Origin of the sequence: Bacillus sp. ISL-57, assembly GCF_018613135.1 — a bacterium.
GTDB lineage: Bacteria > Bacillota > Bacilli > Bacillales > DSM-1321 > Peribacillus > Peribacillus frigoritolerans.
Genome location: NZ_JAGGQV010000001.1, coordinates 230,687 through 288,357 on the forward strand (window position 1 = coordinate 230,687; position 57,671 = coordinate 288,357).

Consider the following 57,671-nt stretch of genomic DNA (forward strand, 5'->3'; position numbering starts at 1 on the left):
CGTCTTTCAAGCAGAAAAGAAAACGGTACAAATGGAAGGTGTCCTTTCTGCTGGGATAATGGAAAGTCAAATGAATCTAAACGGTTTTGAAATACATTTAGGCAGAACGACATTGAAGTCACAAGTAAGGCCCTTTTTATTATTGAAGGATGGAAGAGCGGATGGAGCCATTTCCAATGACAACCAAGTTATGGGAACTTATCTCCATGGAATATTCCATAATCGCTTGTTCACTAGATTACTGGTTAACCAAATTCGACGGAACAAGGGGTTGGATGAAGTGAAGGAAAACGTTCAAAGCGACTCGGAGCGCAGGGAGGAAGCCTATAATCTCTTGGCTTCCCATCTGGAAGAAAACATTGATATGGAAACCATCTATCAATGGCTGCAGCTGGAAACTGCAGATAGTTGAACAAGAGTCAGACGGTGCTTAGTATGTTGATCTAGGCCCTTTTATCTGCAAAAAAGATCAATTTTGAGCTACAATTCCTTTTAATTAGCCATATTAAGTGACAGAGGCATACAAGATATGATATGTTGTCTTCTCTACATATTTTATACAAAATAAAAGGATGAGGTGTTCATATGAATAAAACAGAATTAGTGAGCAGTGTTGCAGCACAAGCTGAACTGACAAAAGACGAAGCAAAAAAAGTAGTGGATGCATTGTTTGAAACAATCACGGCTACACTTGCTAAAGATGAAAAAATCCAATTAGTTGGTTTTGGTACATTTGAAGTGCGTGACCGTGCTGCCCGTACAGGAAGAAACCCGCAAACTGGCGAAGAAATACAAATTGCAGCTAGTAAAGTACCTGCTTTTAAAGCAGGTAAGGAATTAAAAGAAGCTGTAAAATAAAAAGTGAACGAAGAAAAAAACCTGGCGAAGAAATATTCGCCAGGTTTTTTGTTTACTGACTGATTCGGAAACAGAAAATATATAACAAACCTCTAAAATGGAAAAGTGATTATTTTTGTATAATTGGTCAGTCGAAGGGATTTAGTGCTTTCCCATGACCAACAATGAAAAAAGCCGGCTCCATGAAGCAGTAATGGACTGTAACATAAATGAAAAAAAATTATAGTACTTATTAATAAGGTTTATACTGTGACTATGTTAGGCTAAATGAATAACAGGCTTTAAAACCAAAATAAAAGAGGTGAAAGAAATGCTAAAGAAAATAATGAAAAAAATCAAACAGCTTTCCCAAGGCAGCAGTGAGCGAAGACATGGGCATTATCGCAGAGGGAGCAGCAGCAGCCGGGGGTACAAAAGGTATCCCATGAGTGGAAGTGACCGCTACAAGAGAAAAGGGCGGGGCAGCAGCAGCTAATTCCAATTCTTTGACTTCAATACAGCCTGCAGGTCGATTGAGATTTCTTTAATATCTGAATAAGGTTCTTGGATGCTTAATAACCTTTTCAGTATATGCACGGTTTCTTTTTCTAACGAAAGCTCTTCTGTCCAAGGAAGTGCTTTTTTACTTTTGGAAGCGTACGTCGTATAAAGTACATATAGAAGTATTTCCCCCAAGTCGTAAAAATCCTGCCTTTTCAGCTGCAAAATGGATTCTTTAGCGAGGTTGTCCGAATTGATCATCTTGGACAAACCAAAGTCTATCAAAATGGGCTGATGATTCTTAAGTAAAATATTCGGTATACGTAAATCTTGATGGAAAATGTCATGCTCATGTAGATAACATACTAATTCGACTAGCTTATGCAGAAAATATAGAGACTCTTTCTCATTGAACGTTAATTGATTCAAGAAAATATGGTCTTCTAAATTATCCCCTTCTATGAAATCCATCACAAAATAAACATTTCCATCTTGCGAAAATTTCTCGTGAAATTTAGGGATATTTCTGTGGTTTAACATTCGTAATATGGAAATTTCATTTTCAAACTGTTTCAGCTCTTTTTTGCTGCGGCGTTTACTTTTCCTGAGCTGTTTGATCACGATATTTTCATTCATTTTCAAATCATTGCAACGATAAACAATACCGTAGCTTCCTGTTCCGATTACAGCTTTTACTTCATAGCGGTAATTCAAAACCACACTCTTTTTTAAAGGAATATCCACAATTAACTGGTAGAACTTTCTAAAGGAACGCAAAATTGAAACTTTCCTCACCACTTTCATCTATTCAAGTCAAGAACAAAAAAAGGCCGTTATTAATTAAGCTGGAAATTTGAATGAACATGGATAGTTTAACACTGATTTTTGATAATGCGGTAATGAAAGTCATTTCTTCGGGGAGATCTTTTGATAGTTCAAAATTAAAAATAAATTTTTCCTATAATTTCACATTATGAAATTATATGGTTTTTAAAAATATTAAGTTTACTATAATGAATTCATAATAAAAGAGTAGGAGGTGATTAGTTGGATGGGCGAGAGTTGAGAAATTGCTTTGGTAAATTCCCAACCGGAGTCACGATAGTGAGCTGGTTTGATGGGGAGGTTCAAAAGGGCATTACTGTGAATTCATTTACCTCGGTTTCCTTGGATCCCCCGCTTGCTTTGGTATCAATTGATAAAGAAGCAAAAGCCTGCACGAGCATGAAAGATAAATCTTTTACCATTAATATTTTGTCGGATGAACAAGAATCCATTGCATGGCAATTTGCGGGCAGCAACCAGGGAACACTTGAAATCGACTGGGATAACAAGGGGATTTCGCCAAAAATTAATGGAAGTGTTGCTTGGATGGAATGCAAGCCATGGAAAGAGTATGATGCTGGTGATCATATGTTGTTCATCGGTGAAATCCAGAAGTTACATTTTGAAGATTTGGAAGCGCTTACTTTTTATCAAGGGAAAATGGGGTCTGCTAAACAGCTTGTAAAATAAGGGGGATTCTGATGGGCATTAAAACGGGCGAAGAATATATTAACAGAATTAAATCAAGGAAACCGGAAGTCTGGCTTGGTGGAAGAGTTGTTGAGGATATTTATAATGAGCCAATTTTCAAACAGCCAATTCAAGAAATTGCAAATTTGTATGACATTCAACATGATCCGAAATATCAAGATGAAATCACTCACATATGCAAAGAAACCGGAGAACGTGTTAACAATGCTTTCTTATTCCCGAAGACATCGGAGGATTTGCAAAAAAGAAGTAAATTATTTGAAGTGTATGCAAGGATGACATATGGACTTATGGGTAGAACGCCGGACTTTTTAAATGTCGTGGTCACTTCCATGGCGCATAACTCCTGGTTTCTTGATAAATACAACCAAGACTGGTCAAAGAACATCAAGGATTATTATACCTATATTCGTGACAATGATTTATTTTTAACGCATGCAATAATTAATCCTCAAAATGATCGAAGCAAGCAATCTCATGAACAAAAAGAAACATATACCCACTTAGGGACAGTTGAAGAAAAAGAAGAAGGAATACTTGTACGCGGTGCAAAAATGTTAGCAACCCTGGCACCGATTACAGATGAAGTGATTATCTATTCTTTCCCGGGATTCACACCAGGCGATGAACGTCACGCGGTTGCATTTGCATTGCCTATCGATACGCCCGGACTGCGCATAATCTGCCGGGAACCAATGCAGGACGGGACACGCTCGATGTTTGACCATCCACTGGCTTCCCGCTATGAGGAAATGGACGCCCTGCTTGTATTCAATGATGTACTGGTTCCTTGGAATCGCGTCTTCCTTTACAACAATGTGGAGGCGGCAAACCGCTTATATCCAATGACGGGGATCGCTGAACAGCCTGCTCACCAATCAGGCGTGAGGGGATATATTAAACTGGCATTTGCCGTTGAGGTTGCTTGTAAAGTGGCAGATTCCATCGGAGTTGATGGATTCCTGCATGTACAGCGTGATTTGGGTGAACTTGTTCAATCCGTCGAAGTCATCCGTTCACTGCTCCGGGTAGCTGAATATGAATATACGATTAATGACTACGGTGAGGCCCGGCCAAATCCGGATGCATTGGAAACGATTCGCGGCTTCCTTCCGGAGATGTATCCGCGTGCCATCGAGGTTATCCAGACCATTGGAGCTGGAGGGCTGTTGATGTCTCCTACAGGAGCAGACTTTGATAATCCGGAATTGCGAGTGGATATCGATAAATATTATGGAGGGCGAAGCGGGGTTTCAGCCGAAGAGCGCGTTCGGGTGTTTAAACTGGCTTGGGATTTATGCGGGGAAGCATTTGGACAGCGCCTCCTTCAATATGAACGCTATTATACGGGTGATCCAGTTCGGAAAAGAGCGATTTTTTATAATAAATATAAGAAAAACAACAACTTTAGCATGGTCGACGAAGTACTTAACAAACCGATGCAAGTAGCCATCGATGCGGTTAACCAGTAATTTTTATAATTGAATAGGGAGGGGGGCCGTCATGATTTCGTCCGTTGAGAAGCTTATAAAGATACTGGATTTATTCACTAATGAGGAACCCTCACTTGGAAATAAGGAGATAGCTGAAAAATTGAAAATGAGTCCAAGCTCAGCACATCATCTAGTGAAAACGATGTGCAAGGAAGGCATGCTCATCCAAGGAAAAGATCGAAAGTACCGGCTTGGATGGAAGTTGCTTGAGTGGAGCAGTAAAGTCATGTATCAGCAGGATATTCATTATGAGGCGGGTCCAATTATCAGTAATCTTGTCCTGCAATTTAAAGGTAATTCTCACATCGGGATGTTTCACGAAGGCGAAGTCAGGTTTGTGATGAAAATGTCGTCCCCTCATGCCGAGCATATGACCACATATATAGGGGCAAGAAAACCAGCTCATTGTACGAGTACGGGGAAAGTATTGCTTGCCTTTAACCCATCTTTTATTCAGCCTACGCTCGCAAAAGGGCTATTGAAGCACTCAACTAACACGATCACTTGCATTAATCAATTGAATGAAGAGTTAAAGGACATCCGCAATCAAGGATTTGCTATTAGTGATGATGAAAATGATTATGGCTTATATGGTGTAGCTGCACCCATTAAATCCTATAACGGCCAAGTCATTGCGGCACTTAACCTTGTGGGGGATCGAAATTATATGATCGGGAAAGAAAAAACGAGAATTATTCAGTCGGTGATTCGTTCGGCACAAATGATTTCAAAACAAGTTGGTTATATGTCACTAGTGTGATTTTTTTAACTATTATGAAAATGGAAGCGGGAGGTAGTATTTATGAAAGGATATGCTCAATCTTCAAAATTACAAGCTAAATCATTAAATCTACTAAAAGTTATTGAAGACAATAAAGATTTATTGAAACCGCCGGTTAATAACAAAGTGCTTTGGGAAGATTCCGAATTCATTGTCATGCTACTGGGGGGTCCGAATTTTCGGCGTGACTTTCATGTAGACCCTTCTGACGAGCTATTTTATCAGATAAAGGGTTCCTGCTATGTAGAATGCATCAACCAAGACGGCGAACGCGAAGTAGTGGAGGTGAAAGAAGGGGAAATGTTCATGCTGCCAGCTGATGTACCTCATTCTCCCCATCGTGTTTCTGATACTTACGGCATTGTCATAGAGCGTAAGCGTGCTAAAGATGAGCTTGAAGATTTTGTTTGGTTCTGCGGGATTTGTAACCATGAAATGCACAAAGTTACGATCCAATTGACGAATATCGAAATCCAGGTGAAAGAAGCCATCGAGGCTTTCAACGGAAGCGAAGAACTTCGCACCTGTAGTGAATGCGGTCATGTCATGTCAGAAAACGTTGAGGCTTGGAAATGCGAATAGATTTTCATACACATATTCTTCCGTTGGACCTGCCTGATTTAACCGGTGCATTTGGTCAGGGACGCTGGCCAGTGTTAGAGCGGAAATGTTCTTGCGGAGCGGATATCATGGTAAGCGGAAAGCTGTTCAGGAAAGTGACTGACCAGGTATGGGACCCTGAAAAGCGCATTCAGGATATGGATGCCGAAGGAGTCGATATGCAGGTGCTTTCACCGGTGCCAGTGACATTTTCATACTGGGCGCCGATAGATCAGGCGCTATACTTGTCCCAGTTCCAGAATGACTTCATTGCCGAGACTGTGAACATTCATCCTGACAGGTTCATCGGTCTAGGTACTGTACCGCTTCAGGATATGAAAGCGGCAATTGATGAAATGGAACGCTGTAAATTTGAACTTGGCCTGGCGGGGATAGAGATCGGTACTAACATAAATGGAGAGAATCTGGATTCTCCTGTTTTATTGGAATTCTTTCAAATGGCTGAAAAATGGAATGTCCCGCTGTTTATACATCCATGGGAGACAATGGCCAAAGACCGAACGGAACGGCATAATCTCATGTATACAATCGCGATGCCGAGTGAAACGGCATTGGCGGCAGCAAGCATTGCATGGAGTGGCGTAATGGAAAAGTTCCCGAATCTGAAACTCTGTTTTGCCCATGGCGGGGGCTCTTTTCCATATATTTTACCGCGGATCGATCAAGGTTGGGAAGTATGGCCGGAGTTAAGGAAAACATCAATGCCGCCAAGTCATTATGCACAAAAGTTTTATTTCGATTCCCTCAACTATGAGCCCAGGAATATTCAGTATTTGATTGACCGTTTTGGATATAAGAAAGTGCTGATGGGTTCCGATTATCCATTTTTATTGAGAGAAAAGCCTCCCGGTCAAGTGATTGATGACACGCTAAATCTCTCGGATGAAGTGAAAGCGAATCTACTTGGAGGAAATGCATTGAGGTTTTTAAATTTGGACTTGCGAGGGGAGAAGCATGGAAAAACAGATCAAAGCGCCAGAACAAGTACTTGAGGAACTTGGTATCTTGCTTGAGCCGCCAAGGCAAACGGTCGGCAACTATGTCAGCCACGTCCGGGTGGGAAATCTGATTTTCACATCCGGACAAGGTGTAGATGATTTTCACGGAAAGGTTGGCAAAGAGCTTACGGAAGAGGAAGGGTATCAGGCAGCGAGACAGTCAATGATTAATCTTCTGCGAGTGCTGAAGGATGAGCTTGGAGAACTATCCAGAGTGAAGAAGGTCATCAAAATTCTCGGAATGGTTAATTCAGCCGAAAATTTCACAGGACAGCCCAGAGTATTGAATGGCGCATCTGACCTGCTTGTGGCCGTATTTGGAGAGAGGGGCAGACATGCTCGGTCAGCAGTGGGAATGGCCCAGCTTCCAAATAACACTGCAATTGAAATTGAAATGATTGTGGAAATACAAGATTGAGGCACATGACTAAGCCCGTGTCTCAATGAAGGGAGAGGGATGTTCATCATGCAAGCAGCAAAGGATAGCATGAATACAGTTAAATCAATAGATTGCCGGCACTTCATTAACGGGGAATTCCTGAATCCAAATCAATCCAAGACTTTTGACAATATCAATCCCGCAACGGAAGAAATACTTGGATGGGTTGCAGAAGGAGGGGAAGAGGAGGTGAATCAAGCTGTTTCTGCAGCAAGACATGCGCTTAAAGGTCCTTGGAAAACTTTTACCGATAATGAACGCTCGGCTGTTTTAAGGCGAATCGGCGATCTCATTTTGGAAAAGAAAGAAGAACTGACAATGTTGGAGACCCTTGATACAGGGAAACCATATAGCCTAGCAATGGAAATGGACATCAAGCGTTCAGCTCACAATTTCCACTTTTTTGCAGACTATATAACTACACTTGGCAATGAATCCTTCAACCAGAACAACATAGCACTTCATTATTCTATTAGGCGGCCGGTAGGAGTGGTAGGGATGATTAATCCTTGGAATTTACCATTGTTATTATTGACTTGGAAATTGGCACCATGCCTGGCAGCCGGCAATACAGCGGTTATGAAACCAGCTGAACTAACACCGATGACAGCGACGAAGTTAATGGAGATTTGTAAGGAAGCGGGAGTTCCCGATGGCGTTGTCAATCTTGTGCATGGATATGGTGTGAATTCAGCAGGAGCTGCTCTAAGTGAACATCCGGATGTTGATGCGATAACATTCACTGGGGAAACAAAAACGGGAACGGCGATCATGAAAGCTGCCGCGCCCACGTTGAAAAAAATCTCTTTTGAACTGGGCGGGAAAAATCCGAACATCGTGTTTGCAGACTCGAATCTTGATGAAGTAATCGAAACGACATTGAAATCAAGCTTCATGAATCAAGGTGAAGTTTGTTTATGTGGATCACGAATCTATGTTCAGCAAGAATTGTATGACGAATTCCTTGAAAAGATGGTTGCCCGAACAAAAAAATTAAAAGTCGGGGACCCGTTTGATTCCGAAACGGAAGTAGGAGCTGTAATAGGAAAAGAACATTATAAAAAAGTTATGACGTACATTGATCTGGCGAAAGAAGAAGGAGCGAGAATATTAACTGGAGGAAGAAGGGCAGGACAGTTTGAAAAAGGATTTTTCATTGAACCGACGATCATTGCCGGAGTTACGAGTGAATCCCGTTGTGTACGGGAAGAAATTTTTGGTCCTGTGGTAACGGTCATGCCTTTCGAAACGGAAGAAGAAGTATTGGAGCACGCTAATGACACTCATTACGGACTGGGGGCAACGATCTGGACCAATGATTTAAGGAGGGCGCATCGAGTCGCTTCTAAAATAGAAGCGGGCATTATCTGGGTGAATACCTGGTATTTGCGTGATTTGCGCACACCTTTTGGCGGCATGAAGCACAGCGGCATCGGTCGCGAAGGCGGATCGCATAGTTTCGAATTTTACAGTGAATTGTCTAACGTCACGATTAAACTATAAAAAAGGAGGAAAGCAACATGAACGTTAGTATTACAGATTGGTCTGCCAGGTTTTTAAAAGCGGAAAAAACAGGAATGGGAATTTCGGCCCCTACAAGTGAAATTCCGGATTTGGATGTGGAGGATGCTTACCAAATTCAGCTTGAAACGATTCGAAGGAAAACCCAGGCCGGTCTGTTAGTATCAGGTAAGAAGATAGGCTTGACTTCAAAGGCTATGCAGGAGGTTCTGGGAGTGGATGAACCGGATTATGGACATTTACTAGATACGATGAAAATAGAAAATGACGGCTGCATTTCGAGTTTGCGGTTAATCCAGCCAAAAGTGGAGGCAGAAGTAGCTTTCATATTAAGGAAAGATTTACATGGCCCAAATATTACGGTTGATGATGTAATCGAGGCCACTGATTATGTGGTTGCTTCGATCGAAGTGGTTGATAGCCGGGTGAAGGACTGGGAGATTAAACTTTCGGACACTGTGGCGGATAATGCATCATCCGGCTTATATATTCTGGGAGATAGCAAAATTCATTTGAGTGAAATCGACCTCCCTTCCATTCAAATGAGTCTATATAAAAATGGCGAATTCATTAACCAAGGAACAGGTGAAGCAGTACTTGGAAATCCAGCAACGTGCGTAGCCTGGCTAGCAAACAAACTGCATCGGTTTAAAGGCTCATTGAATGCAGGAGAAGTCATTTTATCAGGTGCATTATCAGCAGCGATCGAAGCGAAACCGGGTGACCGGTTTACTGCTGACTTTGGAGAAAAACTTGGAAAGGTATCGGTTAATTTTGAGTGAAAGGAGCACAACGGCCTTGAAAAAACTAAAAGTAGGCATTATAGGATCAGGGAATATCGGCACGGACTTAATGATGAAAATTCATCGGTCGGATGTTCTGGAAATGTCGGTGATGATTGGTATCGACACGGAATCTGAGGGTTTGAAGAAAGCTAGGATTCATGGACATCATGTCATTGCAAATGGCATGGATGGATTTTTGGAAAGGCCGGAACTTGCAGATATTTTATTCGATGCGACATCTGCGAAGGCGCATGTTTTTCACTGCGAAGCCTTGAAAAGGATGAACAAGAAGCTGATAGACTTGACTCCTGCCGCAATCGGACCGTTCATTGTTCCTTCCGTGAATTTAAAAGAAAATTTGAATGAGGCGGTTGTTAACATGATTACATGCGGCGGACAGGCAACAATCCCCATCGTTCATGCGATCAGTCAAGTCGCCCAGGTCGAATATGCCGAAATCATAGCGACAATTTCCAGTAAAAGTGCCGGTCCCGGAACCCGTGCAAATATTGATGAGTTCACACAAACGACGGCAAGGGCCCTGGAACAGGTGGGTAGAGCGAAAAAGGGGAAGGCCATTATTCTGTTGAATCCGGCTGAACCTCCACTCATCATGAGGGATACGATTCATTGTCTGCTTCAATCGGATTCCTTTGATGTGAAAGCAATAACAGCGTCCATAAATAAGATGGCGGAAAAAGTTTCTGAATATGTTCCGGGATATCGCCTGAAGACAGGGCCGATATTTGATGGAAAACAAATAACAGTCCTCCTGGAAGTGAAAGGGTTAGGAGATTTTCTTCCCGTATATGCAGGTAATTTGGATATAATGACGGCTTCAGCTGTAAAAGTTGGGGAAGAAGTCGCTAAATGCCATTTCGAACACTATGGTTGAATAAGAAATCGGAACTGTAAAGGTGGGGTTCATTTGAGTAAAGATGTATTGGTGACTGAAGTTGCATTGCGGGATGGCAGCCATGTAGTTGCACATCAATTCACCATTGATCAAGTAAAGAACATGACTGGAAAACTTAGTGCTGCCGGTGTCCCTTATATTGAAGTGTCGCATGGAGATGGTCTGGGCGGATCATCTCTACAATATGGTTTTTCAAAAGTGAATGATATTGAATTGGTGGAAGCCGCTGTTGAAGTTGCAGGCCAATCGGTTATTTCAGTACTTTTAATCCCTGGTATAGGGACAATCGACCAATTAAGAGAAGCCGCTCAAGTGGGGGCGAAAATGGCGCGGATTGCAACCCACGTAACGGAAGCGGACGTCTCAAGGCAACATCTGGAAGCTGCAAAAGATCTCGGTATGGAAGCAATCGGGTTTTTAATGATGTCTCACATGGCATCACCGGAAAAACTTCTTGAACAAGCCATTTTAATGGAATCCTATGGAGCGGATGCTGTGTATGTTGTTGATTCCGCAGGTTCTTTTTTGCCCAAAGACGTGAGGACGCGAATCCGGTTATTAAGATCAAAGCTGAATATCGATATTGGTTTTCATGCTCACAATAACTTATCACTCGCAGTGGCAAATTCACTTGTGGCAATTGAAGAAGGGGCGAATAGAATCGATGGCAGCATCCGTTGTCTCGGTGCAGGTGCTGGCAATACCCAGACGGAAGTGCTTGTTGCCGTTCTGGATAGGATGGGTATCCGTACCGAAATTGACTTATATAAAATGCTTGATCTTTCGGAGGAAGTTGGAAATGCAATCATGCCCAAGCCCCAGGAAATAACAGACTCTAGTTTAATCATGGGGTATAGTGGCGTTTACTCCAGCTTTTTATTGCATGCAAATAAAGCGGCGAAAAAGTATGGAGTTGACGCACGGGATATTTTGGTGGAGCTTGGTCGACAAAAAGTGGTTGGTGGACAGGAAGATACCATAATTGAAGTAGCTGAGCAAATGGCATTTCAGAAAGAAGGGACTTTAAGATGAAACTAGATCAACTCGCAATACGGGTAGCCGAATCGCAAAAAAACGGTCGTGAGATGGATAAGCTTACATTATCCAATCCTGATCTTACTGTAAATCAAGCATATGAAATTCAGAAGTTGAGCATAAATGAGACACTCACTGATGATAACAAACTCATCGGGTGGAAGATGGGCTTGACGAGTAAAGCCAAACAACAGCAAGTAGGGGTGGAGGAAGCGATATATGGCAGGTTGACATCTGCAATGGAACTAACTAAACCAGTATTAAAAGTTGGGGAGCTCATTCATCCAAGAGTGGAACCTGAATTTGCTTTTTTGTTCAAGGATGAATTGAAAGGTGCAAATATAACCGCGAAAGATGTCTGGCCGGCTGTGGAATGTGTATTTCTTGCTCTTGAAGTCATTGACAGCCGTTATAAAAATTTTTCTTTTACACTTACCGATGTAGTGGCGGATAACGCATCCTCAGCCAAAATCTTGCTAAGCAATCAAGCTTATTCTCCATATCACATGGACTGGGCTCAAGCAGAAGTTACGCTTTATCAAAATGGTGAAATGCAAAAGAGGGGTCGCGGTGAAGCTGTGCTCGATCATCCGATTCATTCGATTGTGGAACTGGTAAAAATGATTAGCCGTGAAGGACTTTCCATTCAGGCTGGAATGATTGTTTTGGTAGGCGGAATTACAGATGCCGTATCGATACAGGCAAGCGATGAAATAATGGCAGATTACGGTGAACTGGGGAAACTGACATTACATGTTATAGCGTGAAATATGGCAAAGAGGAGGGAATCTTTTGCGTGAAGTCAATGCTTCGGAAGTGGTAGGTAATAGTAGATTTGGCCGTTTTCATATAATGGTCTTCATGTGGTGTTTGTTCGCCATTACCTTCGATGGATTTGATATAGCCATGTACGGAGTAGGTTTGCCTTTGATGATGGAGGAATGGAACTTGACGCCAGTCGAAGCTGGCGGAATAGCAAGTTACTCATTGTTCGGTATGATGGTAGGAGCACTCATTTTTGCACCCCTGGCGGATAAAATAGGGAGAAAAAAAGTGCTGGCCATTTGTATAGGTCTATTCAGTGTTTTTACATTGCTTTCAAGTTTTGCCCCGAATCCTGCCTTTTTCTCGGTTATGCGATTTATAGCAGCCTTGGGAATGGGAGGATTAATGCCGAACGTCATCTCCTTAATGGCGGAATACTCACCCAAAAAGAATAAGGTGCTCATTGTAACCGCTATGTACTGCGGTTATTCCATCGGAAGCATACTTGCTTCTTTAATTGGAATGTTTGTAATGGAACAACTGAGTTGGAGGGTTTTGTATTGGATAGGGGCGCTTCCCTTACTGGCACTGCCATTCTTCATGAAGCAATTTCCGGAATCGCTTTCCTATCATGTTATTCGAAAACAAGGAGCAAAGATTGCTGGAATCCTGAATTGCATTGATCCAGACGGCGACTATAAAGAGTCGGATGATTATGAGTTTGCCAAAGTCCAAGAAAGGGCAAAGGGCTTTCCAATCAAGAAACTTTTTGAAAATAAGCGTACGCTTAGCACATTTGCGTTTTGGGTAGCTGCCTTTAATTGTTTACTAATGGTATACGGACTCAATACATGGCTACCCAAAATCATGCAGCAGTCCGGATACGGCCTTACATCCAGTCTATCTTTCAATCTTATATCTGGAATAGGACAAATTGGCGGATCGATCATTGGCGGATACTTAGTTGGGAAAATTGGCCATAGAAGAGTACTTGTATCCCTCTGTGCCATAGGTACGGCCTGTTTTGTCATATTAGGATTGAGCTCTAATCCAATAGCATTATATATTCTGATCGCTTTTGGAGGAGCCTGTACAGTCGGCACGATGAATTTAGCCAATACGTATATATCCGAATATTATCCGCGGGAAATAAGGACCACCGGGATAGGCTGGGCCTTGGCTTTTGGTAGAATTGGAGCCATTGTTGCCCCAACATTAATCGGATTGCTATTGGCTGCAAACTATTCGCCGCAAAATGCATTCATGGCCTTCACCGTTCCGAGCATAATGGCTGCCTTGGCGTTACTCGCCGTGAAAGAGAGGTATGGAAGCTATGATAAACTACAGCTTGAGGGAAATATAAAACTAAAAGCGACATCGAATGTATAATATTGTTTTTTAGTAGATGGCCAATATGCCAGCGGATAGTCATGCAGACTATTCCCTGACATATTGGCCATTTTTTAGAGAATAAAAGAGATTACGAGTAAAATTGCTAAACTCACGAGTAAACCGGCCAAACTCACGAGTAAAACTGTAGAATTCACGAGTATACCAGTAAAACTTACGAGTAACCAATAAATTCACGAGTAAGATTGCTAAATTCACGAGTAAAGCAGCTGAATTCACGAGTAAAACGACTAAACTCGCGAGTAAACTACTAAATGAGCTCCTTTTGATTAAATTCTTTGAAGGCTACGGGAAATGAGGGGATGGCAAGATTGAAAGTTTAGTAACCCTAATTCATGAAAACTTTTCTAATACGTTTGACAATTGGATTTATCGTGTTAATATTAAGGCAAATGAAATTTAATATACAATTTGTACCACTAGGGGTGCTTTATAGGTGAAAATGGATTTTTACCGCAGAAGCTGAGATTAAAGTATGACTTTAAGACCCTTAGAACCTGATCTGGTTTATACCAGCGTAGGGAAGTGGGGTCTGGAAGAATACGTTTCTGTATTATTTCTTGTACAACCACTTTCTTTACGTTTAAGAAAGTGGTTTTTTGTTTGCAAAAAAAGGGGTGATAAAAGGTTTTTTTCCGTAACATTCATTGAAAAAATACAATTTGGAGGTAATGGACATGAAGTTTTCTGAGGAAATCCGTAAGGAAGTTGATCACATTTGGGAAGCTAGTTTTAATCATCCGTTTGTAGCAGGAATAGGAGATGGCACATTGCCATTGGAGTGTTTCCGTTTTTATGTCATGCAAGATGCCTATTATTTATCTCATTTTGCTAGAGTACAAGCCTTAGGGGCAGTCAAAGCTACAGATTTACATACAACAAGCAGGCTTGCCGGCCATGCACAAGGAACATATGAAGCGGAGTTGAGGCTTCATGAGAATTTTTCCGAGAGATTAGGCATCACAAAAGAAGAACGGGAAAATTTCAAGCCTGCCCCGACTGCCTATGCTTATACTTCCCATATGTATCGTGCGGCTTATTCGGGACATTTAGGAGATGTTATTGCAGCTATCTTGCCGTGTTACTGGCTGTATTATGAGATAGGTGAAAAGCTGCAAGGGTGCATGCCCGAAGAGCCGATTTATCAAGAATGGATAGCGGCGTACGGAGGAGAGTGGTTCCGCACTTTGGTGGAAGAACAAATTGCGAGGCTGGATGAGATTGCTGAAAAAGTAACTGAAGAAGATAAGGCGAGAATGAAAGAGCATTTTATTCTCAGCAGCCAATATGAATACTCATTTTGGGAAATGGCTTATCGTTTAGAGACATGGCCCGTTCATAAGGAAACATTAGAAGTATAAAAGGAGAATGAAACAATGAAAAAAGGATTGAAATTAACGGATATATTAGTCACGATCGTGATTGCCGTAGCATTTGGAATCGTTTATATCCTTTGGGGTTCGATTTATTATTCCGTTAAACCATTAGGATTACATCTGGATCAACTTATTTATGGAATGTGGTTTATTGCTGGCCCAGTTGCCTTTTTAATTTTACGCAAACCGGGTGTGGCACTTTTGGCGGAGATAGCTGCAGCTTCCGGTGAATTCTTTCTAGGTTCGCCATGGGGGCTGACCGTACTGTTATATGGTGTGGTCCAAGGTTTGTTCGCGGAACTGGTGTTCATGGGGTTCAAATATAAAAAATTCAATATGCCGGTGGCCGTTTTAGCTGCGATAGCTTCCTGCCTGGCATCAGTTATCATGGATTTTGCATACGGGGAAATAGGTGCTCTTTCTACTTGGAATCTATCGTTATTCATGATAGCGAGGTTTGTGGGTTCCATATTCTTTGCAGGTGTGACCGCTTATTATCTAGTTAGAGTCCTGGAAGCAACAGGGGTAACTAATCTTGTGCGTCCGGTTTCAAATAAAGATTATGCAGAACTTGATTAAAAGAAGAGGTTGAGGGCCATGGAACCAATCGTTTCTGTTGAAAAGTTAAGAATGAAATTTCCCGGTGATGAATCTTTGATATTCAAGGACCTGTCACTATCATTTGATCAGGGAGAAAAAGTGTTATTATTGGGACCATCAGGATGTGGTAAGTCGACTCTGTTGCAAGTGTTAAGCGGATTGATTCCGAATTCCATCGAAGTTCCGATGAAAGCGGGGAAATTGAAATGCCCTTCTTCATGGGGGTATGTTTTTCAAGACCCTGATAGCCAGTTTTGCATGCCATTTGCCGATGAGGAGATTGCCTTTGTCCTAGAGAATCTTTCCGTCCCTAAAGAAGAAATGAAAGAGAAGATTCAAAATCATTTCCGTAAAGTAGGATTGAACCTGGACCATACAAGTATTGACACATTATCAGGCGGGATGAAACAGCGCCTGGCAATCGCTTCGGTATTGGCCCTTGAACCAGAAGTGCTATTTTTAGATGAACCGACCGCCATGCTTGATCCGGAAGGAACGAAAGAAATCTGGGACTTGTTGAAGGAAGTCGGAAAAGACAAAACGGTTATTATCGTCGAACATAAAATTGACCATGTTTTAGAATTCATCGAACGAATCGTACTTTTAAACGATGACGGTCAAATCATAGCTGATGGTCCAAGAGACACCATTCTTTCCCTATATAAAAATGAAATGAGAGAACATGGAATTTGGTTCCCTGGTGTTTGGGATGAATATATACAGAAGAATGCACCCACTAGGGAACACCAATTTACAGATGGTTTACCCCTCCTGGATGTGCAAGGATTTAGCGGTTTTCGGAATAAAGAGCAAAAAATCAAGGTTGAAGGGCTGAAGGTCCATTCAGGAGAATGGATTGTGATCAGGGGAGAAAATGGCGCGGGGAAGAGTACACTTTTGCATGCATTGATGCAGTTCATAAAAACGAAAGGTACGTATGAATTATTGGGGAACCCCATTAAAATGGTGAAAAATCCAACGGATCATATGACGTTTGTCTTTCAAAATCCTGAGTTTCAGTTCGTTGCAAATACTGTATATGAAGAGATTGCTTATTCATTGCGTATTGATAAAAGGCCCCAACAAGAAATAGATGGGAGAGTCCGCTCATTGCTTAAAGTGTTCCGCCTTGAGGCACATCGGGATAAACATCCATTTCAATTATCAATGGGTCAGAAGCGGCGCTTAAGCGTAGCAGCCTCAATCGTAATAGACAAAAAAATCATTCTCCTGGATGAGCCGACCTTTGGACAAGATTCGAAAAATACCTTTGCATTACTGGAATGGTTCGAGGAATATCGAAGCCGCGGAATAACAGTGATCATGGTAACTCATGACGAACATATTTTTAAAAACTTTGCAACCAGGATCTGGACGGTTAAGGACGGAAACGTAATAAGTGATGAAAACATTGCGCAACAAGGATTATTGGAGACCAAAGGTAAAAGGAGTGTCATGTAGATGAATGTTTCAAATGCAGAAACATGGCTCCATGGAATTAATCCAAGCCTTAAACTTGGAGTGCTGATTTTGTTATGCATCGTGGCGTTATTCATTCACGATCTGAATTATATGATGAATATCACCATTGGCGTATTACTGTTATTTTTGTTTTTTACCGGGCACTCGATAAAACGCATCCTGCTTTTGTCGATTCCCTTTTGTTTCATTTTTATATCCACCTCTTCTGCCATGATATTATTCGGTCAAGGTGAGACGCTTTGGTTTGAGTGGGGCCTTATATCGATTACGGAAGAAAGTTTTATGAGGGGATTACTGGTAGGCTTTCGAGCTTTGTTCTTTGCAGTCCTTGGTTTAACTTTTTCCTTAACGACGAGACCAGTGAACTTGTTTTATTCGTTAATGCAGCAAGTGAGGCTTAAACCGAAATATGCTTATAGTTTCATGGCGGCATTAAGGCTGATTCCCATCATGATGGAGGAGTTCCAAACGATACGAAACGCGATGAAGGTACGCGGCTTCGAAAGGGGAAAAGGAATGAAATCGGTATATTTAAAAATGAAAGCCTATTCCATCCCGTTGTTATCCGGAAGCATCAGACGTGCTCACCGAATCGCGGTTGCGATGGAGGCAAAGCGATTTACAGACACTCGGGATCGAACATACTATTATGAATTCGGGTTTTCAAAAAAGGACCATGGTTTCATTCTGTATTTTATCATCCTGCTGTTGGCCGGCTTTTATCTATCGATTCAATTCCCGTTAGTATCCATTTGATTTTTATGAGATTGTAACTTACTAGTTAGGGGTTCTTAGTATGGATGCACATGAATTGCATATTATTTCTACTGGGAAACAGCCAATTGAAAAGTTTGTGGAAATCGCTTCAAAGATTGAGGAATATGTTGATTACTTTTATCTAAGGGAAAAGCATAGGAGTGCATCGGAACTTTATCGAGCAGTGACCCTACTACATGATAATAAGATCCCGCTTTCTAAGATCATCGTTAATGACCGGGTGGATGTAGCCTGGGTTCACAAAGTATTTGGTGTGCAATTGGCCTTTCATAGTTTAGATGCAGAAATCGTAAAAGAAGCTTTTCCAGGGATGAATGTTGGCTGTTCGATCCATTCCATGGATGAAGCGAAAGCCGCATTCAGCAAAGGGGCCGATTACGCGATTTATGGACATGTTTTTGAAACGGTTTCAAAAATCGGCCTTCCTCCTAAGGGAGTTGAGGAGCTTTATGCAATCACTAGAAATGTGAATCTTCCGTTAATTGCGATAGGCGGAATAACTCCTTTCAATTGCCAAGCGGTACTGGATGCGGGGGCACGCGGAATTGCTGTCATGTCAGGTGTGCTGGAAGCTGAAAATCCGGTTGAAGCCGTTAAAGAATATGCGAAGTCTTTGGGAAAGGAGACATAAGATGAATTCCATATATGATGCAATAATTGTTGGGGGAGGAGTAATAGGTGGTTCCATTGCTTTCCAATTAGCCAAGCGAGGTAAAAAGGTCCTTTTATTGGAAAAAGACAGACTTGCCAGTAAAGCATCCAGTGCTGCAGCCGGGATGTTAGGGGCACAGTCCGAGTTAGATGCCGATAACCCGCTTTTTACATTGGCAAGCCGAAGCAGGGGGATGTTTCCTGAACTGGCGGAAGAGTTAAAAGACATAAGTGGAATAGACATCGAATTAGTGAACAAGGGCATGTTTAAGGTGGCGCAGACGAATGATCAAGCAGCCGAGCTGAAGAACATGATAAGAGTCCAGCAAGATGCGGGACTTGAGGCAGATTGGCTATCGACTGCCGAAATAAGGAAAATGGAACCGCTTTTATCGGATGAGATTAAAGGAGCTATGTTCATACCGAAAGATGGACAAGTTTCAGCGACTAGGCTGTCGCTCGCTTTTACTGAATCTGCAGCTGCCCTTGGTGTAGATATAAAGGAATTCGTTCATGTCTCCGATTTGGTTACTGAAAACGGATGTGTAAAGGGAGTGGTCACGAACATAGGTGTATTTTCAAGTGAAAATGTCATCGTGGCGGGTGGCGCTTGGAGTGCTTTCCTCCTGGAAAAATCAGGGATAAGACTCGACAGTTATCCAGTAAAGGGAGAGTGCTTTTCCGTCCTGAGCGAACGTCCATTGCTTGAAAAGACAATCTTCTCTCATGGCTGCTATCTTGTGCCCAAGGTTGGCGGAAGAATCATTGTCGGGGCAACGGTTAAAGCGAACACTTTCGATCAAAAGGTAAGTCTTGACGGGATTTCTACATTAATAGAAAGAGCAACGCAATTGCTTCCGGCGATTAAAGGAACCGAATTGGAAAAGACATGGGCAGGTATACGCCCCCAAACTGGGGACGGCTTGCCGTACATTGGTGAACATCCGGCATGCAAAGGACTTTTCATTGCAACGGGGCACTATAGGAACGGCATCTTGCTGTCTCCAATTACAGGTGTACTTATAGCGGATATTTTGGAAAGGAAGGCAAATCCCGAATGGTTACCTTTTCGATTGGACCGTTCGATACAGCCCCTTTTTACTTGATGGAGGTGGATGAATTGGAATTGGTTATTAACGGGGAAAAAATACGGATTCCTGCTGAAGAATCAACAGTTACAGGGCTTTTGCAACACTTTAATCTACATCAAAAAGTAGTGATCGTTGAATTGAATGATGAAATATTAGCAAAAGAAAGTCTAAGTGAAACATTTTTGTCAAATGGAGACAAGGTAGAGATTGTACATTTTGTAGGAGGCGGATGATATGTTAAAGATTGGTTCTTATGAATTTTCTTCAAGATTATTATTAGGTACTGGAAAATATCCAAATTTCGATGTTCAAAAACAATCAGTAGAGGTTTCGGAGACGGAAATATTAACATTCGCGGTCAGGAGAATGAACATTTTTGAAGCCAGTCAGCCCAATTTTTTGGAAAAGCTTGATTTGGAGAAATACACACTCCTTCCCAATACGGCAGGAGCTAAAACAGCCAAAGAGGCAGTGCGCATAGCCCATCTAGCAAAGGCATCTGGCTTATGTGACATGATTAAGGTTGAAGTCATTGGCTGTCAAAAAACACTGCTGCCTGACCCGATTGAAACATTGAAAGCTGCTGAAGAATTAGTGAAACTGGGATTCACTGTATTACCTTATACTTCGGATGATGTCTTGCTCGCTAAACGCCTGGAAGAAGTGGGGTGCCATGCAATCATGCCCGGAGCTTCACCAATAGGCTCTGGTCAAGGCATTATAAACCCACTGAACTTACGGTTCATCATGGAACAATCAGAGGTGCCGGTAATTGTTGATGCAGGGATCGGAACACCCTCTGATGCAGCAATCGCCATGGAATTGGGGGCGGATGGCGTACTACTTAACACTGCTGTTTCTGGAGCAAAAGACCCGGTTAAAATGGCAAGAGCAATGAAACTTGCCATTGAGGCAGGGCGATTGGGGTATGAAGCAGGAAGAATCGAAAAAAATGATTACGCGATTGCAAGCAGCCCAGTTGAAGGGTTGAGCATTGGATGAATGAGCGTTATTCACGTCAAGAACTTTTTGGGCCTATTGGGGAAGAAGGGCAAATGAAAATTCGCAAAAAACACGTTTTGGTGATTGGAGCGGGTGCTCTCGGTACGGGAATTGCGGAAGGACTGGTACGAGCCGGAATTGGGAAACTCACCATTGTTGACAGGGATTATGTAGAGTGGAGCAACCTTCAAAGACAACAGCTTTATTGTGAAGATGATGCACAAAAAAGAACACCGAAAGCAGTGGCAGCGAAGAATCGCCTGAATGCGCTAAATTCGGATGTAATCGTAAAATCACATGTGGCGGATGTTTCGGTTGATGAATTGGCGATACTTATTGAAGGCGTGGATTTGATATTGGATGCCACTGATAATTTCGATACAAGGATGCTAATTAACGATACTGCACAAAAATATAAAATCCCCTGGATTTACGGTGCCTGTGTAGGGAGTTATGGGATAAGTTACACGGTGATCCCAGAGACGACCCCGTGTTTGAATTGTTTGCTGGAAACGGTTCCGATTGGAGGACTGACTTGTGATACGGCGGGAATCATCAGCCCTGCCGTTCAAACGGTCGTTGCCCATCAAATGGCGGAAGCTTTAAAAATCCTTGTCGAAGATCACGAATCGCTGAGAAACAAAATCGTTTCATTTGATCTATGGAAAAATGAACATTCATCCATAAATGTAGCGAAATTAAAAAAAGATACTTGTTTGTCATGTGGGTCAAATCGAACGTATCCCCACCTCTCTTATTCAAATCGAACAAAGACCGCCGTTTTATGTGGAAGGGATTCTGTCCAAATTCGGCCGGCAATGAAGGTTGAAAGAGACTTAGCGGAACTCGAAAATAATCTTATCGCACAAGGTGGTAAGATCGACAGGAATCCTTATTTACTTTCATTTACCATTGGAACCCATCGTTTGGTCGTTTTTAAAGACGGGCGGGCGTTGATTCATGGAACAAAAGATATTGCAGAAGCAAAAACGTTATATCATCGTTATTTGGGCTGAAATGGAATGGCATCGACTTGCAATTCACGTTTATACCCGTGAAATAGTGCCAAAAAAAGATGCCCTTATAATAGGAAGGTATCGAACATTTCCCAATGTATTTATTAGCTTCATAAATATAAAACGAAAGCGGTGTCTGCCTTTTTGGGGCGGCACCGCTTTGTTATGGAACGATTATATAAGCAACTTACATATCATGACTGCTATTATGCTTCTGACGGGAGTGCTGCCTGTTTTTCACCTTATGAGAACCGCTTAACGGTGCTGGTTGACCTGGGTTATTTCCTTTAGGAGCATTTTTTCGCATGTCTTTACCATCGTTTTTGTTCATGTTCGATCCCTCCTATCTCTTAAGATAATCAGTCCGTGAAATTTTATTCACATACATATATTTGCAAACCTCGTACATGCTATGGATGGACACTATATTTAAGGAGCTGAATCCAAATGCAGGATAAACAAGATAAGCGAAGGACTTTTCAGGAAGCCCAGCAAAGTTATCAACAAGTATTTGATGTATACTCATCCATTGAGAAAAACGCACCGAATTACGGAACGGAATTGAAACATGTGAAGCAGGAAGTGAACGAGGCCTATCAACAAATACAATCTGCTTTAGTCACCGCTTCAGAACATCCAAAAGAACAATTGAAAAAATTCGAACAGGATATCCAGGCAATCGTCAATGAGGTCAATTCTGAGGACTATTGAGTGACAGGTATCGTCATGAGTCCATGCGCTTTACTAGTGAGTTTTGCGCGTTTTACTTGTGCGTTTCCTGATTTTAGAATGGAATAGGCTTTTTGAAAAATGCAGGACATCTGCCATTTCAAAAAGCCTATCCTATTTAAAGCCTAGAAATGAGGGGAATCATTGGTTTTTCTTTCTTTTTTTATTGTTTTGTCTTTGCATTTCCGATAATGGCGGTTCATTTCCCAGTTCATCATTGTATCCAGCCCCATTACCTTGCGCTTTTGCTGCATTCATACCTGGTATAACATGATTTGCCTTTTGTTTTGTCATTTCGACACCTCCACCCATAGAATGCGATAATGTCGAATGATTATGTATGAAGTGTCAATATGTTTTGCTGGAATAATTTATCAGGCCGGTATTTTCATGAAAATGCATGCCGTAAGGCTTCTTAAATGCACTTTAATATGTGGGGGATTTTTTTCTATAAGAGAAACTTATCAAAAACAATAACTTTCTTGTTATTTACTTATACTCATTTCTATATTAGTATTAAGTTGAAGGAAGAGTTAGGGTGGGAGAAGAGAGAGAAAATTCGACAAACTAACTTTTTTACTTATATTTATAGTAAACATGGTTGCAGTGAACCAGGTTTTACTTTCATGTGCAGAATACGTTCTGACAGTTTAATAGGGGGTAATATTCATGACGAAAAATGACGTATACCAAGCGCGTAAGTCCTTTGAAATTGATGGGCAACGCTACAACTACTACAGCCTAGACGCTATTGAAAAAGCAGGGGATGGCCAAGTATCACGCCTTCCATATTCCATTAAAGTATTACTTGAAGCGGTACTTCGCCAAGTAGACGGAAGAGTAATCACAAAAGAACACGTTGCGAACCTTGCTAAATGGGGAACAAGCGAGCAACAAGATATAGATGTTCCGTTCAAGCCATCACGTGTAATCCTACAAGATTTCACTGGTGTTCCAGTTGTTGTTGATTTAGCTTCTTTACGTAATGCTTTCGCAGCACTTGGTGGAGATCCTGACAAAATCAACCCGGAAATCCCGGTTGACCTTGTAATTGACCACTCTGTACAAGTTGATAAAGCAGGTACAATGGATTCCCTAGATGCCAATATGGATCTTGAATTCGAACGTAATGCAGAGCGTTACCAGTTCCTAAGCTGGGCTCAAAAATCATTCAACAACTATCGTGCAGTTCCACCGGCAACTGGTATCGTTCACCAAGTTAACCTAGAGTACCTTGCGAACGTGGTTCATGCTGTTGAAACTCCAAACGGAGACTTCGAAGTATTCCCTGATTCTGTTTTCGGTACAGATTCACATACTACAATGATCAACGGTATTGGTGTTCTTGGTTGGGGTGTCGGCGGTATCGAAGCAGAAGCAGGCATGCTTGGGCAGCCATCTTACTTCCCAGTTCCAAAAGTCGTTGGTGTTAAACTGACTGGCCAACTTCCTAAAGGTACAACAGCTACTGACCTTGCATTGAAAGTAACACAAGTTCTTCGTGCACACGGCGTAGTTGGTAAATTTGTTGAGTTCTACGGCCCAGGAGTAGGGTACCTACCACTTGCTGACCGTGCAACAATCGCTAACATGGCTCCTGAATACGGTGCTACAGTTGGTTTCTTCCCTGTTGATGCAGAAGCGATCGATTACATGCGCTTAACAGGCCGTGATGAAAAACAAATTAAAGTGGTTGAATCATACTGCAAAGAAAATGGATTGTTCTACTCTCCTGAAAACGAAGATCCAGCATACAATGATGTTGTGGAAATCGACCTTTCAGCAATTGAACCAAACCTTTCAGGCCCTAAACGCCCGCAAGATTTGATTCCACTTTCTCAAATGAAGAAGTCTTTCCATGACGCTATCAATGCACCTATGGGTAACCAAGGTTTTGGCATGGACAATTCCGAATTGGATAAAGAAGTAACTGTTAAATTTGCCGATGGTAAAGAAACGGTAATGAAAACAGGTGCGATTGCAATTGCTGCAATCACGAGCTGTACAAACACTTCTAACCCATATGTAATGCTTGGAGCGGGTCTTATTGCTAAAAAAGCAGTTGAAAAAGGCTTGACTGTTCCAGATTATGTGAAAACATCATTGGCACCAGGTTCAAAAGTTGTTACTGGTTACCTTCGTGATGCAGGTCTTCAACCATACCTTGACCAATTGGGATTCAACGTAGTTGGATACGGCTGTACTACATGTATCGGTAACTCAGGTCCATTGGCTGACGAAATCGAAGCAGCTGTTTCTGAAGCAGATCTTCTGGTAACATCAGTACTTTCAGGTAACCGTAACTTTGAAGGACGTATTCACCCACTTGTGAAAGCAAACTATCTTGCTTCACCTACTTTGGTTGTTGCTTATGCTCTTGCTGGAACTGTGGACTTTGATCTTAACAATGATTCTCTTGGTAAAGACAAAGATGGTAACGATGTATATCTTGCTGATATCTGGCCATCACAAGAAGAAGTTAACGCTGCTGTTAAAGCAACAGTCACACCTGAGTTATTCCGTAAAGAATACGAAACAGTATTCAACGATAACAAACGTTGGAACGAAATCCAAACTAGCAACGAAGCGATTTATGCTTTCGATTCTAAATCAACTTACATTCAAAATCCTCCATTCTTTGAAGGATTATCACCAGAACCGGGTTCAGTTAACCCACTTTCCGGCTTGCGTGTAGTTGGTAAATTCGGTGACTCAGTAACAACTGACCACATTTCTCCTGCAGGTGCAATCGGTAAAGATACACCAGCTGGTATCTATCTTCGTGAAAACGGTGTGAAACCGCGTGACTTTAACTCTTACGGTTCTCGCCGTGGTAACCATGAAGCGATGATGCGCGGAACATTCGCAAACATCCGTATCCGTAACCAAGTTGCTCCAGGTACAGAAGGTGGTTACACTACTTACTGGCCAACAGGCGATGTAATGGCTATCTATGATGCTTGTATGAAATACAAAGCTGATGGAACAGGTCTTGCAGTTATCGCTGGTAAAGACTATGGTATGGGAAGCTCTCGTGACTGGGCTGCGAAAGGTACTAACCTTCTTGGCATCAAAACAGTCATCGCTGAAAGCTTTGAACGTATTCACCGTTCTAACCTTGCATTAATGGGTGTTCTTCCACTTCAATTCAAAGAAGGCGAAAACGCTGAAACGCTTGGATTGACTGGTAAAGAAGCTATCGCGGTTAAAATCGACGAAACTGTTAAACCTCGTGATATCGTAAAAGTTACAGCTACTGATGAAGCTGGAAACGTAAAAGAATTTGATGTACTTGTTCGTTTCGATTCCGAAATCGAAATCGACTACTACCGTCACGGTGGTATCCTTCAAATGGTATTACGTAATAAATTAAAAGGCTAATTTCAGCTTTTAGGAAGCGGTAAACCTATTATAGGTTTACCGCTTTTTTTGTGTCAGGTTTATGAAACAATGAGATATCATGATAAGATTTATAGGAATTGCACTTTTCCGCATACCCTTTTATTGTTAAGATGGAATAGGGAAGTTGTTCTAATTCTGGAAATGGACTAATATTTTTATTGTAATGGGACTAGGAGGACGAGTATGCTTAAAAAAATTATTGCTTCGGTGGCCTTACTATCACTTATTACTGTAGCGATCGTGCAGGCGATGGATAATGAATCGAAGGGAAATGACGAAAAAGATGCTTTGGGCGGATTGAAAATTGGAGCCAAAGCACCGGATTTCTCCCTGAAAACTTTGGATGGGAAACAAGTTGAATTATCGGATTATGAGGGCAAAAAGGTAATGCTGAATTTTTGGGCAACGTGGTGCCCGCCTTGCAAGAAGGAAATGCCGGATATGGAGAAATACACACAACAAGCGGGTGATGATGTCGTCGTACTTGCAGTCAATATTGACCCTGAAAATGATGTACAAGCATTTGTGGAGGATAATGGAATTACTTTTACCATACCGCTGGACAGTCAAAGCGCTAAAAATCCAGTGAATGAGCGCTACAAAATTCTTAGCATACCGACAACTTACTTCATCGACAAAAAAGGCATTATCAGGAATAAGGTAATTTCAGCCATGACATTAAAAGATATGGAAAGAAATATAAATAGTATGCAGTAGGGCAATCCAGTTTGAAGTGATTTGCGACATACTCCTGCCGAAAACCCGGAATAGATGCTAGGAGACAGCCGATTTCTGAAAACAAGGAACGTTTCTGATTACAAGACGGAACCTTATGAGGTTCCGTTTTTTATTGTATGTTAACAAAGTTGTCAAAGTTTTATGTAAAAATCAAAAAATTCGAAAAAATATGGTTAAAATTTATGAAAAAAGGGTTAAAGTATAGAGAGCGGAGATATGGAATTTTTATTAGGTTAAAAATCTGATAATTATGACAATTCAAGGGGTGGAAACCATATAGTCATAATTTTACGTAAATTTGGCAATGCTGAATTGTATATTAAAAATAAGTAGGTGAAAAGCATGAAAAAAAGAAAAAGGACATTTGAAGAATTAATTAAAGAAAATAAAAGGGAATTATTGATGGACGTTAAACAAATGGAAAGACTTGAAGAACGTCTTGAAAAAAAACATATGCAAAAGGCTGAATAGTCTTTGCTTAAAAAGAGTCAATGCCATGAAGGTTCCTTCAAGGTACTGGCTCTTTTTTCATAACTATTTCAAAAACTGGCATTCATGAATTTCCTCTTTTTTATCCATGATAAGAGAAGGAGGCGATAGAATGGGTAATCCAAAAAAAGATTCTAAACACTTTAGACCGAGCCATCAAGGAACACAGCCAATTGCAGCTGGCGGGAACAACGGTAAGAAAATGCAGGACAAATCCGGCAAACATGCTCAGGTCATTCAAACTAAAGGCGAGTAATCAAGGGACAAGCTAATAAAGTAATCGTAATAATATTATGTAAATAATAAAACATGAGGTGAAAATAATGGGCACAAATAAGCACAATCCGGATAACCGTTTGGATAATGTTGAAAAAATTCAAGATGCAATAGAAAATACGGAAGAGAACATAATCGCTGCAAATGAAACGTTATCGTTTTCTTCAGGAGAAGAAAAGCAGGCAATTCAGGATAAAAATGAACGAAGAAGAAAGAGCATTGATGGAATGAAGGAAGAAATGCAAGATGAGCAGGAAGCACGGGAAAGCGGTTATAGTAGCGATAATATGTAAACAACTAGGTAAAGGGGAGAAAGAGATGAGAAATCTTTCTCCCCTTTCATTTTAGGTTCAATGAAGAAAGCAGTCTATAAAGGCAGCTTAATGAAATTTGAACAATTGTTATGGTAAAATGTTTATTGCAAGAGAATAGAAAGTGGGGAAACAAAATGTTCATAGCAGAAAACGAAATTGAAGTGCGGTATGCAGAGACAGATCAAATGGGTGTTGTTTACCATGCGAATTATTTAATATGGATGGAACTTGGCAGGACAAAATTGATAAATGATTTAGGGTTTTATTATGCTGATATGGAAGCGGATGGCATCCTCTCACCTGTTATGGATATTCAGGCTTCGTATAAAACCCCTGTTAGATATGGTGATAAGGTAAAAATTAAAACCTGGATTGAAAAATATGACGGTTTACGCGTCGTTTATGGGTATGAGATCGTTAATGGGAAAAATGAAGTGGCGGCTACAGGTCATTCTTCCCACGTTTGCGTTAAAAAAGAGAGCTTCCGCCCGATATCCATTAAACGAATGTATCCTGAATGGCATGAGGCCTATGAGAAAAAGAAAAAGCAGGATGAATTGGATTAATTATAGTTATTGAGGTGATCAAAAATGGCTTTTGGGATTAAACGGGTAGACGTCGTAGCCTGGAAGCAGAAAATCGATCAAGGCCAAATAGCTTTTCTAACTCATTATTGGCTGGATGACCGATTTCCCGGTTGTAAGACGGTTACAAAAGTCGGATGCAAGGATTTACGGCGTTTAGCGGAGTGGGGGAAGCAATACGGGCTAAAAAAAGAGTGGATTCATCACAGGAAGGATGGCTATTCTCATTTTGATCTTTTAGGGGATAAACAAGCGGAAATTCTTAGGGCGGAAGATATTGAAGAGCGCCTCCTCGATTGAACAAGAAAAAACAGCAGTTTACACCGCTGCTTTATTGTCAAGCACTCTTTTCATATTGAAATTCTGGTTCAGTCAGTTTTTCATTAAAAGTAATAAGTAAATCGTGGCCATCAAAGTACCATAAATCTTTTTCTTCTACATAAAAATTAATCTCGTTCATAATCGTTGCGGCCGCTGCATTTTCCGGTTCTTCTTGCATGATACCTAATGAAAAGCCGCTTTGGACGGTACTATGCCCGCCATATCTTACATAAAAGCGCAAATGAGAGCCTTCTTGAAGCCCCAGTTCATCAATATACCACTTAGCTGCTTGATCGGAAATGGTCAGTTTCATACTCATTCTCCTTCCTAGAGGTTCGTTTTTTAAGTATAAAGTAATTATGCGGTAGATGCGAATAATGTGCGTTTAAGAAAGGAAATGACCATGGATATTATATATAATATTTGTTTCATAACTCGAAAAAGATCCAACGAAGTCGAAGTGTTGATGCTATTTCGCCAAAAAGATCCCAATCGGCATAAATGGAATGGCATAGGCGGGAAAATAGAAAAAGGTGAAACCATCGATGAATCGATGGAACGCGAAATTCTTGAAGAAACTGGATTGAAAGTAAGGGGGATGAGCTTTCGAGGGATCGTGACATGGAATGAAACAGGTGGAATGTATGTTTACAGAGCTGAAGATGCAGGGGAAGGGCTGTCTGACTGTGATGAAGGGGAACTTGCCTGGAAGCCATTTCAATGGGTTATGGAGGCAAGTGATGTTGTGCCCAACATAAAGTATTACCTGCAAGATATATTACAGGATGAACCACCACAAGAATTTGCATGTACCTATGAAAATGAACAATTAATATCAGTCAAAAAGAAGCCTTTGCCTGATATGGCAAATGAATTGACTTACAATTGAAAACAGCCCCTGTGCGGTTTTTTTGCCTTTTTGATTCCTGAGCCATTTAGGCAAGACTCTGAAATTATATATTATGAGGATAAAACGAAATGCCATCTAATTAATTTCCTTATAAGACGAGGCTGGTAAAAGGGAACCCGGAAATGGTATTGCCCGTAGCGTTTCATACACATTTGAGCACACACAAAAATAGCTGCAGATTCCTGCAGCTATTTTGTATTGCCTTTTTCTTTTGCTTCAGCCTCGGCAAGCTTTCTCAGCAAGACCGGTGTAGGCATATGCATGATTTGCTCTAAAGGCAAGTTTAGTGACTTGGATAACTTTAATGCGGTTTCCGGTGATATTTGCAATGGCTTCATGGCATTTTCTCCTATCGATATGTAATAACTAGTTCCAGTGTAGCCTGTGTTCAACAATTATTCAATCCTTACTTGACTCTTTCTCCATAAAACGAATTCCAAACGATTCTTTCGATTTGAAGTTACTGTAGAAATGTTTTAAATCCTTTTACCTTGACAAAAGAATGGTGAAGAGTCCAGGATGAATTATAAATAGTGTGAATGAATCGTTTTTTGAGATCTGATTACCTTTAAATTAAATGGAATAAAGAACCAAGTTTTGTTGTTGGGATTTAATGGAGTAGCTATGCCATCATTTAAAAAATCAGGGGCAGTGGGATATGGGGAATTTCATAAAAAGTGAAGCAAATAGAAGCAAACTGGTTTAAAAAAGCAAATGAAACAGATGGCATATTGAATGTAAGCAGTGAACAGGTGAAACTTCAGGTTAATATCATCGATTTAACGGCATTCGTTAGTTAGTGAAGAAGTCTTGTATTTAAGTGAAGAAACGGATGCTTTTGTTAAGCAATTGATAGAAAACGGGCAATTTGTCAAAAGGCAGATCAAAACGCGCGCTGAACAATCACTTTGTTCAAAAACAATGGCTTAAGAGGGGCAAAGCGTAGGCAGATCTTAACGGAAAAGATACAAAACCTTGTTAATTTTATGAAAAATGTTGATGAAAAAGATCGGTTTATTAAACCAATCTTTCTTAAGATCACTGAGTTTGTTAAGCATGAACAGGGAATGGCCGACCAGACAAATTTACTTTCATTGAATTCAGCCATCGAAGCGGGCAGCTGAACATGGTAATGGATTTGCGGTAGTTTTGAATGAGGTCAGGAAACTTGCTGGACAGACTAAAAAGTCGATAGCTGAAATAGATACAATCGTGCAATCATCAAATGAATACATGAAAGATGTTGTTGATTCTGCCCTAAGTGTCAAAGAAGCGGTTCAAGCAGGTGACAAGGAATCTGGATTAACGGAAAATACCTTCAATGAAATAATCGGAATCATCAAAGGGAATATAACGGATTCTGCAGAATTGGAAATGACAATTAAGGGATTAGTGTCATTCATCCAGGAAATTAGAAATGCTTCAAGATTTCGAGGCATGCCTTACAAATGAATTGTAGAATGGAAAATAGGCCCTTGCATACGGGCCTATCTTTACATGGTAATGCACATGTTCTTATAACCATTTTACTTTAGGTTCAGTTTTATCGATAATCCGCTTGATGTTTGCGCGATGCCGGTAAAAAATGAAGATCGTTATTAAACTGATTACAATAATGAGCGGCAAATCTTTAATATGAAAAACTAAACTGTAGATGAGAGCAAGTAGACAAGCAATCATGGATGAAAGCGAGACATATTTGGATATGTATAAGGATATAAAGAAAATGATGACGGCAAAGACAAAAAACCATGGTTCATAAGCAAGAATGACACCAGCAGAAGTTGCCACGGCTTTTCCGCCCCGAAAGTTTGCAAAAATGGGAAACATATGACCGACTACCGCAATAACTCCGGCTAGCAATAAATGCATTTCCACGCCTAGCATATACGGCAGATAAGTTGCTAGGGTACCCTTAAGTATATCCATGATAGTAACGGTTAGTCCTGCCTTGACACCAAGTGTCCTGAAGGTATTTGTCCCGCCTAGATTTTTACTGCCATGCTCCCGGATGTCGATTTTGTAAAATGTTTTACCGATTATTAAACCGGACGGAATCGAACCGATCAGGTAGGCAGCCAGTATAGTGATAAATGTAAGCATTCTATTACCCTTTCTTTAAGAAAAATCTTCTTTTTTTATCACGTTTAAGGAAGATTGTTCCCTTTTTCAAAAATAAACGTGTAGAAATAGCTAAAAACAGCCCTGAAATACCTGTTAAGCTTCTCTTATTGTAACATTTTCGTGACAAAATGGTACGGCTGTCCAAAAAAAATCCACTAAAAAAATGAATTTTCCTTGATGGACCTCCATCTTTTGATATACGTTAAGTTCATGAATGGTAAAAGGTTTAGACTTCCTTATTTTCGTAAATATATAATGAACGATGCCTCCTTGTATAAATTGTTACAATACGTGGTAGTCTGTATGAACATAAGAAAGTTAAGTGAGTCATGCCTTTTCTAAACTTATTCTTTCTTGTATAATGATTTTTCTTAATAATGGAATAAACCTTTGTTAAGAATACTCTTTAATCAAATATTACATTTTATTATAAAGGGGATTGAAAAGAATGATAGAAAATCCAAGCAGAGAAGAAATGGGAAAGATGTTGAAAGAATCGAAGCGCATCGCTGTCGTTGGTTTATCCGATAACCCTGAGCGCACTTCTTATATGGTATCGAAGGCCATGCAGGATAGCGGATATGAAATCATCCCGGTAAACCCTGCTGTATCTGAAGTCCTGGGTGTAAAGGCAGTTAAAGCTCTAAAAGATATTGAAGGGCACGTCGATATCGTCAATGTTTTCCGCCGTTCAGAGTTCCTTCCGGAGATAGCCAAGGAATTTGCAGAAATCGATGCAGATATCTTTTGGGCGCAGCTAGGGGTGGAAAATGAAGAAGCCTATAATTTTTTGAAAGAAAAAGGACATACTGTCATCATGAATCGATGTATAAAAGTCGAACACGCCCTTACAAAGTAAAATGAAGAGCGGAACTTCCGCTCTTTTTTTAAGGTATCGCTTTATTTCTGGAGAAAAACTGAAAGGCAGCCATAGCGGGCATTGAGCGGTCGGGCAAATTAAGCCATTTAAGCTTTATTTGATTAAAATAATAAAAGTATATTTGCCAAATGAAAATTTACCGCTACAATTAGAATGGTAGCTATGATACGTTTTGTTCCACACAAATGTGCTAACGCTAATAAAAAGGACAAAAAAATAGAACACTTGTTCTTTGTTCGTGAAAGTATTATACTTGTTATAATGATAATAACGTATTAATGGATTTGTTAAGCTAGTGAGTCATTTCATTGCAGTATGATTTGGCCCGGAAATTGTGTTTAGTAAGGAAAGGGGAATTTCTGTGGCAAAGAAAGTAAAAACAATCGAGTACAATGATGATGCAATTCAGGTACTGGAAGGACTCGAAGCGGTCAGAAAACGTCCCGGTATGTATATCGGCAGTACTGATGCACGCGGACTTCATCATTTAGTGTACGAGATTGTAGATAACTCCGTAGATGAGGCTTTAGCTGGATATGGAGACCAAATTAGTGTGAAAATACATAAAGATAACAGTGTAAGTGTGTCCGATAAAGGGCGTGGAATGCCTATTGGCATGCATAAATTAGGTAAACCGACGCCTGAGGTCATTTTAACGATTCTTCATGCTGGAGGTAAATTTGGACAAGGCGGATATAAAACGAGTGGAGGCCTTCATGGAGTCGGTGCTTCGGTCGTTAACGCGTTGTCTGAATGGCTTGTCGTGACAATCAAGAGGGACGGGTTCATTTACGAACAACGTTTTTTCAATGGCGGAAAGCCGGAAACCACACTGGAGAAAATCGGCAAAACAAACCAGGCTGGGACCAAAATCCACTTCAAGCCCGATCCTAAAATATTTTCGGTGACGACTTTTAATTATGAGATCCTGTGTGAGCGCCTTCGTGAATCAGCTTTTCTTTTAAAAGGCATGAAGATAGAATTGACGGATGAGCGTAACGACCGTAATGAAGTTTTTCACTATGAAAATGGCATTGAAGCGTTTGTCGATTATTTAAATGAAGAGAAAGAGACACTCCATAGTGTAGTCAGCTTAGAAGGGGAACAAAATGGGATTGAAGTCGAACTTGCCTTTCAATTCAACGATGGTTATTCAGAAAATATTCTAAGCTTCGTGAATAACGTTCGTACAAAAGACGGAGGCACCCATGAGATTGGTGCAAAAACGGCCATGACACGGGCATTTAATGATTATGCCAGAAAAATGGGGCTATTAAAGGAAAAAGATAAAAACCTCGAAGGTACCGATATACGTGAAGGCTTGTCTTCAATCATTTCAGTGCGCATCCCTGAAGAACTTCTTCAATTCGAAGGACAAACCAAAAGCAAACTTGGAACCAGCGAAGCCCGTTCTGCAGTCGATTCCATCGTATCAGAGCACCTAGCCTACTTTTTTGAAGAAGATCCGACCACGAGTACCCTATTGGTTAAAAAAGCGATTAAAGCGTTCCAGGCAAGGGAAGCGGCACGCAAAGCCCGTGAAGACGCAAGAAGCGGGAAGAAACGGAAAAAATCCGATGCCATCCTCTCCGGGAAATTAACACCAGCCCAATCCAAAAATCCAGAACGAAATGAATTGTATCTTGTTGAAGGTGACTCTGCTGGGGGATCCGCTAAACAAGGGCGGGATCGCCGTTTCCAAGCAGTTCTTCCTTTGCGGGGGAAAGTTATCAATACGGAAAAGGCAAAACTGGCGGATATTTTTAAAAACGAGGAAATAAATACGATCATCCATGCCATCGGCGGAGGTGTCGGGGCGGAGTTCAATACGCCGGACACTAACTATGATAAAGTGATCATCATGACTGATGCCGATACGGATGGGGCCCATATCCAAGTGCTGCTGCTGACTTTCTTTTACCGGTATATGAAGCCGTTAATAGAGTCAGGGAAGGTGTACATTGCCTTGCCCCCTTTATATAAAGTGAGCAAAGGGACAGGGAAGAAAGAAGTCATTGAATATGCTTGGAGCGATGAGGAGCTCCAGGGAGCGATAGACAAGGTGGGGAAAGGCTATATGATTCAGCGCTATAAAGGGCTGGGAGAGATGAATGCCGATCAATTATGGGATACCACCATGAACCCGGAAACAAGGACATTGATACGTGTGAAGATCGATGATGGAGCACGTGCAGAAAGACGTGTGACAACTTTGATGGGAGATAAGGTTGAACCGCGTCGTAAGTGGATTGAAGCCAATGTCGCTTTTGGTCTCGAAGAGGAATCGAATATTTTAGATAATGAAAATATGTCGATTGAAGAGGAGGTCATTAACGATGGTATTTGAAGAAACGTTTCGGGATTTGCCGCTTGAAGAGGTAATTGGTGACCGCTTCGGCCGTTATAGTAAATATATTATCCAAGATCGGGCACTTCCTGATGCAAGGGACGGCTTAAAACCGGTGCAGCGCAGGATATTGTATGCAATGCATGTCGAAGGAAATACTCAGGAAAAAGGATTCAGGAAATCCGCAAAAACGGTCGGTAATGTAATCGGTAACTATCACCCTCACGGAGATTCATCCGTTTATGAGGCAATGGTTCGGATGAGCCAAGACTGGAAGCTGCGGAAGGTCATGGTCCAAATGCACGGAAACAATGGTAGCATTGATGGTGATCCGCCTGCTGCGATGCGGTATACGGAAGCGAGGCTTTCATCGATTGCCTCCGAGATGCTGCGGGATATTGAAAAAAGGACGGTCGATTTTGTACCGAACTTTGATGATACTTCAGAAGAGCCCATTGTATTGCCTGCAATGTTCCCTAACCTGCTTGTAAACGGCTCTACAGGAATTTCAGCCGGCTATGCCACTGAAATCCCGCCACATCAACTAGGTGAAGTCATTGATGCTGCCATTATGCGAATCGATAAGCCGGAAGCGACAGTCGCTGATTTAATGACTGTCATTAAAGGGCCGGATTTTCCTACTGGCGGTATCATTCAAGGAATTGAGGGCATTCGTAAGGCCTATGAAACAGGTAAAGGGAAAATAATCATTCGCGGGTTGGCGGAAGTGGAAACGATTCGGGGCGGCAAACAGCAAATCGTCATCACTGAAATCCCATATGAAGTCAATAAAGCAAACCTTGTTAAGAAAATGGATGAATTCCGTCTAGACCGGAAAGTGGAAGGAATCGCCGAAGTAAGGGATGAGACCGACCGTACAGGACTGCGCATTGTCATCGAACTGAAAAAAGAAGCAGATGCAAATGGAGTCCTGCATTATTTATACAAAAATTCCGATCTTCAAATTGCATACAATTTCAATATGGTTGCAATTTATAAAAAGCGGCCAACATTGATGAGCCTGCCTAAAATGCTCGATGCTTATATCGAACACCGTAAAGAGGTAATCGTGAACCGTTCACGTTATGAGCTGCAAAAGGCACATGACAGGGCACATATCGTCGATGGATTAGTGAAAGCTTTATCCATATTAGATGAAGTCATCGCTGTCATCCGGGCATCTAAAGACAAACGGAACGCTAAAGATAACCTCATGGCTAAATTTGCTTTTACAGAAGCGCAAGCTGAAGCCATTGTCTCCTTGCAGTTATATAGGCTGACAAATACGGATATTACAGCACTTGAAGCAGAGGCAGCGGAATTGAAGGACAAAATTGAGGAATTGACAAAGATTCTTGGCAGTGAAAAAGTTCTTCTTCAAGTAATTAAAAAAGAACTTCGATTCATTAAAAAGGGCTTTGATGACGGACGGCGTTCCAAAATCGAAAAAGAAATTGAAGAAATCAAAATAAATCTGGAAGTCTTGATTGCGAGTGAAGACGTGATGGTTACCGTGACGAAAGAAGGCTATGTCAAACGGACATCGTTACGATCTTATGCAGCGTCAGGAGGTCTTGATTTTGGCATGAAGGATTCCGATCGCCTGCTCCAGAGGCTGGAGATGAATACAACAGATGTCCTGTTGCTGTTCACGTCCAAAGGGAACTACCTCTATTGTCCAGTTCATCAGCTTCCTGATATTCGCTGGAAGGAAACCGGTCAGCATATCGCGAACATCATTCCAATCGACAGGGAAGAACAAATCATAAAAGCGATTCCAATCAAAGATTTTACCATGCCGGAATTCTTGGTGTTCATCACGAAAAATGGTATGGTGAAAAAGACAGAATTAGCTTCCTATAAAGCCCAGCGTCATTCAAAACCACTGGTTGGTGTCAATTTAAAAGGTGACGATGAACTGGTCGATGTCCATCATACGAATGGACAGGCTGACCTTTTCCTAGTCACTCATAATGGCTATGGTTTATGGTTTGATGAAGAAGAAGTAAGTGTTGTCGGTGTCCGGGCAGCAGGGGTCAAAGGGATTAACTTGAAAGAAAATGACTATGTCATTGGCGGAAAGGTTTTGGCCAAGGATAGTAAAGAATCGATCTTTATCGTTACACAGCGCGGGGCCATAAAGAAAATGAAATTAACCGAGTTTGAAAAAACGAGCCGGGCAAAACGCGGTGTCGTGGTCTTGAGGGAATTGAAATCGAATCCTCATAGGATCGTTGGTTTCGATATCATTAACAAAACCGACAGTCTTTTCATTCTTTCCGAAAAGGGAACCATTGAAACGATTCATGCCGCTTCATTAAAAAATCATGATCGATATACGAATGGATCATTTGTTTTTGATGAAACGGTTAGTGGAAAAGCGAAAGAATTATGGAAAATATCATTGGAAGATGACACCGCCATAGAGCAGTGAATCATTTTTTTGAACGGGATGCTGACCTTGATCAGCATCCCGTTTTAATTTCCTGAAGATGATCAGTATGTCCACAGGCCAGCATTACAGTTGGGTCTTTATACGAAAGCAATGTCTTAATTCAAAAATGAGTTATTGAGTCAAATTTAAATCCTAGTATTATGAACCTAAAATTATTAAGAACGCAGCAAATAATTCATTTTTGAATTTTAGCATGAATTGAATCAACGTATCAAAACGATTTATTTTTGGCACACTCCTTGCATATTGTTAGTATGACTTCTTTATTTTTGAATGAAGAAAGGGGAGGACCAATGGATAGACCTTGGATAAAGCATATCCCGTCCGGAAATCCAATAGAGATTGATATTCCTGAAATTTCATTGACAGAACTATTTTTTCAATCAGTCGAACAGTATTCGGATAATACAGCGGTAACGTTCATGGAGGAAAGGTATACATATTCAGAGTTGGGGAAGTTAGTAAAAAAATGTGCCCGCTTGCTTGCTGATGAAGGCATTGGAAAGGGAGATCGTGTAGCTATCATGCTTCCTAATTGTCCCCAATATCCAATTGGTTTTTTTGGAACTCTTTTGAATGGAGCCATTGTTGTCCAAATCAATCCAATGTATAAGGCGAACGAATTAATGCATGTCCTGAAAGATTCAGGTGCAAGGCATATCATTGTACTCGACGATTTATTGCCCATAGTTGAAGCCGTCATAGCTGAAACCGATGTTGAAAAGGTGTTGAGCGTGTCTCTGGAAAAGGGCAAATGTGAAATGACAAAAAAACTGCTATCTGTAACAGAGGTGGATTTCACTGTTGAGATTGAACCTGCTAGAGATGTCGCCGTCCTCCAATATACTGGAGGAACGACAGGGCGTTCTAAAGGCGCGATGCTAACCCATCGTAATATCGTAGCCAATACGCTGCAAAGTGCAGCCACTTCAAGAATCAATACTCAAAAGGGGAAGGAAAGGGTACTGGGCGTTTCCCCATTATTTCATGTTTACGGCATGACTTCAGGGATGAACCTGACGTTTTATAATGGCGGGGAATTAATTCTTGTATCCCGATTTCAGGTAACGGAGATCGTCGATATTATCACTAATCTTAAACCGACTATTTTTCCAGGGGTACCGACGATGTATATTGCTTTATTACAATATTACCAGTCCCATCCATTTGATTTGCATACTTTGAAATCTTGCGTTTCAGGTTCGGCACCATTGCCATTGCATGTATTGTCAAGGTTCAGCGAACTTAGTGGAACAAAGATTGCTGAGGGCTATGGACTGTCCGAGGCGTCACCAGTCACGCACCGGAATCCAGTCAGCGGCCTGCAAAAACCAGGAAGTATCGGGATTCCGATACAAAATACGTACGCCGCCATAATTGACAGCATTACAGGAGAGCCAGCCCTCTTGGTTGATACACCAGGTGAATTGGTCATAAAGGGTCCACAGGTAATGAAAGGTTATTGGGACATGCCTGAAGAGACGAAGAAGACGATTCAAAACGGATGGCTGCATACCGGTGATATGGCCAAGATGGATGAAGATGGCTTCTTTTACATTGTGGGACGGAAGAAAGAGATGATCATCGCAGGCGGATTCAATATTTATCCAATTGAAATTGAAGATATACTATACAGCCACCCTAAGGTTCTGGAAGCAGCCGTCTTTGGCGTTCCCGATCAATATCGCGGTGAAACGGTACATGCAGCGGTAGTTCTAAAACCAAGTGAAAGAATAACTGAAAACGAATTGAAGGATTATTGCCGAAAGCAGCTCGCTGCCTTCAAGGTCCCAAAAGAAATCACATTTGAAAGTGAACTTCCGAAGACGGCGGTCGGTAAAATTTTAAAACGCAAGCTTCAAGAAAAACATATCGCTCATTCTAACTAGATATGAAAGCGCTAACAACCAATTCGCAAATAAAGGGGAATGCAAATGGACTTTCGCTTAGATGAAGACATCCTGCTACTTAAAGAAAATATACGCCAGTTTATCGAAGAACAAATCGATCCATTTTCCATGCAGATAGAGGATGAAGATCATATCCCGGAATCCATCATAAATTTATCGAAGGAAATCGGGCTATTCGGACTTAGTATCCCGGAAAGGTATGGCGGACTCGGAATCGGGATGGTGGGAAAATGTGCCTTATATGAGGAAATCGGCAAAACACATAATGGATATACCACTCTGATTGGGGCCCACACCGGTATAGGGACGGTAGGGATAGTCGAAATGGGCAATGAAATGCAAAAGGAAAAGTATCTACCAGATATGGCAAGCGGTAATAGAATTGGCGCTTTTGCTTTAACTGAGCCTGCAGCGGGGTCCCATGCTACGAATCTCAAAATGACGGCGGTCAAAAATGGCGATAAATATATTTTAAATGGTACCAAGCATTATATAACGAATGCAGATGTAGCAGATATTTTTACAGTTATGGCCGTTACTGACAAAGATAAAGGGGCGAAAGGGATCACCTCATTCATAGTAGAAAAGGATTTTCCGGGTTTTAGAGTTGGTAGCCTGGAAAGGAAGATGGGTCTTCGAGGCTCACATTCGGCCGAATTGTTTTTTGAAGATTGCGAGGTTCCTGCTGAAAATGTATTGGGGGACGTCGGCCAAGGGTATGTAAATGCCTTGAAAATCCTTGCAAATGGCCGGGCAGGCCTTGCTGCCCGTAATTTAGGGTCCTGTCAATACCTGCTCGATCTTTCTACCAAATATGCGACAGAACGTGAACAATTCAATGTCCCGATCATTGATCATCAAGCCGTATCCCATATGATTGCCGAGATGGCAATGGAAATAGAAGCACTTCGCTCATTCACATACAGGGTCGCATGGATGGTCGATCAGAAAGAAAAAGTCATTAAAGAAGCGGCCATGCTTAAGTTGTATGGTTCGGAAGTATATAATCGTATCGCTGATAAGGCCGTTCAGATTCATGGCGGGATGGGATATATGAAGGATTATCCAGTTGAACGTTTCTATCGGGATGCCCGAATCACCAGAATATATGAAGGTACGTCCGAAATCCAAAAGAATATCATTACCGGGCAATTAAAGAGAAAATATCAAAACTAGTCTAATTGGAAAGCGGAGGGGTTAAAATGGATTTACGACTATCAGATGAACAAAAAATGGTGCAAAAAACAATACGCAAGTTCGTGGAAAATGAATTGATTCCATTAGAAAATGAAGTACTTCGCAATGAAATGGCAGGAAAACCTAGTTTACCAGAGGGGACATTGAAAGATTTACAGGAAAAAGCAAAAAAAGCCGGGTTTTGGGGCATCAATACCCCGGAGGAATTTGGCGGCGCAGACCTAGGCCAGCTCATGATGGCAATTGTCTTGATGGAAGTATCAAAAACGTTTGTCCCATTCAGCTTTGGAGGTTCGGCTGATAACATCCTTTATTATGCAAATGAAGAACAGAAACAGAAATATCTGATCCCTACTATTAATGGTGAGAAAAAGTCCTGTTTTGCCATGACGGAGCCGGGGGCTGGGTCCGATACGCGAAATATTAAAATGACGGCAGTAAAAGAAGGGAATGAATGGGTGCTTAACGGAGAAAAAACATTCATCACTGGAGGAAATGATGCCGATTTCGTCATGGTCATTGCCGTAACTGACAAAGAACGTCATCAAGCAACCGGGACGGAAGGGGTAACCTGTTTCATTGTAGACCGTGATATGGGCTGGAGATCAGAATATATCAATACGATGGGAGAATGGGGACCGGCCGGTTTAGTTTTTGATAATGTAAGGGTACCCGAAGAAAACATCTTAGGGGAAGTGCATGGCGGTTATAAACTAGGCTTGGAATGGATTGGGTTTGCAAGATGGATCGTGGGCGCACGGGCTGTCGGTTCTGCAGAAAGATTGCTGCAAATGGCTATAGAATACGCTAAAGAACGAGTAACTTTCGGTAAACCGATCGCTGAGCGCCAGGCCATTCAATGGCAGATAGCTGATTCTGCCGTAGAAATTGAAGCGGCTAGATGGCTTGTATTGAATGCGGCTTTTACACTTGATAATGGAGAAGACAACCGCCATTTAGCTTCAATGGCTAAACTCTATGGAGCCAATATGGGGAATCGGGTCGTTGATCGTGTATTGCAGATTCACGGTGGCATGGGCTATACGAAGGAGCTTCCCATCGAACGCTGGTACCGCGAGGCAAGGCTTTGGAGGATTTATGATGGTACGGATGAAATACAGCGTATGATCATTTCCCGAAATTTGATTAAGGGTCATGTTAAAGTAGGACAATTCTTATAATAGATTAGGAGGAAACGATTATGTCAGGGAGATTTTCAGGGAAAACAGCTTTAGTTACAGGAGGAAGCAGGGGGATTGGCCGGGCGATCGTCGAACTGTTTGCCAGTGAAGGCGCAAACGTGGCGATTATCGATATCAACGAAGAGGTTTTGACAGCAACAGGAAATGAATTAAGGGACAAGGGTTATACCATTTTTACCAAAGTGGCCAACGTGGTCAATCCAGAAGAGGTGGAAGGATCGATAAAAGAAATAGCCGACACATTCGGATCCCTTGATATACTCGTGAATAATGCTGGGGTCATCCGGGATAATTTACTTTTTAAAATGACCGATTCAGATTGGCAGACGGTAATGGATGTGCATTTAAAAGGTACTTTCAATGCAGTACGTGCCGCCCAGAAGCATATGGTTGCAAATAAGTACGGAAGAATCATCAATATATCATCCACCTCGGCCCTTGGGAACCGCGGGCAGGCTAATTATTCAGCCGCAAAGGCTGGCCTTCAGGGGTTAACAAAAACACTGGCGATTGAACTTGGCAAATATGGGATAACGGCTAATTCGGTCGCACCAGGCTTTATCGAAACCGAAATGACGAAAGAAACAGCTAGGCGGGTGGGAGTGAGTTTTGAACAATTCATCCAGGATAGGGCAAACAGTATTCCGGTTGCCAGAAGCGGTTTGCCAAGTGATATTGCTCATGCTGTTGCATTCTTTGCCGATGAGGCATCCTCATTCATTAGCGGGCAGGTTTTATATGTTGCGGGTGGTCCAAAAAATTAAGGAAAAAGGCGGGATGTTATGTTCAACGAAAGTATTGGAAAACGATCCAACCCCGTTAAAAATATAGTTGAACGGGGAGCCGTTAAAAAATTCGCATTATCGATTGGTGATCCCCACCCGATTTTCATAGATGAAGAAACAGGCAGGCAATCAAGGTACGGTACGAATATCGCTCCACCAACTTTCCCAAGGGTCTTTGATTTTGGAACGATTGAAAGCTTAAATCTCCCGAATAAAGGCTTGATTCACGGTGAGCAGGTTTATCGCTATAACAGGCCGCTTAAGGTAGGGGAAGAAATCAACTGTTTTACGGAAGTGAAAGACTATTATGAGAAAAAAGGGAAACAAGGGGAAATGGGATTTCTAGCCTTTAAAAATTATGGGACGGATGCAAATGGGGAAATTGTCTTCACTGCTGAACAGCTTGTCATTTTAAATGAAACGATCAGAAGGATGGTGATGAGTAAGTGACGACATTAACCGAACTTCATATTGGTGACACGTTACATTCTATCGAGCTTGCACCTGTAACGCGACTGGACCTCATTAAATATGCCGGCGCATCAGGTGATTTCAATCCCATTCATACCATTGATGAGGAAGCAAAAAATGCTGGTCTTCCAGGTATCATCGCACATGGGATGTGGACGATGGGAAACCTCGCAAAGCTATTCAGTAATCTTTATGAAATTGGATTTATCGAAGAATACAAGATTCGTTTCAAGGGCATGGTTTTCTTGAATGATGTCATAACTCTTCATGCGGATCTAAAAGAAAAAAATGGGAATAGATATTTTTTCAACGTAGCGGCCACTAATCAGTCAGGTAAGGAAGCGATTAGTGGAGAGGTTATTTTTAAGACTTACTGAGGTAAAGTAGTGATGAAAATTATTTCATCACTACTTTTTTTAGGAGCGAAATTCGACAATTTTAAAGGAGTTTCGAAAATTATCCAGAATTGTACTTAAAAAGAATTCTTTTTGCGGCGGTGAATAGTAATGAATCAAGTGAAACAGGATTCTCAGCTTAATTTACTCAAAGAGTGGACCTTTCCTGCACTAGTCGTGGATTCTGCAAATCGGATAAAGGATTGGGGAAACTATTTTAATCAATTGTTAAGCCAGGATGGTAATAATACATTAACCGAACAATTCGATGAGTGGCAATTTCTCGATAATAAAAGGCTTGCAGCTGCAAGGCTGCATGATAAAAGGTATTTATTTTTATTAATGGAACAAATGGATGCTGACAATTTTCTTTATATAGGCAGGGAAACGGAATTTTTGGACGATTTACTGATTGATGCTCATGAAACGGATAAATTGAATCGCGCACTGGATGCAATAATCGAAAATTCCTATGATGGAATATACATCACCGATCAAGATGGAATCACGCTTTATACCAATTCGGCAATTGAACGGATCACAGGCATACCAAAAGAGTATTATATCGGCAAATCTGTGGACCAATTGATTAAACGCGGCATACTGAATACGTCGGTGACTCATAAGGTAGTGAAGCTGAGACGAACGGTATCAGTCGTACAGGATAATTTTGCGGGAAAGGAAACATTGATAACAGGGAGTCCCGTTTTTAATGCAGAAGGGGATATAGAGCAAGTCGTTACGAATATAAGGGATTTATCTGATTTAAATGAACTGATGCATGAGTTGACGAAAGCTAATGAACTGAATAATCAATATAAGCAGGAAATTGAGAAACTGCGGAAGATAACGAGCAAAGATGGAGTCGTATTCGTCAGTGATAAAATGAAAATGATTTATGAGATAGCAGAAAGAATATCGGATATTGATGCGACAGTACTCATACTGGGAGAAACGGGTGTTGGAAAGGATGTCCTTGCCCGCAATATCTATAATCGGAGCATCCGATCAAAAAAAGGAGACTTCATTAAAATAAATTGCGGGGCAATTCCCGCTGATTTATTGGAATCCGAGCTCTTTGGATATGAAGGAGGGGCATTTACCGGAGCCAATCAAAAAGGAAAACCAGGAATGTTTGAGCTGGCAGAGAGTGGTATCCTATTCCTGGATGAAGTCGGTGAGCTTCCCCTGCAACTTCAGGTGAAGCTGCTCCGGGCCCTTCAGGAAAGGGAGATTCAAAGAATCGGAGGAACAAAACCAAAGAAAATCGATGTTCGCATAATAGCAGCAACGAACCGAAATCTTTCGGAAATGGTCAAATCGGGTGATTTTCGTGAAGACCTCTTTTATAGGTTGAATGTCATTCCGATTACGATTCCTCCTCTAAGGGAAAGAAGAGAGGATATCTTGGCATTGACTGACTTGTTTTTAACAAAAGCAAACGAACAATATAAATTCTCAAAAGAAATAGATTCACGGTTGAAGGAATATTTTTATCAACATGATTGGCCAGGAAATGTCCGTGAATTGATTAATATAGTGGAAAGGCTCGTCGTGCTGACGGATAATCGAATATTATCGATTAACGACCTACCGGAAGAATATCAGCCGGAAAATCGGAATCAACCGAACCTCAATGCTACCTTAACTTTAAAAGAAGCGGTGGAAAAAGCCGAAAAGGAAATTTTGACGAAAGCGGCTCAAACTTACCAAACTACATATGAAATAGCAGAAGCCCTGGAATCCAGTCAGGCAACAATCGTGAGGAAACTTAAAAAATATCGATTAAAGGTCAGTGGAAAAGAATAGATGAGTTTGAACTGTACCTCCCATTTTTAGAAAAATGGGAGGTGCAGTTTTTTTGATTGATTATACGATAGGCGAAAATTCAATAAAAAAAATAAAATGAATGTGAACCAAAGACAAAAGAAAAAAAGAATGGGGCAGCGGTGTCCAACCTAGATTCACCAGCTGTAAACATCTTTGGCTAGAGGACGGTCTTACTAAGGAAACCAGTCTGCACGTTCAACATATTTAAAAAGGGAGGAAGAATATGTAAGGTTACAGAATTAATTTATCAACACAAATTTTCGCTCAAACCTTCAGAATGTCAGAGACAAACAGGGGGATTTATCAATAAGATATCTGATTAAATCCTATTCAATATATTGATTTAAACGGGTTTATTGAAGCTTTAAAACTTGGTAAGCCATTGAAAATCATGTATATTGTTTTTATACACATACAAGGGTAGTGGATCATTTTAATTGGAAAATATATACAAAGAACCAGCTACACTAGTTCAGCCTAATTATTTTCAATTAAATCACTAGAAGGGAGATATAGAATTTGGACTCACTCCAGTTAATTGAATATGACATAGCCCTGCTTGTACGTCTAACAACATCCCCCAGTAGACAAATAGGCAACCTAGATCGATCCGAGTTTTTATTGCTAAGTGAATTGGATAAGCATGGGCCACTAGGCATTAATGAATTGTCAGACCAATTGAGACTGAATGTGTCTACTGCAAGTCGCCAGGTTGCCGCTATGGAGTCAAAGGAATTCATTCGCCGTTATCCAGATCCGAAAAACGGACGAATCAGCTTAATTGTCATGACGAAAGAAGGGCAAGAAATATTACATAATGCTCAGAAGTCTCGTCAAGAAAGATTATCCGATATTCTTAAAGACTGGTCAGAGGAAGATTTAAACGTCCTTCAGAGGAATTTAACACGTTTGAATCAGGATATTAAGAACTGGAAACAAAGATAAATCGAATTTTGATAAGCAGAAACAGTATTGTTTATTACATATTTTAATGAACCTTTTCATGAAAAAGCCTAATTCAAATGTTCTTATTTGAATTAGGCTTTTTCATTTTTCCGTGTTATAGGTTTGTTTGGGTAAAATTTTTATTGCTATATTTTATATATATTGTATAATACAAATTGTAAATGGCAAGTTTGGTTATGTTGCATGTTTATCTGCTCAATATGAATGGATGGTGAAGACTTTCTTCTATTAAAAATATTAAGGAATGGAATTTGACATTCAAAATTAGCTTAGAAAGAAAGGGGGAATTATATGAATTCACAAAAAAATGTTTTGAGTGGCGAGATAAAGAAAACTCTGTTGCCGGAATATGTGCTCATATCTATATTAACGTTATTTTCATTTGGGCCTCAATACTTTACAAGTCTTTCCTATATCTTGAATCAAATGGTTATTCAAAATGGACTTAACTTAAGTACACACGTTATGTTACTTCCATCCATTTGCTCAAATTTGGCTTTTTCTCTAGGTCTCCCATTTGGTCGTATCCTTCCCATGAAATATGGAACAAGAAAAATTTATCTTACTTTCATTTTCATATTCCTTGGTGGAACGATCATCAATATCCTATGCTGGGGAATCATTCCGCTCACCATTGGCAGATCACTCCAAGGTTTAGGGGCAGGTGTATTGTTTTTGACAATCCTACCGCATAGTTTAAGGTCTTACCCAAACAAGGTGCGGAATCTGTTTATATTGTTTGCGATAGGTGGTTTATTTGGTTGCAGCGCGGTAGGTGCATTTGTTGGATCCTTATCTTTAAGTATTTCAGAGTGGCGATGGATATTCTTGTTAAATATTCTCTCATCCCTCATTTGCCTTGTAATCGGATTCAGAATCTTACCCAAAACGAAGCCAGAGCTAAACTCAGGAACGACGAAACATAACATGAAAGGAATTTTCTTATTCACTTTATTAATATTGGACTTGATTTTCCCGCTGTATAACTTACAAGAACACGGCTTTACATCAAATCAGGTATGGCCATTTTTTGTGATTGCTCTTCTATTGGCGTTATTGTTCATAGCGGTTGATTTTAATGCTGTGGATCCCTTTATTCCAATCCGATCATTGTGGTCAGCAAAAACAGTTTCAGGAACAATTATGGCTGTAACTGCACATATTGCTCTTATCGTCGCGATTGCAGGAACTAATGGGTTTTTGCGTAACATTCTAGATCCTCCATTCATATACCTTACTTATTTTTATTTTTGGTTTTTTGTTGGATTCTTGGCGTCTGGTATCGTCTGTACTCTGCTATATGACAAATGGGGTGCAGGCAGGCTGGGAATGGTAGGTTCCATCATCATAATAATGATCAGTATTCAATGGAGATCAATGGGAACCGAGGTTTCTTTAACGGCAATAAATGTTCAAATGGCTTGTATTGGCGTAGGCGTAAGCATGGTGCTATTATCAGGGGCATTGGGAACAGCACTGGCAGGTGACATTCACAAGGCAGTACTACGGTCGTCATCCCTGCATTCTATGAGAAATTTATTTGGTTCAATTGCTGGACCAGTAATAGGATGGTTTGCTTTTCGAATGCATGCGATTCACTATGAAGAAGTTCGAGGGGAAATATCACTATTGAACCCCGAAACTAACTCAGAGATGGCCGGGTTGGTCCGCAATTATATCAATAATGGACATACACTGACAGAGGCAAAAAGCATGGCCTATTATTCAATGGTTGTGAATAGTCAAAAAGGTGCGCTTCTAGGGGCTTACCATGATTTATTTACCATTCTCCTGGTATTAGGCATAATCATGTTGTTAGCTTCCATCGGAAAGGCTGTAACGGGTAAAGGAAGGTCGCTAGTGCAGAAAGAGCAGCACATTTTACTTCCAGCACCATTGGAAAAAACGAATAAAAAGGGGAGATACGTATGAGTAAAAGTCGTTTAATAATAGCCAATATATTGGGTGTTCTTGTTGTAATCGCTTTGCTGGCAGGCGGTGCATACTTTTATTATCAAAATGAGAACTTTGTGAAAACTGATGATGCGAAGGTATCTGCAGATATGGTTCAAATTGTAGCACCAGCTTCTGGTATGCTCAAAGATTGGGATATTAAAGAAGGTAAAGCTGTTACAAAAGGAAAGGCAATAGGAATAATTGAAGAAGAAGGTCAAGACGTTTCCATAAAGTCTACCATGGAGGGAACGATTATTAAAAATGGAACCGGAAATGACCAGTTAGTACAAGGTGGCCAAGTGCTAGCCCAAGCAGCAGACCTCAAGCATTTATACATTACAGCTAACATCAAGGAAACAGATTTAAAGGATATTGAAAAAGGCGATTCAGTGGATATAAACGTAGATGGCGATACCGATGTAACTTTCGAAGGAAAAGTTGAAGAAATCGGCTATGCTACTAAATCTGTATTTTCGTCTTTACCAGAGTCGAATACGGGCAATTTCACAAAGGTCACTCAAAAAGTTTCTGTTAAAATCTCAATTATGAATCCATCTGCCAAAGTACTTCCTGGTATGAATGCTAAAGTTAAAATCTCGTTGTAGATGAAAATTCGCATCAATGCATCAAAGAGGAGTGGGGAATTTTATGGAAATCTATGTAGTCTATGATAGTGAAGGTGAACATACAAAGGCACTGGCATATTCAATAGCGGAAGGGGCTCAAGAAGTGTCTGGTGCAGAAGTTAATATAGATCATGTGGATCAGGCAGATGTATATAAGCTATCGAAAATGGATGCGATTGTATGGGGATGTCCTGGACATTTAGGGACGATTAGCTCTGGATTGAAGGCATGGATTGATAAATTAGGGTTCTTATGGGCAGAAGGTAAGCTTATAAACAAAATTGGTGCTGTATTTTGTACGACTGCTACCGTCCATGGAGGATTAGAAGCAACGATGCTTAACCTCATTACTCCAATGCTTCACCAAGGGATGATTATCGTGGGCTTACCTGGTAATGTTCCAGAAAATGCTTTATATGGATCTTATTACGGGGTAGGGGTGTCCTGTCCTGTTGATAGTACAGATTTGCTTCCTAAGCAAGCACAAGAGTTAGGAAGAGCTCTAGGAAAACGTGTAGCGGAAGTCACACAAACTCTAACACATGTACAGTAAGGGGTTGGTCAGATGGTGACCATTATTGCTTGCATAGGATTGGCTATGGCTGTTATTGGGGGATTGTTCAAGATTAATTTCTGGTCAACTTCAAAAGAAGAGATGGCACGTGAAACGGTTATAAACGAAACTGGTAAGGAAGCCATCCATTCACCTGACAAATCAAAATTGGTTCCAGAGGAGACTCTAACTGCTTCCGCTGGGCAGGTTAAGCACATGAACGATCAGGCCTACCGCCAAGCCCTTCAATGTTTCCAGGAAACGACACAGGAAGATTTAAACATCAAGGGATTGGCTATGAAGGATGAAGAATATAGAAAAGCGTTAAAAACCATGGATCGTAAGCGTGAAAATGAAAAAAACAGAGAAGTGTAGAAAAATTCCTAAGGATGAACTAACTCTAAAAGTTAGGTGAAATTAAATCGTGTGTTAAGTACAACTGCAAGGTAACGGTTCTTAGACATTATGAATGCGTGACCCTTTCGATCGGTAAGAGATTAGAGGATTAACAATAATTTAATAGCTGATCTCTGTGTAAAGGCTGATAAGGAAATCTTGACGAAAGCGGCTTAAACCTACCAAATTACCATGAAATTGGAGAAGCGCTTGATTCTCATGCACAATTGTGAGGAAACTTAAATAATATCGAGGCTGTGGAAATAATAGATAAGTATGAACAGCACCTCCGATTTTGGATATTATCCAAAATTGGAGGTGCTGTCTTTTTGACTGAATTCCTAATTATATTACGCGTTTTAGGGGGATGACGGGCTTTATTACCTTAGAAAATTATTGGTTCTTAGGTTGCGTTTTTTTTTACATTATTACCCGACTGCTAATGTGTGAAATGATGGAAGTTATAAACGGGATTTTTTGTTTCCTTTCCATTTTAATTTTTTGATTCAGAAATGATTTTTTCAGTCAATAGTGAATGAAGGACATCCCGTATGGAACCGATACTTTTGAGATTTTACAATTCAATAATGAATTCACAGACTGGTTAATAGCCTAATTGAAGGTGATTTAATGTTTGGCACGGCACTTGCATTATTATCTGGGAATGAATCTGGAAATGAATCTGGAAATGAATATGGAAATAAATCTGGAAATTATTCTGCGGAATGATTCTCCTATTGGAGGTGCGAGGTGAAAGGGGGTGAAAAAACAGACGACCACCATGTATAAACCATCATTAAACTGAAAATGGAATCATTGGCTTTCCCTAAATACAGCTTGTCTGCACGATCGTTACGCATGAAAAAATGAAAGCGCTAACAATGGATACCTAAGCTAATTCTATAGGCGGAGAATAAAGGGAATTAAAGCTTATTGGCCCTACCCGAGATGTTGATGCTATGGGAGATTTAGTGAAAGTGTTTTTAATACAGATGTGTGCTATTAAAATATGGACAAGATTGTAAGACAGGGAATGAACAGAAAAAAGAAATTCATTAATTTTAAAGGAGGAAATAAATGGAGATTTTGATCCAGCAGCTTTTTAATGGTTTGACGATTGGCAGCGTATATAGTCTCGTTGCACTGGGATTGACGTTAGTATATGGAATTTTGCATATTCCGAACTTTGCCCACGGTGCCCTATATATGTTGGGAGGATATATCACGTTATCAATGATGACATTATATGGGGTCAATTACTGGATTGCCATGTTCGTATCCATTATCGTTGTTGGTTTGTTGGGAGTCCTTTTGGAACGTTTCGTGTTCCGCCTTTTAAGGGAGGCACCCCCGTTGCACGATAAGATTGCAGCAATCGGCATTCTCCTTTTTCTTGAAGCTTTTGCCCAATTTGTCTGGGGTGCCGACTTCCATACTATGACTTCTCCATATGGTCAAGTCGTCAATATCGTGGGCCTGACGTTCACACTTCAGCGATTATTGATCATCGTGTCAGCTATCGCAGTGATGGTTTTACTTTACCTTTTTCTAAAGAAAACTTATGCCGGTTCGACCATAATTGCAATGTCCCAAAGCCGTGAAGGGGCGTCATTAGTAGGAATCAACATTAATAAAGTCGCGATGCTTACCTTCATGATATCGGGGGGATTAGCAGCCATCGCTTCATCCCTTGCATCACCTATTAATCTTGTTTTTCCCGGCATGGGGCATTTAGTCATCCTAAAAGCCTTCGTCATTATCATATTGGGTGGGATGGGCAGCATCCCGGGGGCGATCGTAGGTGGATATATCCTAGGTTTCAGTGAGAGCCTTGGTGCAACCTATATTTCAAATGATTATAAAGACATCATTGCATTCATACTTTTAGTCATCATATTAACGGTGAAACCAACAGGTCTTTTTGCAAAGGGGGAGAGGTAGTGTGAAGATATTAACGAAAAGAAATGGGATTATCGCTCTTATCATCTTTGCTTTTTCATTCCCCTATATCGCGCAAAACGATTATTATCTCCATATGCTGACACTTTCGTTCATCTGGGCGATAGCTGTTTATGGAATCAATTTATTATCAGGCTATACTGGGTATCTCTCGCTTGCCCATGCTGGATTTTTTGCGATTGGAGCATATTCTCTTGGTTTGCTCACAGTAAAAGCGGGAATGAACTTTTGGCTGGCACTTATATGTGCATGTTTAATCACATGTGCCATGGGGGTTTTAATCGGTTTGATTGCGCTGAGGACAAAGGAACACTTTTTCGCGATTTATACCCTATGTGTGGGTTACATCATATATCTGGTGATCGATAAATGGGAGGGACTTACAGAGGGGGTTAGGGGGTTGATCGGGATCCCTGCTCCCGGGAATATAGGGCCGATCACATTCGATAATGCAACATCCCAATATTATCTCGTTCTCATTTTCCTGCTTGCAGTGATTTTAATCGTGTATCGAATTATACGCTCGTTGACCGGCAGAACGTATATGGCCATCAGGAACAGCGAGGACCTAGCACAAACGATTGGTATATCCACAATGAAGAATAAGTTAACGGCATTTGTACTATCAACATTCTTCGCAGGTTTGGCAGGTGCCTTGTATGCTTCATTCATTCGTTTCATTGGACCTGATATCGGATCAACTGCCATCATGTTCGATTTATTGATGTATTTATTGGTTGGTGGAATCGGCACACTTTCAGGTCCATTGGTAGGAACATTATTATTAGTAATCCTGTCGCAGAATCTGCAATTCCTTCAAGAATATCGAATGTTGATATTCGGACCATTACTTACGGTGATCATTATCTTTTATCCGCGCGGAATCGCAGGGGCCTTCTTTGATTGGCAAAGAAAGCGAAAAGATAATGCGTTGTCCGGGGTTAGGGGCGAATTGCACATAAAAGCTGAGGAGGGGTGAATTTGCTAATTGAAACTAAGAATTTGACAAAGCGTTTCGGAGGATTGGCGGCCGTCAATAATGTGGATTTTTCAATTGAAAAAGGTAGAATCAATGCAATAATCGGGCCAAATGGTGCAGGGAAATCCACTTTTTTTAATTTGATCAGTGGCTTTCATCGACCAACTTCCGGGACGGTCCTTTTTAAAGGGATTGATATCACCAAACTTCCTGCCAATGAAATAGCGGGGCTCGGAATTTCAAGAACCTTTCAAACGACAAGCCTTTTCGATCAATCGACCGTGTTGGATAATGTCATTGTCGGTCATAGACTGCGAACAAAATCCAATTTGGTGGATGCCATTCTAAGAACAAAACGTTTAAAACGGGAGGAAGCGGCTTGCAGGGATAAGGCTATGGAGGTGCTTGATATTGTCGGATTAACGGAATCGGCTGACAGAATGGTCTCGAACATCTCGCAGGAGGAAAAGAAACGGACAGCCATTGCCCTAGCCCTAGCGACAGAACCGGAAATCATCTTTCTTGATGAACCTGCTGCGGGAATCAACCCGGATGAAACGGAAGGATTGACAGAACTGATTAAAAAATTGAATCGCTCAGGACTGACCGTTTGTTTAATCGAGCACAAAATGCATATGATCATGAACTTAGCAGACCACATCATGGTCCTTAATTATGGAGAAAAAATTGCCGAGGGCACACCTAAGGAAATCCGCGGAAATGAAGCGGTGATTAAAGCGTATTTGGGAGGGAGTGCCAGTGCTTAAGTTAACAGATGTCGCAGTGAATTATGGAAGTTTCACTGCGATAAACCATGTGAATATCGAAGTTGCCGAGGGAGAGATCGTTGTTTTGCTAGGAGCTAATGGGGCAGGAAAAAGCACGACTTTTCGTTCCATAAGCGGAATCAGTAAGCTTTCCAAGGGCGAAATACATTTTTTGGGCATGCCAATAGGGGGCCGTGCCCCGGATAAGAATGTTCGGGAGGGGATCGTACAGTGTGCCGAAGGACGTAAACTGTTTCCACAGATGACCGTTCAGGAAAATCTGCGGATGGGTGCCTATGTACATCGAAAGAAAAAAACGGAGATCAAGGATTCCTTGGAATACGTCTATCACTTATTCCCGATTTTAAAAGAAAAGCATCATGATGAAGCGGGAAGCCTGAGCGGCGGCCAACAGCAAATGCTCGCAATTGGAAGGGCTTTGATGTCGAAACCGAAATTGTTGATGCTTGATGAGCCCTCGGTGGGACTCGCTCCACTCATTGTCGAACAAATGTTTCAAGTCATTGAAGAAATTAACTGCGAAGGAATCACGGTCCTGCTTGCTGAACAAAACGCGAATGCTGCCCTAAGCATTGCAGATAAAGGATATGTTTTTGAAAATGGGGAAATTGTCGTTCAAGGGACTGCAAGTGACTTATTAGCCAATGATGAAGTAAGGAAAGCGTATATTGGGGCATGAATAAAATGAATGGGGGATTTTTATGAAAAAACTGAAAGTATTATTTGTCTTTCTCCTGCTAACCATCACTGTTTTGACAGGGTGCAATAAAGGGGGTAGCCCTGTGTCTAGCAGTGGCAGTAAAGGAAAAAATGACAATGTCGTAAACATCGGTTTTAGCGGTCCTTTAAGCGGGGCAGCAGCGTTATATGGGAAACGGACATTGAATGGAGTCGAAATGGCCGTCAATGAAATTAATGATGCTGGTGGTTTTGAAGTAGATGGTAAGAAATACACGTTAAACTTAGTATCTTTGGATGATAAATACTTACCTAATGAAACTGGATCGAATGCTAAACGTTTAATTCAGGAATATGATACGCCGATCATTTTCACGCCCCACAGCGGAGGGGTGCTGGCACTTCAGGTTTTTAATGAACAAGAGGAATTCATCATTGGTGCATATACGAGTGAACCGGCAGTGACCGAGAGCGGAAATTCATTAACTGTTCGTATTCCACCGAATTACGAGGGGTATATCGAGCCTTTTACAACATATGCGATGGAACATTTCGGCAAGAAAATTGCCGCTTTGCCAACATCTTCGCAATACGGTAAAGACTGGACGGAAGCGGTGCTCCCACATTGGGAAAAGCAAGGCGGAAAAGTCGTTTATAATTCTTCGATTGATTTCGCCAAAGAAACCGATTTCTTTACGATTGTCACAAATGCCTTGAAAAAAAATCCTGATGTGCTATTCATCGGCGGAGCTTCGGAACCTACGGCAAAAGTGGCGAAACAAGCTCGGGAGCTGGGATTTAAAGGCGGTTTCATCATCATGGATCAAGCTAAGCTGGATCAAATGAAACCGATTGCAGGTTCATATGAAACATTGGAAGGCTCGATTGGCGTTCTGCCATTGATGGACTCAGATGAAGAAGCAGTGCCTGCATTCGTCGAGAAATATCAAAAGAATTATAAGGAAGATCCAAGCTCCGAAGTAGGCTTGAATTATATCGCCATGTATGCGTTTGTGGAAGCGATGAAATCTGCAGGCAGCGTTGATGATGCCAAGGCCATCCGTAAACATATGCAAGACGGACTTTCAAATATAGGGCCAGATCAAAAAATATACGATATTCCCTCGATTGATGAAAATGGAGGATTTGCATCAACTATTGTCGTCGGTGCAGTAGAAAACGGGAAAGTAGTCCCAATCCGTTAACTGGGTAAAGGAGTGCAGGTGTCCCGGGTCTGGAGTAGTATACGAGTTTAGCATTTTGCAAAATTGCGTGTATCGTTCCGATAAGGTGACGGTACACGTTTTTTTTGTTGGGAAAATCCACTCTAAAAATAGTAGGCTCCTATGGGTAAATTACGGCACTCTGAAAGGGATAGATGCAAGTCCGCCAGCATCGGGGTTTTGAAGAACGGAGATTGCTGATTAACAAATTTTACAAAAATATCTTGTCTTCGAGTAATGAAAACGCTATCATTGAATATAATATGAAATATAATTTCATTATTTCCTATTAAAAAATGAAATTATATTTAAGTGATGTTTATAGGAGGAGTTAATTGTCTATGGAAGAACATTTGCGTTCATTAACGACTGAATTACGGAACGAAAAGACGATGAATATCGACAGTGCAAATACGATGGAGATCATTTCTGCAATCAATAAAGAAGATTTTAAAGTGGCAGCAGCAGTTCAGGAGGTATTGCCAGAGATAGAAACGGCAGTTGAATGGGCTTGCGAATCGTTAAAAAAAGGGGGAAGACTCATATACATCGGGGCAGGTACTAGCGGAAGGCTCGGTGTTCTGGATGCCGTGGAATGTCCCCCGACTTTCAGCACAACACCTGATCGGGTGCTGGGAATAATCGCAGGAGGGGAAAAGGCTTTTGTTCGGGCTGTTGAAGGTGCAGAGGATAAAGAAGAGTTTGGGGAAAATGACCTGATTGACGTGGACCTTACAGCAAATGATACGGTTATTGGCATTGCGGCAAGCGGCCGCACCCCTTATGTGAAGGGCGCTTTACGCTATGCAAGAAAAGTCGGGGCTAAAGCGGTCGCTTTATCATGCAATAATAACGCGAGCATCACGAAAGAAGCTGATATAGGGATTGAAGTGGTGGTCGGGCCGGAAGTGTTAACAGGATCCACGAGAATGAAAGCGGCAACTGCACATAAAATGGTACTCAATATGATTTCAACGGCAACCATGATCCGATTGGGCAAAGTCTATGAAAATCTGATGGTTGATGTAAATGTCAGTAATCAAAAACTGAAGGACCGTGCAGTAAACATCATAGAAACAGTAACGAATGCTGACTATGATCAAGCTTTGAAAACGCTTGAAAAGGCAAATAATCAAGTTAAGCCAGCGATCGTCATGATAAAAACGGCAACAGATTATGAAAAAGCTATGGAGTTACTGGAAAAAGCGGATGGGGATGTCAGAAAAGCCATCTCGATCTATGAAGATTAGGAGGGAAGCAATGGCTACGGGAGGATTATCCATCATACAGACGATGTTGAGCAAGCTGCCGCAATCAGAACAAAAACTAGCGGAATATATTCTACAGAATCCCCATGAAGTTGTGAACAGCACTGTACAGGAATTAAGTACGTCTGCCCAAACAAGCGGGGCTGCCGTTATTAGGTTGTGTAAATCGCTTGGAATAAAAGGATATCAAGATCTGAAAATAAGGATTGCAGGAGATTTGATGAAGACGGTTGAACAGGGCTACCGTGATATCGAGCCTTCCGAATCACTGTACCGGATTGTGGAGAAAACAACGAGTAATTCGATTCAGACCATCCGGGACACATCTGAAATAATCGATCATGATAATCTCAAACATGCCATAACGCTGATGCTGAATGCAAAAACCGTCCACTTTTGCGGTGTGGGTGCTTCGAATATAGTTGCTGCGGATGCTCAGCAAAAATTACTTCGCATCAATAAAGGAGCAACGGCTTTTACAGATATGCATTTAGTTGCAACCCTGATTGCAAATGCTGATGAGAATGACATCGTTTTTGCCATTTCATTTTCTGGGGAAACACCTGAAGTTGTCAATATATTGAAGCTGGCAAAGGAACGTGGGGTCAAGACAATCGGGATGACCCATTATGGCCAAACAACGGTATCTTCTTTGTGTGATGCCACATTGTTTACATCCCATTCTAATGAAGCACCATTTCGAAGTGCAGCAACTTCCTCACGATTGGCGCAATTATATATGATTGACATTTTGTTTTTGGGGATGGCTTCAGAGCAGTATGAAGAAACAGTCCAATATATTGATAACACCAGGTCTGCCATTAAATCGATGACAGATCGATATAAATGATTAATCCGAGATTTGACAAAGGGGGCTTATGAATGGGTAAGGGGGATAAGTACGCCAGTTTAGCAGAAGAGTTATTGGGGAAATTAGGTGGGCCATCTAATGTTGCCGATGCTGCACATTGTATGACCAGACTGAGGGTATTGCCAATCGATCGTTCGAAAGTAAAAATGGAAGATATAAAAAATACGGAAGGCGTTTTTGGCGTCATTGAAGAGGAAACGATACAAATCGTCCTCGGACCAGGCGTGGTGAACAAGGTTCATACAGAATTTGAAAGGCTTCTGGGGGAGGCTTCTGGAGATTTGAACTTAAAAGAAGTTGCCTCGAAGAATAAATCAGAGATTGATAGGAAAAACGCAAAACCATTTAAACTTTTTTTACGCAGGATTGCAAGTATTTTCATCCCTTTAATTCCCGCCTTAGTGGCATCCGGTTTG

General features: G+C 41.1%; 63 protein-coding genes, 1 pseudogene and 1 riboswitch (2 of these 65 running past the window's edge). Of the genes and pseudogenes, 58 read left to right on the forward strand and 6 right to left on the reverse strand.

Going from position 1 to position 57,671, the window contains the following annotated elements:
• The 3 genes from J7I90_RS01020 to J7I90_RS01030 form a co-directional block, all read left to right on the forward strand.
• On the forward strand, positions 1-412 hold the final stretch of the coding sequence (locus J7I90_RS01020) for a cobyric acid synthase (RefSeq protein ID WP_214768017.1). Its footprint begins 1,106 nt before the window's first position; only the last 412 of its 1,518 coding nucleotides appear in the window; its start codon lies off the left edge, out of view; it ends in the stop codon at positions 410-412.
• A 173-nt stretch (positions 413-585) separates the two neighbouring features.
• Positions 586-858 (forward strand): HU family DNA-binding protein, encoded by a 273-nt coding sequence (locus J7I90_RS01025; protein ID WP_034312477.1) that lies wholly within the window; start codon positions 586-588, stop codon positions 856-858.
• A 310-nt stretch (positions 859-1,168) separates the two neighbouring features.
• Complete coding sequence (locus J7I90_RS01030; RefSeq protein WP_170974019.1) at positions 1,169-1,333, forward strand: hypothetical protein; 165 nt, start codon at positions 1,169-1,171, stop codon at positions 1,331-1,333.
• Here the strand turns inward: J7I90_RS01030 and J7I90_RS01035 are convergent.
• Positions 1,330-2,142 (reverse strand): protein kinase domain-containing protein, encoded by an 813-nt coding sequence (locus J7I90_RS01035; RefSeq protein WP_251025034.1) that lies wholly within the window; start codon positions 2,140-2,142, stop codon positions 1,330-1,332. The genes J7I90_RS01030 and J7I90_RS01035 overlap by 4 nt on opposite strands.
• 243 nt (positions 2,143-2,385) lie before the next feature.
• Between J7I90_RS01035 and J7I90_RS01040 the strand changes: the two genes are divergently transcribed.
• The 21 genes from J7I90_RS01040 to J7I90_RS01140 all read left to right on the forward strand — a co-directional run bounded on the left by J7I90_RS01040 (position 2,386) and on the right by J7I90_RS01140 (position 21,633).
• Positions 2,386-2,853 carry a flavin reductase family protein gene (locus J7I90_RS01040; RefSeq protein WP_214768018.1) on the forward strand — a complete coding sequence of 156 codons (468 nt, stop codon included), beginning with the start codon at positions 2,386-2,388 and terminating at the stop codon, positions 2,851-2,853.
• Positions 2,854-2,864: 11 nt separating this feature from the next.
• A complete protein-coding gene (locus tag J7I90_RS01045) occupies positions 2,865-4,346 on the forward strand; it encodes a 4-hydroxyphenylacetate 3-hydroxylase family protein (protein ID WP_214768019.1) in 1,482 nt (493 codons plus the stop codon).
• A gap of 31 nt (positions 4,347-4,377) precedes the next feature.
• The gene (locus tag J7I90_RS01050; protein ID WP_214768020.1) at positions 4,378-5,127 is read left to right on the forward strand and encodes an IclR family transcriptional regulator; all 750 of its coding nucleotides are present in this window, start codon (positions 4,378-4,380) and stop codon (positions 5,125-5,127) included.
• Between the two features lie 42 nt (positions 5,128-5,169).
• Positions 5,170-5,730: a 3-hydroxyanthranilate 3,4-dioxygenase gene (locus J7I90_RS01055; protein ID WP_214768021.1), complete on the forward strand. Its 561-nt coding sequence runs from the start codon at positions 5,170-5,172 to the stop codon at positions 5,728-5,730.
• Complete coding sequence (locus tag J7I90_RS01060; protein WP_251025035.1) at positions 5,715-6,761, forward strand: amidohydrolase family protein; 1,047 nt, start codon at positions 5,715-5,717, stop codon at positions 6,759-6,761. The genes J7I90_RS01055 and J7I90_RS01060 overlap by 16 nt, the downstream gene beginning before the upstream one ends.
• Positions 6,724-7,185, forward strand: a complete 462-nt coding sequence (locus J7I90_RS01065; RefSeq protein ID WP_214768023.1) for a RidA family protein — start codon at positions 6,724-6,726, stop codon at positions 7,183-7,185. Before J7I90_RS01060 ends, J7I90_RS01065 begins: the two co-directional genes overlap by 38 nt.
• Before the next feature lie 48 nt (positions 7,186-7,233).
• Entirely contained in the window at positions 7,234-8,709 is a 1,476-nt protein-coding gene (locus J7I90_RS01070; RefSeq protein ID WP_214768024.1) for an aldehyde dehydrogenase, read from the forward strand.
• Positions 8,710-8,726: 17 nt separating this feature from the next.
• Positions 8,727-9,509, forward strand: a complete 783-nt coding sequence (locus tag J7I90_RS01075) for a 2-keto-4-pentenoate hydratase (protein ID WP_214768025.1) — start codon at positions 8,727-8,729, stop codon at positions 9,507-9,509.
• Positions 9,391-10,407 carry an acetaldehyde dehydrogenase (acetylating) gene (locus tag J7I90_RS01080; RefSeq protein WP_214768026.1) on the forward strand — a complete coding sequence of 339 codons (1,017 nt, stop codon included), beginning with the start codon at positions 9,391-9,393 and terminating at the stop codon, positions 10,405-10,407. The genes J7I90_RS01075 and J7I90_RS01080 overlap by 119 nt, the downstream gene beginning before the upstream one ends.
• Before the next feature lie 33 nt (positions 10,408-10,440).
• Positions 10,441-11,460, forward strand: coding sequence for a 4-hydroxy-2-oxovalerate aldolase (gene dmpG, locus J7I90_RS01085; protein WP_214768027.1), 1,020 nt, complete (start codon positions 10,441-10,443; stop codon positions 11,458-11,460).
• Positions 11,457-12,230, forward strand: a complete 774-nt coding sequence (locus tag J7I90_RS01090; protein ID WP_214768028.1) for a 2-keto-4-pentenoate hydratase — start codon at positions 11,457-11,459, stop codon at positions 12,228-12,230. Before dmpG ends, J7I90_RS01090 begins: the two co-directional genes overlap by 4 nt.
• 25 nt (positions 12,231-12,255) lie before the next feature.
• Positions 12,256-13,617, forward strand: coding sequence for an MFS transporter (locus J7I90_RS01095; protein WP_251025037.1), 1,362 nt, complete (start codon positions 12,256-12,258; stop codon positions 13,615-13,617).
• A 432-nt stretch (positions 13,618-14,049) separates the two neighbouring features.
• Positions 14,050-14,179: riboswitch (TPP riboswitch) on the forward strand.
• A 136-nt stretch (positions 14,180-14,315) separates the two neighbouring features.
• Entirely contained in the window at positions 14,316-14,999 is a 684-nt protein-coding gene (gene tenA / locus J7I90_RS01100; RefSeq protein WP_098185327.1) for a thiaminase II, read from the forward strand.
• A gap of 15 nt (positions 15,000-15,014) precedes the next feature.
• Positions 15,015-15,593 (forward strand): ECF transporter S component, encoded by a 579-nt coding sequence (locus tag J7I90_RS01105; RefSeq protein WP_214768029.1) that lies wholly within the window; start codon positions 15,015-15,017, stop codon positions 15,591-15,593.
• An 18-nt stretch (positions 15,594-15,611) separates the two neighbouring features.
• On the forward strand, positions 15,612-17,075 hold the full coding sequence (locus J7I90_RS01110) for an ABC transporter ATP-binding protein (protein WP_214768030.1): 1,464 nt from the start codon (positions 15,612-15,614) through the stop codon (positions 17,073-17,075).
• Entirely contained in the window at positions 17,076-17,852 is a 777-nt protein-coding gene (locus J7I90_RS01115; protein WP_214768031.1) for an energy-coupling factor transporter transmembrane component T family protein, read from the forward strand.
• 40 nt (positions 17,853-17,892) lie between these two features.
• Entirely contained in the window at positions 17,893-18,504 is a 612-nt protein-coding gene (gene tenI, locus J7I90_RS01120) for a thiazole tautomerase TenI (protein ID WP_214768032.1), read from the forward strand.
• A 1-nt stretch (position 18,505) separates the two neighbouring features.
• A complete protein-coding gene (gene thiO / locus J7I90_RS01125) occupies positions 18,506-19,630 on the forward strand; it encodes a glycine oxidase ThiO (protein WP_214768033.1) in 1,125 nt (374 codons plus the stop codon).
• 14 nt (positions 19,631-19,644) lie between these two features.
• Positions 19,645-19,848 carry a sulfur carrier protein ThiS gene (thiS, locus tag J7I90_RS01130; protein WP_214768034.1) on the forward strand — a complete coding sequence of 68 codons (204 nt, stop codon included), beginning with the start codon at positions 19,645-19,647 and terminating at the stop codon, positions 19,846-19,848.
• Between the two features lies 1 nt (position 19,849).
• Positions 19,850-20,617 (forward strand): thiazole synthase, encoded by a 768-nt coding sequence (locus J7I90_RS01135; RefSeq protein ID WP_214768035.1) that lies wholly within the window; start codon positions 19,850-19,852, stop codon positions 20,615-20,617.
• Positions 20,614-21,633, forward strand: coding sequence for a thiazole biosynthesis adenylyltransferase ThiF (locus tag J7I90_RS01140; RefSeq protein WP_214768036.1), 1,020 nt, complete (start codon positions 20,614-20,616; stop codon positions 21,631-21,633). Before J7I90_RS01135 ends, J7I90_RS01140 begins: the two co-directional genes overlap by 4 nt.
• A 187-nt stretch (positions 21,634-21,820) precedes the next feature.
• Here J7I90_RS01140 and J7I90_RS01145 read toward each other — a convergent pair whose 3' ends face one another.
• Entirely contained in the window at positions 21,821-21,964 is a 144-nt protein-coding gene (locus tag J7I90_RS01145; protein WP_063576391.1) for a small acid-soluble spore protein P, read from the reverse strand.
• Between the two features lie 116 nt (positions 21,965-22,080).
• Between J7I90_RS01145 and J7I90_RS01150 the strand changes: the two genes are divergently transcribed.
• Complete coding sequence (locus J7I90_RS01150; protein ID WP_214768037.1) at positions 22,081-22,344, forward strand: hypothetical protein; 264 nt, start codon at positions 22,081-22,083, stop codon at positions 22,342-22,344.
• A gap of 159 nt (positions 22,345-22,503) precedes the next feature.
• On the opposite strand, the gene sspO is transcribed toward J7I90_RS01150, so the two are convergent.
• On the reverse strand, positions 22,504-22,656 hold the full coding sequence (gene sspO / locus J7I90_RS01155; protein WP_034312428.1) for a small acid-soluble spore protein O: 153 nt from the start codon (positions 22,654-22,656) through the stop codon (positions 22,504-22,506).
• 375 nt (positions 22,657-23,031) lie between these two features.
• Here sspO and acnA point away from each other — a divergent pair, with 375 nt between their 5' ends.
• The 7 genes from acnA to J7I90_RS01190 all read left to right on the forward strand — a co-directional run bounded on the left by acnA (position 23,032) and on the right by J7I90_RS01190 (position 28,465).
• Positions 23,032-25,743 carry an aconitate hydratase AcnA gene (gene acnA, locus J7I90_RS01160; protein ID WP_214768038.1) on the forward strand — a complete coding sequence of 904 codons (2,712 nt, stop codon included), beginning with the start codon at positions 23,032-23,034 and terminating at the stop codon, positions 25,741-25,743.
• Positions 25,744-25,947: 204 nt separating this feature from the next.
• Positions 25,948-26,481 carry a TlpA disulfide reductase family protein gene (locus J7I90_RS01165; protein ID WP_202310608.1) on the forward strand — a complete coding sequence of 178 codons (534 nt, stop codon included), beginning with the start codon at positions 25,948-25,950 and terminating at the stop codon, positions 26,479-26,481.
• Between the two features lie 363 nt (positions 26,482-26,844).
• Positions 26,845-26,973 carry an FbpB family small basic protein gene (locus J7I90_RS01170; protein WP_072272906.1) on the forward strand — a complete coding sequence of 43 codons (129 nt, stop codon included), beginning with the start codon at positions 26,845-26,847 and terminating at the stop codon, positions 26,971-26,973.
• A gap of 130 nt (positions 26,974-27,103) precedes the next feature.
• Positions 27,104-27,247 carry an acid-soluble spore protein N gene (locus J7I90_RS01175; protein ID WP_048678620.1) on the forward strand — a complete coding sequence of 48 codons (144 nt, stop codon included), beginning with the start codon at positions 27,104-27,106 and terminating at the stop codon, positions 27,245-27,247.
• Between the two features lie 67 nt (positions 27,248-27,314).
• The gene (tlp, locus tag J7I90_RS01180) at positions 27,315-27,560 is read left to right on the forward strand and encodes a small acid-soluble spore protein Tlp (RefSeq protein WP_063576388.1); all 246 of its coding nucleotides are present in this window, start codon (positions 27,315-27,317) and stop codon (positions 27,558-27,560) included.
• 155 nt (positions 27,561-27,715) lie between these two features.
• On the forward strand, positions 27,716-28,147 hold the full coding sequence (locus tag J7I90_RS01185; RefSeq protein WP_214768039.1) for an acyl-CoA thioesterase: 432 nt from the start codon (positions 27,716-27,718) through the stop codon (positions 28,145-28,147).
• A 24-nt stretch (positions 28,148-28,171) separates the two neighbouring features.
• Entirely contained in the window at positions 28,172-28,465 is a 294-nt protein-coding gene (locus J7I90_RS01190; protein WP_202310610.1) for a hypothetical protein, read from the forward strand.
• Positions 28,466-28,502: 37 nt separating this feature from the next.
• Here the strand turns inward: J7I90_RS01190 and J7I90_RS01195 are convergent, their stop codons facing one another.
• Positions 28,503-28,799, reverse strand: a complete 297-nt coding sequence (locus J7I90_RS01195) for a HesB/YadR/YfhF family protein (protein WP_214768040.1) — start codon at positions 28,797-28,799, stop codon at positions 28,503-28,505.
• Positions 28,800-28,889: 90 nt separating this feature from the next.
• Here J7I90_RS01195 and J7I90_RS01200 point away from each other — a divergent pair, with 90 nt between their 5' ends.
• Complete coding sequence (locus J7I90_RS01200) at positions 28,890-29,375, forward strand: NUDIX hydrolase (RefSeq protein WP_214768041.1); 486 nt, start codon at positions 28,890-28,892, stop codon at positions 29,373-29,375.
• A gap of 209 nt (positions 29,376-29,584) precedes the next feature.
• On the opposite strand, the gene J7I90_RS01205 is transcribed toward J7I90_RS01200, so the two are convergent.
• A complete protein-coding gene (locus J7I90_RS01205) occupies positions 29,585-29,734 on the reverse strand; it encodes a YycC family protein (RefSeq protein ID WP_065310839.1) in 150 nt (49 codons plus the stop codon).
• A 339-nt stretch (positions 29,735-30,073) separates the two neighbouring features.
• Between J7I90_RS01205 and J7I90_RS27640 the strand changes: the two genes are divergently transcribed.
• Together J7I90_RS27640 and J7I90_RS01210 are read left to right on the forward strand one after the other, a co-directional pair.
• Positions 30,074-30,196: a hypothetical protein gene (locus J7I90_RS27640; RefSeq protein ID WP_285289395.1), complete on the forward strand. Its 123-nt coding sequence runs from the start codon at positions 30,074-30,076 to the stop codon at positions 30,194-30,196.
• Between the two features lie 267 nt (positions 30,197-30,463).
• A pseudogene (locus J7I90_RS01210) lies at positions 30,464-30,848 on the forward strand (methyl-accepting chemotaxis protein); the annotation flags it as partial.
• A 63-nt stretch (positions 30,849-30,911) separates the two neighbouring features.
• Here the strand turns inward: J7I90_RS01210 and plsY are convergent.
• Positions 30,912-31,499 (reverse strand): glycerol-3-phosphate 1-O-acyltransferase PlsY, encoded by a 588-nt coding sequence (gene plsY, locus J7I90_RS01215; protein WP_034312400.1) that lies wholly within the window; start codon positions 31,497-31,499, stop codon positions 30,912-30,914.
• Between the two features lie 469 nt (positions 31,500-31,968).
• On the opposite strand from plsY, the gene J7I90_RS01220 reads away from it, so the two are divergent.
• The 23 genes from J7I90_RS01220 to J7I90_RS01330 all read left to right on the forward strand — a co-directional run.
• On the forward strand, positions 31,969-32,379 hold the full coding sequence (locus tag J7I90_RS01220; RefSeq protein ID WP_214768042.1) for a CoA-binding protein: 411 nt from the start codon (positions 31,969-31,971) through the stop codon (positions 32,377-32,379).
• Positions 32,380-32,782: 403 nt separating this feature from the next.
• Positions 32,783-34,747 carry a DNA topoisomerase IV subunit B gene (gene parE / locus J7I90_RS01225; RefSeq protein WP_396020401.1) on the forward strand — a complete coding sequence of 655 codons (1,965 nt, stop codon included), beginning with the start codon at positions 32,783-32,785 and terminating at the stop codon, positions 34,745-34,747.
• A complete protein-coding gene (gene parC / locus J7I90_RS01230; RefSeq protein WP_214768044.1) occupies positions 34,737-37,181 on the forward strand; it encodes a DNA topoisomerase IV subunit A in 2,445 nt (814 codons plus the stop codon). Before parE ends, parC begins: the two co-directional genes overlap by 11 nt.
• Positions 37,182-37,495: 314 nt before the next feature.
• Positions 37,496-39,091 (forward strand): long-chain-fatty-acid--CoA ligase, encoded by a 1,596-nt coding sequence (locus J7I90_RS01235; protein WP_214768045.1) that lies wholly within the window; start codon positions 37,496-37,498, stop codon positions 39,089-39,091.
• 45 nt (positions 39,092-39,136) lie between these two features.
• The gene (locus J7I90_RS01240) at positions 39,137-40,288 is read left to right on the forward strand and encodes an acyl-CoA dehydrogenase family protein (protein ID WP_214768046.1); all 1,152 of its coding nucleotides are present in this window, start codon (positions 39,137-39,139) and stop codon (positions 40,286-40,288) included.
• A 26-nt stretch (positions 40,289-40,314) separates the two neighbouring features.
• Positions 40,315-41,490: an acyl-CoA dehydrogenase family protein gene (locus J7I90_RS01245; protein WP_214768047.1), complete on the forward strand. Its 1,176-nt coding sequence runs from the start codon at positions 40,315-40,317 to the stop codon at positions 41,488-41,490.
• 20 nt (positions 41,491-41,510) lie between these two features.
• On the forward strand, positions 41,511-42,275 hold the full coding sequence (locus tag J7I90_RS01250; protein WP_214768048.1) for an SDR family oxidoreductase: 765 nt from the start codon (positions 41,511-41,513) through the stop codon (positions 42,273-42,275).
• A gap of 18 nt (positions 42,276-42,293) precedes the next feature.
• Complete coding sequence (locus J7I90_RS01255) at positions 42,294-42,746, forward strand: MaoC family dehydratase N-terminal domain-containing protein (RefSeq protein ID WP_214768049.1); 453 nt, start codon at positions 42,294-42,296, stop codon at positions 42,744-42,746.
• Entirely contained in the window at positions 42,743-43,144 is a 402-nt protein-coding gene (locus J7I90_RS01260) for a MaoC/PaaZ C-terminal domain-containing protein (protein ID WP_214768050.1), read from the forward strand. The genes J7I90_RS01255 and J7I90_RS01260 overlap by 4 nt, the downstream gene beginning before the upstream one ends.
• Positions 43,145-43,273: 129 nt before the next feature.
• Positions 43,274-44,971 (forward strand): sigma-54 interaction domain-containing protein, encoded by a 1,698-nt coding sequence (locus tag J7I90_RS01265; protein ID WP_251025038.1) that lies wholly within the window; start codon positions 43,274-43,276, stop codon positions 44,969-44,971.
• A gap of 540 nt (positions 44,972-45,511) precedes the next feature.
• A complete protein-coding gene (locus tag J7I90_RS01270; RefSeq protein ID WP_053534838.1) occupies positions 45,512-45,937 on the forward strand; it encodes a MarR family winged helix-turn-helix transcriptional regulator in 426 nt (141 codons plus the stop codon).
• Positions 45,938-46,249: 312 nt separating this feature from the next.
• Positions 46,250-47,890 (forward strand): MFS transporter, encoded by a 1,641-nt coding sequence (locus J7I90_RS01275; protein WP_214768051.1) that lies wholly within the window; start codon positions 46,250-46,252, stop codon positions 47,888-47,890.
• The gene (locus J7I90_RS01280; protein WP_214768052.1) at positions 47,887-48,519 is read left to right on the forward strand and encodes an HlyD family secretion protein; all 633 of its coding nucleotides are present in this window, start codon (positions 47,887-47,889) and stop codon (positions 48,517-48,519) included. Before J7I90_RS01275 ends, J7I90_RS01280 begins: the two co-directional genes overlap by 4 nt.
• 43 nt (positions 48,520-48,562) lie before the next feature.
• Positions 48,563-49,093 carry an NAD(P)H-dependent oxidoreductase gene (locus J7I90_RS01285; RefSeq protein WP_214768053.1) on the forward strand — a complete coding sequence of 177 codons (531 nt, stop codon included), beginning with the start codon at positions 48,563-48,565 and terminating at the stop codon, positions 49,091-49,093.
• Positions 49,094-49,105: 12 nt separating this feature from the next.
• On the forward strand, positions 49,106-49,468 hold the full coding sequence (locus J7I90_RS01290) for a hypothetical protein (protein WP_214768054.1): 363 nt from the start codon (positions 49,106-49,108) through the stop codon (positions 49,466-49,468).
• A 1,098-nt stretch (positions 49,469-50,566) separates the two neighbouring features.
• Positions 50,567-51,430 carry a branched-chain amino acid ABC transporter permease gene (locus tag J7I90_RS01295; RefSeq protein ID WP_214768055.1) on the forward strand — a complete coding sequence of 288 codons (864 nt, stop codon included), beginning with the start codon at positions 50,567-50,569 and terminating at the stop codon, positions 51,428-51,430.
• Between the two features lies 1 nt (position 51,431).
• The gene (locus J7I90_RS01300) at positions 51,432-52,427 is read left to right on the forward strand and encodes a branched-chain amino acid ABC transporter permease (RefSeq protein WP_396020085.1); all 996 of its coding nucleotides are present in this window, start codon (positions 51,432-51,434) and stop codon (positions 52,425-52,427) included.
• 2 nt (positions 52,428-52,429) lie between these two features.
• The gene (locus J7I90_RS01305; protein ID WP_063576371.1) at positions 52,430-53,194 is read left to right on the forward strand and encodes an ABC transporter ATP-binding protein; all 765 of its coding nucleotides are present in this window, start codon (positions 52,430-52,432) and stop codon (positions 53,192-53,194) included.
• A complete protein-coding gene (locus J7I90_RS01310) occupies positions 53,187-53,894 on the forward strand; it encodes an ABC transporter ATP-binding protein (RefSeq protein WP_214768056.1) in 708 nt (235 codons plus the stop codon). The genes J7I90_RS01305 and J7I90_RS01310 overlap by 8 nt, the downstream gene beginning before the upstream one ends.
• Before the next feature lie 22 nt (positions 53,895-53,916).
• A complete protein-coding gene (locus J7I90_RS01315; RefSeq protein WP_214768057.1) occupies positions 53,917-55,098 on the forward strand; it encodes an ABC transporter substrate-binding protein in 1,182 nt (393 codons plus the stop codon).
• Positions 55,099-55,457: 359 nt separating this feature from the next.
• Positions 55,458-56,366 carry an N-acetylmuramic acid 6-phosphate etherase gene (murQ, locus tag J7I90_RS01320; RefSeq protein ID WP_214768391.1) on the forward strand — a complete coding sequence of 303 codons (909 nt, stop codon included), beginning with the start codon at positions 55,458-55,460 and terminating at the stop codon, positions 56,364-56,366.
• Positions 56,367-56,376: 10 nt separating this feature from the next.
• Positions 56,377-57,234: a MurR/RpiR family transcriptional regulator gene (locus J7I90_RS01325; protein ID WP_214768058.1), complete on the forward strand. Its 858-nt coding sequence runs from the start codon at positions 56,377-56,379 to the stop codon at positions 57,232-57,234.
• 32 nt (positions 57,235-57,266) lie between these two features.
• Positions 57,267-57,671: the 5' portion of a PTS transporter subunit EIIC gene (locus J7I90_RS01330; protein WP_214768059.1), read on the forward strand. Its footprint extends 966 nt past the window's final position; only the first 405 of its 1,371 coding nucleotides appear in the window; it begins with the start codon at positions 57,267-57,269; its stop codon lies beyond the right edge, outside the window.

Coding starts and splice junctions, on each gene's coding strand:
- J7I90_RS01025 (WP_034312477.1), top strand. CDS start 586: ATGAATAAAACAGAATTAGTGAGCAGTGTTGCAGCACAAGCTGAACTG.
- J7I90_RS01030 (WP_170974019.1), top strand. CDS start 1,169: ATGCTAAAGAAAATAATGAAAAAAATCAAACAGCTTTCCCAAGGCAGC.
- J7I90_RS01035 (WP_251025034.1), bottom strand. CDS start 2,142: ATGAAAGTGGTGAGGAAAGTTTCAATTTTGCGTTCCTTTAGAAAGTTC.
- J7I90_RS01045 (WP_214768019.1), top strand. CDS start 2,865: ATGGGCATTAAAACGGGCGAAGAATATATTAACAGAATTAAATCAAGG.
- J7I90_RS01050 (WP_214768020.1), top strand. CDS start 4,378: ATGATTTCGTCCGTTGAGAAGCTTATAAAGATACTGGATTTATTCACT.
- J7I90_RS01055 (WP_214768021.1), top strand. CDS start 5,170: ATGAAAGGATATGCTCAATCTTCAAAATTACAAGCTAAATCATTAAAT.
- J7I90_RS01065 (WP_214768023.1), top strand. CDS start 6,724: ATGGAAAAACAGATCAAAGCGCCAGAACAAGTACTTGAGGAACTTGGT.
- J7I90_RS01070 (WP_214768024.1), top strand. CDS start 7,234: ATGCAAGCAGCAAAGGATAGCATGAATACAGTTAAATCAATAGATTGC.
- J7I90_RS01075 (WP_214768025.1), top strand. CDS start 8,727: ATGAACGTTAGTATTACAGATTGGTCTGCCAGGTTTTTAAAAGCGGAA.
- J7I90_RS01080 (WP_214768026.1), top strand. CDS start 9,391: ATGCAGGAGAAGTCATTTTATCAGGTGCATTATCAGCAGCGATCGAAG.
- J7I90_RS01090 (WP_214768028.1), top strand. CDS start 11,457: ATGAAACTAGATCAACTCGCAATACGGGTAGCCGAATCGCAAAAAAAC.
- tenA (WP_098185327.1), top strand. CDS start 14,316: ATGAAGTTTTCTGAGGAAATCCGTAAGGAAGTTGATCACATTTGGGAA.
- J7I90_RS01105 (WP_214768029.1), top strand. CDS start 15,015: ATGAAAAAAGGATTGAAATTAACGGATATATTAGTCACGATCGTGATT.
- J7I90_RS01110 (WP_214768030.1), top strand. CDS start 15,612: ATGGAACCAATCGTTTCTGTTGAAAAGTTAAGAATGAAATTTCCCGGT.
- J7I90_RS01115 (WP_214768031.1), top strand. CDS start 17,076: ATGAATGTTTCAAATGCAGAAACATGGCTCCATGGAATTAATCCAAGC.
- tenI (WP_214768032.1), top strand. CDS start 17,893: ATGGATGCACATGAATTGCATATTATTTCTACTGGGAAACAGCCAATT.
- thiO (WP_214768033.1), top strand. CDS start 18,506: ATGAATTCCATATATGATGCAATAATTGTTGGGGGAGGAGTAATAGGT.
- J7I90_RS01135 (WP_214768035.1), top strand. CDS start 19,850: ATGTTAAAGATTGGTTCTTATGAATTTTCTTCAAGATTATTATTAGGT.
- J7I90_RS01140 (WP_214768036.1), top strand. CDS start 20,614: ATGAATGAGCGTTATTCACGTCAAGAACTTTTTGGGCCTATTGGGGAA.
- J7I90_RS01145 (WP_063576391.1), bottom strand. CDS start 21,964: ATGAACAAAAACGATGGTAAAGACATGCGAAAAAATGCTCCTAAAGGA.
- J7I90_RS01150 (WP_214768037.1), top strand. CDS start 22,081: ATGCAGGATAAACAAGATAAGCGAAGGACTTTTCAGGAAGCCCAGCAA.
- sspO (WP_034312428.1), bottom strand. CDS start 22,656: ATGACAAAACAAAAGGCAAATCATGTTATACCAGGTATGAATGCAGCA.
- acnA (WP_214768038.1), top strand. CDS start 23,032: ATGACGAAAAATGACGTATACCAAGCGCGTAAGTCCTTTGAAATTGAT.
- J7I90_RS01165 (WP_202310608.1), top strand. CDS start 25,948: ATGCTTAAAAAAATTATTGCTTCGGTGGCCTTACTATCACTTATTACT.
- J7I90_RS01170 (WP_072272906.1), top strand. CDS start 26,845: ATGAAAAAAAGAAAAAGGACATTTGAAGAATTAATTAAAGAAAATAAA.
- J7I90_RS01175 (WP_048678620.1), top strand. CDS start 27,104: ATGGGTAATCCAAAAAAAGATTCTAAACACTTTAGACCGAGCCATCAA.
- tlp (WP_063576388.1), top strand. CDS start 27,315: ATGGGCACAAATAAGCACAATCCGGATAACCGTTTGGATAATGTTGAA.
- J7I90_RS01185 (WP_214768039.1), top strand. CDS start 27,716: ATGTTCATAGCAGAAAACGAAATTGAAGTGCGGTATGCAGAGACAGAT.
- J7I90_RS01190 (WP_202310610.1), top strand. CDS start 28,172: ATGGCTTTTGGGATTAAACGGGTAGACGTCGTAGCCTGGAAGCAGAAA.
- J7I90_RS01195 (WP_214768040.1), bottom strand. CDS start 28,799: ATGAAACTGACCATTTCCGATCAAGCAGCTAAGTGGTATATTGATGAA.
- J7I90_RS01200 (WP_214768041.1), top strand. CDS start 28,890: ATGGATATTATATATAATATTTGTTTCATAACTCGAAAAAGATCCAAC.
- J7I90_RS01205 (WP_065310839.1), bottom strand. CDS start 29,734: ATGAAGCCATTGCAAATATCACCGGAAACCGCATTAAAGTTATCCAAG.
- plsY (WP_034312400.1), bottom strand. CDS start 31,499: ATGCTTACATTTATCACTATACTGGCTGCCTACCTGATCGGTTCGATT.
- J7I90_RS01220 (WP_214768042.1), top strand. CDS start 31,969: ATGATAGAAAATCCAAGCAGAGAAGAAATGGGAAAGATGTTGAAAGAA.
- parC (WP_214768044.1), top strand. CDS start 34,737: ATGGTATTTGAAGAAACGTTTCGGGATTTGCCGCTTGAAGAGGTAATT.
- J7I90_RS01235 (WP_214768045.1), top strand. CDS start 37,496: ATGGATAGACCTTGGATAAAGCATATCCCGTCCGGAAATCCAATAGAG.
- J7I90_RS01240 (WP_214768046.1), top strand. CDS start 39,137: ATGGACTTTCGCTTAGATGAAGACATCCTGCTACTTAAAGAAAATATA.
- J7I90_RS01245 (WP_214768047.1), top strand. CDS start 40,315: ATGGATTTACGACTATCAGATGAACAAAAAATGGTGCAAAAAACAATA.
- J7I90_RS01250 (WP_214768048.1), top strand. CDS start 41,511: ATGTCAGGGAGATTTTCAGGGAAAACAGCTTTAGTTACAGGAGGAAGC.
- J7I90_RS01255 (WP_214768049.1), top strand. CDS start 42,294: ATGTTCAACGAAAGTATTGGAAAACGATCCAACCCCGTTAAAAATATA.
- J7I90_RS01265 (WP_251025038.1), top strand. CDS start 43,274: ATGAATCAAGTGAAACAGGATTCTCAGCTTAATTTACTCAAAGAGTGG.
- J7I90_RS01275 (WP_214768051.1), top strand. CDS start 46,250: ATGAATTCACAAAAAAATGTTTTGAGTGGCGAGATAAAGAAAACTCTG.
- J7I90_RS01280 (WP_214768052.1), top strand. CDS start 47,887: ATGAGTAAAAGTCGTTTAATAATAGCCAATATATTGGGTGTTCTTGTT.
- J7I90_RS01285 (WP_214768053.1), top strand. CDS start 48,563: ATGGAAATCTATGTAGTCTATGATAGTGAAGGTGAACATACAAAGGCA.
- J7I90_RS01290 (WP_214768054.1), top strand. CDS start 49,106: ATGGTGACCATTATTGCTTGCATAGGATTGGCTATGGCTGTTATTGGG.
- J7I90_RS01295 (WP_214768055.1), top strand. CDS start 50,567: ATGGAGATTTTGATCCAGCAGCTTTTTAATGGTTTGACGATTGGCAGC.
- J7I90_RS01315 (WP_214768057.1), top strand. CDS start 53,917: ATGAAAAAACTGAAAGTATTATTTGTCTTTCTCCTGCTAACCATCACT.
- murQ (WP_214768391.1), top strand. CDS start 55,458: ATGGAAGAACATTTGCGTTCATTAACGACTGAATTACGGAACGAAAAG.
- J7I90_RS01325 (WP_214768058.1), top strand. CDS start 56,377: ATGGCTACGGGAGGATTATCCATCATACAGACGATGTTGAGCAAGCTG.